We start from the raw sequence: 54,109 nt of genomic DNA, 5'->3' as shown, positions 1-54,109 counted from the left end.
CAGGCGTCCAATCATCCTTAAACAGGAACATATCAGGCGTGAAGTCTGTGATTCCAATCTCGTTGTTGTCCAGAATTTCACGAGCAAATTGTCTAAATATCCTGCCGCCATCGAAGCCAAATCCTGCGTCAGTATCTTTGATAAGCAGTACAGTCCAATCGTCAAACATCACGCCGGAAGCAATCTCCTCCCACGCATCGTGAAACCTCTCATATTTCTCTCCGGGCAGTTGGGAGTCATACACGACGACAAGCATCCCTTTTGAGGCATTCAACAGCTTCACTGGGGATAGCTTGGCCCAAATGATCGACTGCTCGATCAAATCGATCACTCTGGTGTCGGGACTACCCTCCCAAAGGACAGCGAATCTCTGGATGCAGACGACATCAAGGGGCATGAAGTTAACGTCGATTGATTGCTGTGTAGAAAAAATCGTGTACGCGCCCTCACCATCATCATTGTGAGGTTGCTCATGCTCGGTATAAAGCCAGCGGGAATAGATCATTTTCGGTACCGTTCAGGCTAATAGATCTGCTGGTGGACGTTGCGTATGCGCCCACTCACCGAAGCGTGGAGTGGGCTTTCGACTGGAGCATTAGGCATCTGGATTTTTATGGAGTGGGCCGACGTGATATTGCTTAAGCCGGTCGTCGGTGTGCCCGAACTGAAACGCAACCACCTCTCTTGTCGAGTAAAACTGGTCGAGCTCAACCGGATCGGCAAGGGGCAACTGGCAGACATCAACATGGTGCTGGTGAGATGCCGGGTCATCGCCCTGGGATATCTCGTATGCGCAGTCATGCAGAACAGGGATCTGGTATTGCTGAATCCCTAAAGTACAACCACCTTCACCCCGGACATTGCGCCTTTGATGTGTGCCTGTTCGAGAGTCTCAATGGCGAACCTGTCCTCTAACGGCTGGTTGTAGAGGACGGCGAAGCGCTGCTTGGCTGCCTTTATCATCACCTTAAGGTTGGCGTCTTTCCACTGGAGAGTGCTCAACACGACGTATTGGAACGTGTCATCGAGTGCTACTGGATCGCCTTCGGGGCAAAATACGGGTAAGAGGGTCATGTCGGCATCTCTCATTGGTGGTAACGAGAAATGAAGACCATGGGCCTGGAGTGGTCAAGGAGCTGAGAGAAAAATATATTTTAAATCAGTATCTTATGAGCATACCCATAAGCTGATGGGGCCTCTGACTACTGGTGATGTCAGCTGTCAAGCGCGATCCAGAGATCACCGTGCTCGCGGGAACCACTCACCTGATATGTTGGCGTGGATGTGAGGGAAGCGGAGCGCGCAGGCACGAAGATGGAAGCCCGGAGGGGCAAGACAGTCATTGAAAATGGCTGGCTTGATTCACGACAGCTGGCCCGAAGGGCGTGCCAAATGCCGGTCGGCATGAATAACCTACCTCACTGAAATGAGGGTGCTTAAAGGGTTATCCAAACACTCTTTGCCAGTCCCGTTTATTCAGCTCGCTACAGGCATCTGGTGCACCACCGAATACACGCCCAGATACCTTCGTCATGGTGGACTCAGTCGTGTACTGAATAGGTGACCCATCTTCGCCAATCAGCACCCCCTTGGCACCACTCAACAGCGCATGACCAGCCACTACATCATGAGCGCTAACAGGGTATAGCGAGATACCACAAACCCCGTCTCCTGCAGCAACTTTAGCGAGCCGATATGCAATGGATGGCATCGCGTAAAATTCTGCCGGCGCGCACAGTTGGTTATTGATATCGGACTTGTCAGTAGCTGCCGCGCTGACCATCACGGTGGCAGTCTCGGAAAGTTTTTGATCAGAGAGGTCGACGACAATGCGATTGTTATTTCTGACCAGATGATCCATACCCTTTGCCCAGCCAATGCAGTCAGAAATTCCGGATGGGGTAACAGGCGCGTGCACTACCCCAAGCACAGGTTTGCCGTCATGGAGCAACCCAACGGATATCGCAGAGCCCTTTAGGCCTCTTAAGAAATCGCTGGTGCCATCGTTCGGGTCTACGACCCAGCAGAAAGGATATCCAGTAAGAACATGGCCGGTTTCCTCGCCCCACCAATCGCAATCCAGGAGTGACAGCAGTTCTGCACGAAGCAATACCTCTATTTCGACATCAATCTCGGCTTTGTCTCCACAACCCCTCCGGCCACCGGGTCGGACGCACTCTTGCGCCAGCAAAACACCAGCTAGCTCCACGGCCTCTATTACCTGAGGAAGCAACTGCTGTATTTGGGAGGTATCCATAATGACCTTCCGGATTATGATCGAGTGGGAACAATGCCTGACAGTTTATCCGCAGCACTGAGCGATTGGTGTGTTCCTAACAGCATTTCTAGCTTGTTCTGCAAGCCACTGACTGAGACGGTCGCGCTGCCGACGCAGTATTAAGTCTCATGCCAGCGATCACCAAACAGTAGTCCTGTTAGACCGCGTATTTTTGCCAGTGTGGTTGTTTGGGAGGCGCTGGCCGCAGCTGTTCGACTTCCACTTCTCCGTGGCATCATCTGGAGGCGTTAGCTCTGCGCTCACGCTTGCCGGCTCAGCTTTTTAGGTAATGATGGGCCTACTAAGCCACGATGGATTCTCAGGAAGAAAGGACTCTCATGTATTTACGTACTTTAGATATTCACGGTTTCAAATGCTTCGGCGAGCCTTTCACGATTGAATTCCACGATGGTCTCAATGTTCTGGTGGGTGAGAACGGAGCCGGTAAGACAGGTGTCATTGCAGCCATTCGCCAGCTCTTCAACGACTCCGAATCTGGCAAACGCTTGATCAACGAGAGAGATTTTCATCGGGGGTTTCATGAGGCAGCAGTAGCGGCACAAAGGATTCATATCCAAGCGACCTTTTCTGGCCTGGATGAGAATGACGCTATAGCTTTCAGGGATTGGTGCGGCAACGAAGATGAGGCAAAACTCACATTTACCGCGCTCAATGTGGAATCTCGGGGGCGGTTCAAAAGCCAGCTTTACGGCGGTTACGCACGAGCTACAGCGCTGGAAACTGAAATCCTTGACCTTATTCACTGTATCTACTTACCGCCACTGCGTGACGCAGAAACAAAGCTCCGGGATGGGCGTCAGTCCCGTCTAGCCCGACTTCTGAAGGCGCTCTGCCGCAAGGAACTTGATACAGCTCGTAAGGAGGGTAAACCGCATCCGTTGGAGGAGCGAGTTGGCGCGTTCAACCAAGAGCTTTCCGCAAGCGACGACTACGCAATCAGGCAAGCGAATGAACGAATTGGGAATAGCTTGAGGGCAGCATTAGGGATGCAGCTGTCCCAGAACACGCTCATTCAGTTCTCGGAAGTGAGCTTTTCGCGCATCGTTGAAGGTCTTCGTTTGCTTTACTACCCGAACCTAGCAGCGGCCGACGCTACGCAGTTCCGGTCTCTGGAAGAAAACAGTCTTGGCTACAACAATCTGCTCTACATTGCTTCGATTCTGGCTGAGCTCACGCTAGAAGTTGAGGAAGAGCGGGGGGAAGAAACCTACTTGCGGCTTCTGTTAATTGAAGAGCCCGAAGCCCACCTTCATCCCCAGCTTCAGATACGTCTACTGAAGCACCTCAGCTCTGTGGCTAAAGAAAAAAGTATCCAGGTAATTGTAACCACCCATTCCACGGTCATTTCATCCGCAGTGTCAGTTGATGAAATCATTCATCTCTCGAACAAATGCACCCCGGTCGCGATACCTCTGCGGACGTGTGGACTCCCAGAGCCCAGCCGAAAATTCATCGACCGGTGGCTCGATGTCACGAAATCCAACCTGCTTTTTTCGAAAGGCTCTATTTTGGTTGAAGGCATAGCAGAAGCGATGGTCATCCCAGAGCTGGCACGTAGAGTGCTCGCTCAGTACGGCGACGGCGAAAACACACTGGAGGATTACGGTGTGTCCGTCACAAACCTAGGCGGGATCTACTTCAAGCATTTCATGCAGCTCTTCTGCGACGTGACTGATGAAAGCGCAGGGGAGAACTTGCCTGTACGCTGCGCGGGTTTAACCGACAAGGATCCACCCCAAACGATCAAAGTTGATGTTGACGGTGGGAAACAGGTGGCAGTTGAGTACACGCCGCACGACGACGATTTGAGGGATGGTGAGAACCATGCTCTCGCCTACATTGCCAAGATTGGACAGTCTCAGTTCGGCCGCCTTTACGCAGGTCAGTACAAAACCTTCGAGTACGATATCGCTATGGAGGGCGCGAACCTACGTATGATGCTCTCCCTAGCTGCCGATCTCTGGCCTGCCCAGGAAGGAACGGTAGCTCCAGAGCTGCGAGAAAGAGCGAAGCTTGCTTTTGACGACATGAAAAGTCCCGAGCGAGCAGGACATGCGGCTGAGCTGTTATATCGCATCGATTCCACCAGTATTGGAAAAGGAATCTATGCGCAGGCTTTTGCCGAAGAGCTTGAGAAGCAGGAAGGCGAATTCGTCGTACCAGCCTACATCCGTGATGCCATTCTTTGGGCTTGCGGACTCGAGGAGCCCCCGCTCAATGATCAAGCTGACTGACGAGCAGAAGGCTTATATCGGCGCACCTATCGATCAGCATGTGTATCTCAACGCTTGCCCAGGCAGTGGCAAAACTGAGGTCGTCGCGGCCATGGTGGCCAAGGTCGTTGAAGAGTGGACTCGCTTCCCTAGCGGGATAGCAGTTTTGACCTTCTCCAACAGCGCAACGGACGAGCTCAAAAACAGATTGGTTCGCTATCTAGGAGAGCCGCTGGGGTTTCCTCACCTAGTGTCCACCTTCGATAGCTTTGTCCACTCCCGGATGGTCGCAAGCATCGCAAGCGAGGTTACTGAATTTCCAGGGAAGGATGGGGACAGTCGGATCAGGATCTTGGAAAACAAGGCCGACATATTCCACACTCGAAAAAAAATCTGTGGCCGTTCGGTCTCCGCCTGTAAGTATAACTACGACCTAGAGACCAAAGGTTTCACGTTCTCGACCGGCGAGCGGACTAGAGATAAACAACTCAATGACGCTCCAATCACTAATGTTGCCCTGGAAGATCTGATCAACACGAAGAAGCGCTTCTGGGCAGCAGGTTTTGCGACATACAAAGATGTGGACATGATTGCCCTGGCGGCGCTCAAGAGGCCCTCTCTTAAAAGCTATTTCCAGTGCCTTGCGAAGCGATTTCCACTGGTCATTGTCGACGAGTGCCAAGACCTGTCAGCAGAGCACCTGGCGATGGTACGGAAGCTCCATGGCCTTGGCGTTAAATTCCATTTCATAGGCGATTTGAACCAATCGATCTACGGATTCAGAAAATCTAATCCAGATAATGTAAAGGCGCTCCTCGCCGAGCTCGGTTTCGCTGAGCTGCCACTCACAGCGAATTGGAGAAGCGGGCAATCTATAGTGGATCTCTGCAGTGATTTGGTGCGAATTAAACGGATCTCTGGCAATCCCGAAATCGCGCCAGTTAAGCCGCTTTTGCTGCAGTATGCGAAATGTCCTTCAGAGCTTATTCCTAAAATCATTGAGCTCACCAATGGTTATGAAGATGTTGTCGTTGTCGCTCGCGGGCACAGCACCTTGCAACGGTTTCGCAGAGGCGACAGCTTCAAGGGCGTTGAAATGCTGGCACTGGCATGCGTTGCTGCCAGTAATGGAAGCAACAAGGACTTGAACGTCGCGGTAGCACTATTCGCTGAATGGTTGGCGGATAGGCTCTCCCTGCAAGCCACAAGATCAGGCCCCCATTGTCCGGTAGCAATCGAGTCCAAGCTCGACTGGCGGAAATTTATTCATCAATGCTTGAAGCACTTGGTTGTTGCCGGCGCTGCAGATACGAATCTAACGTGGAAGGAGTGGGCGGCAGTAGCGAAAAAAAACCTGCGTAATTTGCCCGATCAGGCTTTCGTGTTGGATGAAATCAGCGGTGATCTTGAGCCGCTTAGGGGGCTGGAGCTTCGATCACCCGCAAAGCAGGGTGGCATCGCACTTTCCGTCCGCCTTAACCAAGCGGTGGCTCAGCAACCTGTCGCAGATGTTCTACGTTACGAGACCATCCATCAAGTCAAAGGCGAGACGCACGATGCAACGGTGGTCGTGTCATCGCTTCAAAAAGGCATTCACCTTTCCCATTGGAAAGAGTGGCTGGCCAGCCCTACATCCGAAGGCGCGAGGTTCGCTTACGTGGCGAGTTCACGCCCACGCCACATGCTTATCTGGGCAGTGAAGAATCTGAAGGCCGATGAGATTAAAACGCTTACTGGGTTAGGGTTTGAACTCGTCTGAACCGGTGCTAACTAGCGCAAGCCCCGACGCTTACTGATTAAGGATTTTCAAATGAGCATCACCAACACGGACTCTACGACCCAGCTCGCGTTCTCCATGTCTGAGAATCCCGGCGTTTATGCGGTGCTATTGGGTTCAGGAGTTTCACGGAGTGCGGGCATACCTACAGGTTGGGAGATAACACTGGAGTTGATACGGCGTGCAGGGATTGCCGCTGGCGCGGGAGAGCAAGATGACTGGCATCGCTGGTACGTCGAGCAGCGCGATCAGCAGCCTAACTACTCGACGTTGTTGGAAGAACTGGCGAGCACGCCTAAAGAACGGCAAGCGATCATTGAGAGCTTTCTCAAACCCTCCGAAGATGAGCGCGAGCAAGGTCTAAAGTTGCCAACACCGGCTCACCGCGCGATTGCTGACTTAGTGAAGACTGGCCATGTGCGTGTGATCATCACAACCAATTTCGATCGTCTGATGGAGAACGCGCTCCGCGATGTGGGGATAGAGCCAACCGTCGTGAGTTCAGCCGATGGTTTTGCCGGTGCTGAACCGCTGACCCACACAAATTGCTACATCCTCAAGCTTCACGGCGACTTCAAGGATGCTCGCATTCTCAACACAGATTCTGAGCTCAGCGAATATCCCTTGGTCTTCGATGGCTTGCTCGATAGAATTTTTGATGAGTTCGGCCTGATTGTTGCCGGCTGGTCGGGCGAATGGGATCGTGCTCTTCGTGCGGCAATACTGCGTGCGCCTAACAGACGCTACTCCTCTTTCTGGCTAACTCGTGGAAAACTCTCAGAACGCGCCCAAGAGTTGGTTTCCCATCGGAAGGCCAATATGGCGATTGCCCCGGACGCTGACACGTTCTTCCAGACACTCAACGCAAAAGTCTCAACCATCACGCAATTCCGTCAGCCCAACCTGTCTAGCGTTGAACTGACAGTGTCCCTGGCAAAGCGATACCTGTCCAAACCTGAGTATCGCATTCAGTTCGATGACCTGGTCGCCAACGAGGTCGAGCGCGCCACAACTCATTTGGCTGAGATGTATAACTCAGACGGCGACCAGCCTGGAGAGTTTAGAGACTGGGTGCTGCGCTACGAAGCTGCATCTGAGCCGCTGGCACGTCTCGCCGGTGTCGTCGGACGCTGGGGCTCCCAGCACGAACATCACCTAATGCTTGAGGTGATCCAGACTTTGCTATCTAAAGGATACGCGAGACGTGCAGGTGATCGAGACTGGATCGAGCTAAAGCGTTACCCGGCCGCTCTCGTTTTTTACGGCTACGGTCTGGGACTCACAAGGGCAGGACGATTATCTGACCTGTATGCGCTGATGGAGCACCCCATTGCCAATCAAACTAGCGTGAGAATCCCACTCATAGAGGAGCTCTCGCCTTACTATCTTGAGGATTTGACAGGTAGCCAAGCTTGGGAGTCCTTGGACAGTTGCACCTCCAGATCCATTTATGATCGGATGGCCGAAATACTTGCTCCAGCTTGGTCGACAAGCTTCGCCGGCGTGTCCGACCCAACCCAGCTTTATGAGCGCTTTGAGCTGTTCTGTTTACTTCAACTTTTCAAGTACCGTGAGGTAAATGAAGAATCGTTGACTGATGCCATCCAAAAAAATCAATTTCGGCACTGGATACACGGGCGTTTAGGTACAGTGCGTGCGGCAAGAAGGCGGCTATCTGAGGAAATGTCGCTCGAGGAGTTCAGAGCGCCTTTGGTCACTGCCGGATTCGGATTCGCCAGTGACGCTTACCTTAAGATGTTTTTCGAAGCGCTCCAGCGAGTGACGAGATTCTGATCTGCTTCAGTTTTGCTGCTAAAGATGCTCATCATCGCTTTGATTGCAGCGGTTATTGGGCTAGCGATGATGTCTGAGAGCGGAGCCGGCCTGCATGCAATTATCCCGGCGGGCATCCCATCGGACATCAGCTCCTAGCCACCAGGCTGCGAGGTGACCTCCTAGCGTTTTTTAGGCGGCGGCGGAGGTGGAGGCGGGGCGGCAGGCCTTTGGCTAGTCGTTTGCTTGCTGATACCGTCATTCACATGAACTCTGTCGCCAGATTGGTTTGTCATGGGATTACCTTTTGGTGGGTGGTGGAGGGGCCTTAGGTGGAGTTGCCGGGCGCTGAGCGAATGGCTTGGGTGGAGTTGAATGTCCGCCACTAGGTTTGCGTGGTTGGGGCGATATACCTCTTTCCTCGTACATGTCGACCTCTATTTTTTCGGCGCCTTAGGGGGAGCAGGCGGTGGTGCTGACGGACGGATGTTAGCTGGTGCAGGAGGATTAACATTCATCCCCTCACTGCCAGTTCGCTGTTCGAGCACGTGGTGCTTAGGTTTATTTTCGTTATTCACTTTTGATCTCCTACTCTAGAAATTCGACTAGGTACACATCGCTGTTTGCAATCAAATAACTCTCGATGCCAGGCGTGTCTACCCACTCATTCTTTTCGTTCATCCAGCTCGGTTGTGTAATGAGGAAGTGACCGTCTTTAGGCTCGGTTGGCCATACTGCCGGGTATCCGAATAATCGCCGTCCATCAAGCAGGGTAAGCACCACGCTTTTGCCTTCACGTTTGCGGAAGGCATAAATCCACTCGGGATACGACGAGCGAGACGTCAAGGTCAACCACCTGCCAAATCTGTACAGATAGTCGTGGTTCGAAGCGAAGGCTAGCAATAGGCCTAGAGACGTAGCCAAGCCTATTCCCCAGACGCCTTCTACTTGAACCGTCCACTGCCCCAGCTGAAAATGGTGCTCGCCGATGTAGAACAGAACGGGCTTGATGCCTGACACCAGCATCGTGATCAGCCCAGTGCTGATCAGTGCTTGAACTGTGCGTTCAAACTGCCCAGGCTTTTTAACATCGGCCAACCAATAGAAGATCATGGTGGTCAGAAAACCAGGAACAAGCGTCTGTACCAAGGGGATGATTTTCGTTGCAAGATCTTCCATTGCCGTCTCTCTCTTACTTGATTGGGCGGACGCCTGGATCATCCGTTGGCTTAAAGCCGGTGCTTACACCGCTATCGTTCTTCACCATGGCCGAGAGAGGAGGGATGTCATCTCTTATCAAGAAAAAAATTCATCCCCAGGTATCTTTGATAGAACGAGACCCAGCAAAGCATAAAATTTCGGACGCCTTCGACATTTGAGATATCGCATTTGCTTGGGGCTCTTCGGTGGAGGGGGTAGCAGCCACATCCTCATTGAGCCACCGCCTGATTCGGCTGTACGTAGCACGATGTGGCCGTGATTATCGCGAATGTAGCCATTCGCTATAAATCCTAGATGTAAACCTGGATAGGAGTAGACCGAACCTTCGTGAAAGTAGGCGAGTGGACGGCCACAGTATGCATATAAGTGCTCGTCGTCATCTGTATACGCGATCGGCTTGTGTTGCATATCATAGAAATCTAGGCTCATGAGGCTCTTCATTGCAGCGATGGGAGAACAGGGCACTTGTGTGCCCCGAGCTCTGTTAAGCAGTCAAATTACTTGGCTGCTTTAGGGCGAATGACGATACGAAACGGCTGACCGTTTGCCCGTCGAATCACCTTCCCGGTTTTGGTGGTGATGGTCATGCGATAGATGACCTCACCTTCCTCGTCGGGCTTTTCGAACATCTCAATCTGGGACATAAAATGTCTCCTGCTGAGGTAGGCTCAAACACAGAACTCGCTCCCTTGCGAAAGGAGCCCACAGGGGCTACCATCGCAAAGCTTTCTTCAACGAAGCGCGAGAGACATCTGGAGCCTGTTCAGACGTCTTTTCCCAAAGGCCGGTCAAGGTGCGAACTTGATCGGCTTTTTTGTTTTTGGCTTTCCACCATCTAGTCCAATGCAGGCTCAGAAGCCTTCTCATGGCGCTAGTGATGAATACGTATTGGAGTCATTTACAGAGCCTATCATCATCATTTTGATGACGTCAACTGCTCGTGTGTTATGCTGGGTGAAAGGTGACGGGCTTGACCGACTTTTAGATTCGATGGAGATGACATGATTGATTTGAGCGAGTACAGCCAAGCGCAACGGGAGCGCCTGGTGTACATCGATTTCCGCCTCTACTTCACAGGCGCCGTCTCACGTGCGGATCTCATGGATAGGTTTGGCGTAGGCGCCGCTGCTGCCACTCGTGATTTCGCTCAGTACAAGGACGTTGCTCCCCAGAACACAGAACTTGATACGGTCACCAAGCAGTACGTGATACGCGAAAACTTTTCGCCCCTGATCGCCCATGCGTCTGAGCGGGTTCTAACTGCGCTTTCGCAGGGATTCGGATATGGCCTGGACTCTTACGAAAAGCCACTGATCCCGCACGAGTCAGTTTCATTGCTCAGCAAGCCCAAGGTAGAGGTCTTAGCGCCGATCACCAGGGCAATACACCTCAAGCGGGTCGTTAAGATTAGCTACACCTCCGGTTCAGGTCAGTCAGAGCGAACCATCGTACCGTTCGCTATTGGTTGTGACGGTCTTCGCTGGCACGTCCGGGCGTTTGATCGGAAACGTAAAAAGTTTGCGGACTTCGTTCTTACCCGTGTCGGCCACGCCGAGATTCAGCCCGAGCAAAAGGTGCAGGACGAGGAAACACCGAAGCACGATGATCAATGGAATCGCATGCTCAAGCTACCTCTAGTTCCGCATCCAGACAAAGACTCCGCAGAGATCGTGAAGCGCGATTACGACATGAAGGATGGGGTACTAGAACTACGTGTGCGCGCTGCAATGGCGGGCTATGTACTGCAGCAGTACCACGTCGATTGCTCACCTGATCACAGCATTGCGGACAAGGCTTACCGACTTTGGCTCAAGGAGCCTTTGGCACTTTATGGAGCGGAGAGTTCCATGTTTGCGCCTGGCTATCAACGCCCTAATTGACCGATAACCAACGCACTGTTCTATAACTCGATGCCATCCTTAACCGGGCTAGTTGCAGGAGGGGCTGTGAGTGAACATGATTCGCCAGGTTCGTTAGGGCAATTTTCACCGCCGTGTTCAGCCCCTTTCCGTATACGGCTTAACGGAACGGCAGCTGAGATATTCGCCCAGCCTGTACAGATGGCCGTTTATCGCTAGATTTCTTCATAGACCTTTGCTCTTGCATCTGCACTATCACCAGCTTGGGCTCAGGGCTAATCATTAGGCGCGCGGAGCGCTCAGCGTCAGCGGCTAGCAGCCGTCCAAGCGCCGACCTGATCAAGGAAGTGCAGCTACATGAGTGGCAAGCCGAGCGCACAGGCCGAGGCGTGAAAATGGAATTCTATCGGGCCGAGACGTCACCTCGGCGTGCGGCTCGGCTTACGACAGCCGTCCCTAAGGGCACGCATATAAATAGCTGAACCAGAGCAGCGATCCGGCGCAGTCAGAAATCTTGAGTACCTGTGGGGCTGAATTTTGGCTTCGCCGAAGGCGCATATGATCTGACAAGTAATCGGATTATGAAAATATACTGGGCTAGGAAAATCCCTGCAGGAATTCGATCTTGAGCACAAACATTATTACGAAAGAAGGGCATGACGCCCTCAAGCAAGAGCTCGATTACCTTTGGCGAGAGAAAAGACCTGACACAACTCGCAAGGTGACCTGGGCAGCATCTCTCGGTGATCGATCAGAAAACGCTGACTATCAGTACAACAAGAAATTGCTTCGGGAGATCGACCGCCGAGTCAGATATCTGCGTAAGAGGCTTGAGGATGTTCGGGTTGTCGAGTATTCAGCCGAGCAGGAGGGGAGGGTGTTCTTCGGGGCTTGGGTGGTGATCGAAAACGAGGCTGAGGAAATCAAGAAGTTTAGGATTGTGGGGTATGACGAGATTTATGGTCGCAACGATTACATCTCCATAGATTCGCCAATGGCCCGCGCGCTTCTGAAGAAAGAGGTGGGGGATGAGGCTGTGGTGCAGACCCCGACTGGAGAAGTATTTTGGTGGATATGTGAGGTCTCGTACTCAAAATAGTATGAAATACTCAGTATGTGTACTATTCTTAAGTCCTTGTAGATAAAGAGTTTTAGCTTAAATAGTATGCGGTCTGAGGTTCTTGATTGTTTTCGGCGTTTTCAGAGCGATCACCTTGCGCCGCAGCCTCGCTGACCGACTGCGTCACCTGCGGGCGACGCACATGCCACAGCTCATGGAATTCGGCACGCATCCGCGCTTCACCTTCGGGGGTGATCAGCGCGGTGCCAGCGGGGCGGGGAGGGCGGTAACGACTCATGGCAACTTCTTGTGGTTAAGTCCGCTGGAGTCTATCAACCCTCGCGCAACACTGTCAGCGGACTTGCGTTGAGCGCCCGGCGCGTACCGAATACACCGGCGCCACCGATCAGCGCCGCGCCTATCAATGGCAGCACCAACAACCATGGATGCGGATGCCACGGCAGGTCGAAGGCGTAGCGATAGAGCACCAGACTCACCACTTCCGAACCGATGGCCGCGAGCAAACCGCTGACCGCGCCGAGCAAACCGAACTCGATGCGCCGCGCCTTGATCAGCAATTGCCGTTCCGCGCCCAGCGCACGCAACAACGCGCCTTGGCGAATACGTTCATCCAGCGTCGCTTGCAGGCCGGAAAACAACACCGCCATTCCCGCCGCCAAAACAAACAACAACACATATTCCACGGCCAGGGTGACTTGGGCGAGGATGCTGCGCAGCTGTTCGAGCAGGGCTTCGACCTGCAGGATGGTCACCGCCGGGAAGGCGCGCGACAGCTCGACAATCTGCTGATCATGACCCGGTGCCAGATAGAAGCTGGTCAGGTAGGTCGCTGGCAGATCCTTTAACGTGCCGGGCTGGAAGATCATGAAGAAGTTCGGCTGGAAGTTATCCCAGTTAATCTCGCGCAGGCTGGTGACCTTCGCTTCACGATTGACCCCGCCGACAGTGAACACCAGATGATCGCCAAGCTTCAGTTTCAGGCTCTCTGCGACTTTACCTTCGACCGACACACCGGGTACGTCGTCCGACGGTTGTCCGCTCCACCATGACCCTGCGGTGATTTTGTTACCGGTGGGCAAATCGGCAGCCCAGGTCAGGCTCAGATCGCGTTGTATCGCACGATCCCCCGCCGAATCCTTGCTGACGATCTGCTGCACCGGATCGCCGTTGATGCTGATCAGTCGGCCCGGCACTACCGGATAAAGCGGCGCCGCTTGGGCCGACACGTTGATCAGGTGATCGCTGAACGCCTGTTTATCGGCGGGCAGAATGTTCAGGGCAAAGTAGTTAGGGGCATTTTTCGGCAACTGGTTTTGCCAAGTGTCGAGCAGTTCGCCACGCAGTAGCGCGATCAACGCCATCGACAACAGGATCAAACCGAAGGCCAGCGATTGACCGGCGGCGGCCAAGGGATGACGCAGCAACTGGCCCAGACCCAGGCGCCACGGCAGCGAAGCGCGGGCGAGCATGCGGCGCAGACTTTTCAGCAGTAAGAGCAGCAAACCGCCAAGCACCAGCGCGGCAACCACACCGCCGCCGAGCAAGGCAAATGTCAGCAGCAGATCCAGACTCAAACGCCACATGATCAGACCGAGCGCGCCGAGTGCCACGCCATAAACCATCCAGGTGCTCGACGGAATCGGCAGCATGTCGCGACGCAACACGCGCAGTGGCGGTACGCGACCCAGTGCTGCGAGCGGCGGCAGGGCGAAACCGGCCAAGGCTACGAGCCCGGTGCCGATCCCGGCAATCGCCGGAAACAATCCGCCTGCAGGTACATCGCTCGGCAGCAAATCATGCAGCAGTGCGAACAAGCCCAACTGCGCCAACCAACCGAGCAGCGCACCGCTGAGGGCAGCGAGCAAGCCAAGTACGGTCAGTTGAATACTGAAGAGCAGCATGGTTTCCCGGCGCGACAGTCCGAGGCAGCGCAGTAATGCGCTGGCATCGAAACGGCGACTGGCAAAACGGTTCGCCGACAATGCCACTGCTACACCGGCCAACAGCACTGCGACCAGGCTGGCCATGTTCAGATAACGTTCGGCCTTGCCCAGCGCGCCGCCAATTTGCCGGTTACCGTCGCGGGCATCCTGAATGCGCTGATTGGCCGCAAGGCCCGGTTTGATCAGTTGCCGATAGGTTTCCAGCACCTGCGGTTCGCCGCGCCACAGTTCGCGATAACTCACCCGGCTGCCCGGTTGCACCACGCCGGTTGCGGAGAGGTCGTCGAGATTGATCAGCACCCGTGGGGTCAGGCTATAAAAGTTGCCGGCGCGATCCGGTTCGTAAGTCAGGATGCGGGTCAGCTTCAGAGTTTTCATGCCGACGTCGATGCTGTCGCCGATCTTCAGATCCAGCGCGGTCAGCAAGCGTGCTTCGACCCAGGCTTCGCCGGGCTGCGGTTCGCCGCCGATGTCTTCAGGCGCGAAGGGTGCCGGTGCACTTTTCAGTTCACCGCGTAATGGATAGGCGCGATCGACGGCTTTGATGCTCGACAACTGAATGCCGTTGTCGGTGGCGATGACGCTGGAGAACTCCACTACTTGCGCATGATTCAGGCGCAACTCGGTGCCGCTTTTGATTTGCTCCTCGCGGGCCGGTGAGCTGCCTTCAAGCACCAGATCGGCGCCGAGAAACTCGGTGGCGCGCAACATCATCGCGCCGTTCAACCGGGCGCCGAAGTAGCCGATGGCGGTACTGGCCGCCACGGCCACCACCAATGCAAAAAACAACACGCGCAATTCGCCAGCGCGGGCATCGCGCATTAATTGGCGAATGGCGAGACTGAACAGACGCAACAGCGGCAAACGTGCCATCAAGGCTCCAGAGGGGCGACCAACAGCCCGGCTTCAAGACGGATCAGGCGCCGGCAGCGATGGGCCAGGCGTTCGTCGTGGGTCACCAGCACCAGGGTGGTGCCGCGTTCCTTGTTCAACTCGAAGAGCAAGTCGCTGATGCGCTCGCCGGTATGGCTGTCGAGGTTGCCGGTGGGTTCATCGGCGAACAGCACATCAGGCTCGGCGGCAAACGCTCGGGCAATCGCTACACGCTGCTGCTCGCCACCGGAGAGCTGGCGCGGCGAGTGGGTCAGGCGCTGACCGAGGCCGACGCGCTGGAGCAATTCGGTCGCACGCTCACGCGCGTCTTTGCGACCGTCGAGTTCCAGCGGCAGCATGACGTTTTCCAGCGCATTGAGGCTGTCGAGCAATTGAAACGATTGGAAGACGAAGCCAACGTGCTCGGCGCGAACACGTGCGCGCTGGTCTTCATCGAGATTGCTCAGGCTTTGCCCGGCGAGGATGACTTCGCCGCTGCTCGGCAGGTCGAGGCCGGCGAGCAGGCCGAGGAGGGTGGATTTGCCGGAACCGGACGCACCAACGATGGCCAGGCTGTCGCCCTTGTTCAGTTCCAGGCTGAGTTCGTGCAGGATAGTCAGTTCACCTTCCGCGCTGGGAACCACTTTGCTGAGGTTCTTCGCGGTGAGAATGCTTGAGCCCATGGAGAATCCGATGCGTGTGTGGTTTTTGAGTGCTGGCCTGGCCGTTATGTGCATGGCCCAGAACGCAGCGGCGGGTACTGTCCTGATCGTTGGCGATAGTATCAGCGCCGGTTTCGGGCTGGATACCCGCTTGGGGTGGGTGTCGTTGCTCGAACAACGGCTCAAACAGGAGGGTTTCGACGATAAAGTCGTCAATGCCTCGATCAGCGGCGACACCAGTGCCGGAGGCCAGGCGCGCCTGCCGGCGCTGCTTGCAGAGCATAAGCCGGAACTGGTGATCCTCGAACTGGGCGGCAACGATGGCTTGCGCGGAATGCCGCCAACTCAATTGCAACAAAATCTTGCCTCGATGATCGACAGCTCGCGCCAGAGCGGCGCCAAGGTATTGTTGCTCGGCATGCAGCTGCCACCCAACTACGGCAAGCGGTACACCGATGCTTTTGCCGAGGTCTACGGCAAACTCGCCGACGATAAAAAGATCCCGCTGGTGCCGTTTTTCCTCGACGGCGTCGGCGGTCATCCGGACTTGATGCAGGCCGATGGATTACACCCGGCGGTCGGGGCTCAGGGCAAGTTGCTGGAAAATGTCTGGCCGACGCTAAAACCGCTGTTATGAGGCTTTTCTAAGGGCAGGCTTTCGGCTAATGTGGCGCCCCCTTATTCGGAGCCCCAGATGTCGCGTTCTGCCTGGTCCCTGTTTGCCTACCAACTGATCGAGCCTGACGAGCAGTTGGATCTGTTCGCCTGCCAGGAAGTGCGGGTGCATTTGGTGACGCGTCAGCTCGAACTTGGTGGCTCGGCTGATCGAACCCTGTGTGGCAGCCTGCTGCCGGCGCAACCGCGCTGGTCGAGTGTTGATCGCCGGGTGTTTCAGGATCAGCGTCTGTGCTCGCTGTGCCGGGCGATTCTGGAGTCGCAGAAGCGTGGCACGTCGCCGATCTGGCCGGAGCTGCGTTTCGAGCTTTAAGGTCAAAAGATCGCAGCCTGCGGCAGCTCCTACATGAAGAGTTTCGCCAGCCTATCGGGCTGTCTCCCCGAATACTCTAGGTGCGGTGTACAATCGCGCTCTTATACCCTTGTTGATCATGCGAAGGATTTTCCGGATGTTGCCGCGCTTGCCTGCCGTCACCCGCTGCCTGTCACTTGCCGCCCTGTGTGTGGCCGGTCCCGTTGCTGCATTGGAGTTTCCCCTGCCACCACCCGGTGAAGACATCATCGGTCAGGTGCAGGTGATCAAAGCCAAGTACGAAGACACCTTCGCCGATCTGGGCACGACCTACGATCTGGGCTATTCGGAAATGGTAGCGGCCAACCCGGGCGTCGATGCCTGGTTGCCGGGCGCCGGCACAGAAATCGTCCTGCCGACCCGTTTCATCCTGCCGCCGGGCCCGCGCGAAGGCATCGTGATCAACCTCGCCGAGTACCGCCTCTACTACTTCCCTAAGGGCAAGAACGTGGTTTACACGTTCCCGCTGGGGATTGGCCGTGAAGGTTGGGGTTCGCCGATCGCGCACACCACCATCACCGCGAAGACGCCGAACCCGACCTGGACGCCGCCAGCGTCGATCAAGGCTGAGCACGCCGCTGATGGCGATCCGCTGCCGAACGTCGTGCCGGCCGGCCCGGACAACCCGTTGGGGCCGTTCAAGTTCAACCTCGGCACGCCGGGTTACCTGATTCACGGTTCGAACAAGAAATTCGGTATCGGCATGCGTACCAGCCACGGTTGCTTCCGCATGTTCAACAACAACGTGCTGGAAATGGCTAGCATGGTGCCGGTCGGCACGTCGGTGCGCATCATCAACGATGCCTACAAGTTCGGCAGCAGTGGCGGCAAGGTGTACCTGGAAGCGCACACGCCGATCGACGACAAGGGCAACCCGTCGGTGGTCGACAAACACACGGCGGTCATCAATGCGATGCTCAAGCGTGAAGACGTCACCAGTAATCTGCGGGTGAACTGGGATGTAGTGCGCGATGTGGTCGCCGCTGAAGATGGTCTGCCGACAGAAATCGGCACGCCGAGTGCGTCGGCGCCGATTGTCTCGAGTGCGCCGATCGATCTGCAGCAGTAAGCTGGCGATCAAGAACCCGTCGATGCCAAAAGCGTCGGCGGGTTTTTTATTGCCCGGACAAAAGTACCAGGCACAAAAAAGCCGATCCAGACATCGGATCGGCTTGATAACAATCCCGAAGGACTATTACTTGCGGCTAGCTTTGTCCAGCATGCGCAGAGCACGCTCGTTAGCTTCGTCAGCAGTCTGTTGTGCTTTTTGAGCAGCAGCCAGAGCTTCATCAGCTTTACGGTAAGCTTCGTCTGCACGAGCCTGGGAGCGAGCAGCTGCGTCTTCAGTAGCGGTCAGACGTGCTTCGGTTTCTTTCGATGCGCTGCTGCAACCGGTAGCCAGAACTGCGGCCAGAGCCAGAGCAGAGAATTTCAGAACGTTGTTCATCGTGTTCCCCTTCAAGGACTTTCAATTAAGTGACTGTCTCCTCCGATTGAGGAAATAGCCGGCGTACATACTACCCATTACTTGTAGTAAGTAAACTGACGTAGCGCAAGATGCAAAAAAAATTGTAGGCGTTGATTCTTTTTCGAGCAACTTTTAACTGCGCTGTTTAAAAAATAAACAGCTACAAGCCCCGCGCTGAGCGAGTTAATGGGAAAAAGTTCCCGTTGTGATGGTTGTTTTTGCAGTCTTGGCTAAAGTCTGTCTATATCAATTCGTCCATACTTTCATTGCGATTTTGCGTGGTGCATCACCTATCTTTATGTTTCGTGAGGTGACTTTAAAAAAGGCTGCACGTCTTAAGTCTCAACATCCGGCAATGTTCAGGTGAGCGGCCCGGGAAGATCTTCTCCCACGCCACCCCTGCGTCCATCGGAGCAACCCCCGTCAACTGGCTTGATGACGAGCGCACCTTGAGCATTTTTGCCAATGGTGCCTACTATTTATCAGGTGCTCGGTTGCGCGAGATCGGTGTGGCTCTTCTCGGTGTCCAACAGGCACGGGGTGGCGTAGATGTTCCTTCGCCGGAAAAACATCGGTAAGGTAGGGGTCAGAATTCAAGACCCGCGAGGAGTAGTGATGAGCGAGGCGTTGTCCATCCACCATGACCAGGCTGGTCATCAGTTCGAGACCAATGTGGACGGTCATCGTGCCTATCTGACCTATATGGATCTGGGGAAACAGACCCTGGATATCTATCGCACGTTCGTGCCCAACGCCCTGCGTGGCCGAGGCATAGCGGCAGCGCTGACCGAAAGCGCGCTGCAGTACGCCGAAGAAATGGGCTACACGGTGATCCCGTCGTGCTCCTACGTCGAGCGCTATATGGAGCGCCACCAGCGCCGCGCCGCGAAGATCTGAATCGCACACACAAAAACGCCGGGCATTGCCCGGCGTTTTTTTATGCCTGCGAAACCTCGATCAGTTGCGCTGACGTTTCGGCAGCACGTCTTTGAGCTTGGCGTGCATGCTGCGCAGGGTGGTCTCGGTGGCCGACCAGTCGATGCAGGCATCGGTGATCGACACGCCGTATTGCAGATCGGCGAGGTCTTTCGGAATCGCCTGGCAGCCCCAGTTCAGATGACTTTCGACCATCAGGCCGATGATCGACTGGTTGCCTTCAAGGATCTGGTTGGCGACGTTTTCCATCACCAATGGTTGCAGGGCCGGATCCTTGTTGGAGTTGGCGTGGCTGCAATCGACCATCACGTTCGGCTTGATCTTGGCTTTGTTCAGCGCCTGTTCGCACAGGGCAACGCTGACCGAATCGTAGTTCGGCTTGCCGTTGCCACCGCGCAGCACCACGTGACCGTAGGCGTTGCCTTTGGTGGTGACGATCGACACGCCACCTTCCTGGTTGATACCGAGGAAACGGTGCGGGCTGGAGACCGACTGCAAGGCGTTGATCGCAACCGTCAGGCCGCCGTCAGTGCCGTTCTTGAAGCCGACCGCCGAGGACAGGCCGGAAGCCATTTCACGGTGAGTCTGCGATTCGGTGGTGCGCGCGCCGATGGCCGACCAGCTGATCAGATCCTGCAGATACTGCGGGGAGATCGGGTCGAGGGCTTCGGTGGCGGTTGGCAGGCCTTTTTCGGCCAGATCCAGCAGCAACTGGCGACCGATGTGCAGGCCGTCCTGAATCTTGAACGAGTCGTCCAGGTACGGATCGTTGATCAGACCTTTCCAGCCGACGGTGGTGCGCGGCTTCTCGAAATACACGCGCATGACCAGATACAGGGTGTCGGAGACTTCCTCCGCCAGCACCTTCAGGCGATCGGCGTATTCGTGGGCAGCCTTGATGTCGTGGATCGAGCACGGGCCGATCACTACGAACAGACGGTGGTCGGTGCCATCAAGAATGTTGCGAATGACTTCGCGGCCCTTGGTGACGGTGCGCAGCGCGGCGTCGCTCAGAGGGATATCACGCTTGAGCTGATCAGGAGTGATCAGGGTCTCGTTAGAGGCGACGTTTAGGTCGTTGATCGGTAAATCAGCCATCGTTTACTCGTCAGGTCACGGGTGCCGGCCGCCAGCGATCCCCGCGCGGCGGAGCACAGCAGATTTAAGCGCGTCGGGGAGCGGAACCTTAGCGCGTAAAGCGCCTGCTCGACAATGGGCAAAAGGTGCTTTAGTCCAGCGCTGGCTGCGCAAAAGCCTTGCGCACGCTGTCATGGGAGAACTCATCGGCGTGTTGCTCGACCCATTGCAGGGCCACAGCCTGAATTTCCTGCAGATCATCGTGGGTTTCGTTCATGCGGCAGTAGCGCTCGATCTGACACACCTGCTCACCCATTCGTGCGCTGAACAGCGTCTGCTCATCGGTAAAGGCGATGCCCACCAGATAACCTTTTTTACGCCGCAAACACCACGCCACGTAGCCCGGATAACAGATGTCGGTGTTGAGCGTCGGCATGCGCACTTGCAGCGCCGTGCCATGGCGCCAGGCACGGTGGTAATTGCAAGCGATGCCGCCGAGGCTGATAGTGTGCAGCTGTTGCCTGGAAATACATTCAGGCTTGAGCAAGGTTAATTCAACCGGCACCTCGTCCGGATGAGGAATGAAACGTCCCATGAGCACAGACTCCCTGTGTCGGCCATTTGACATTGTTTCCCCCAGTATAGTGGTCGAATCAGAACTGACCGATTTCGACGCCGACCAACGGCTGCTGGCGATGAGCGGCGTTTCCCTGGTGATTTTCACCAGTGTCGGCTGCGCGAGTTGCCGCTATGCCCGCGAAGTATTGCCGGGGATGGCGCTGGCGGCCGATCGCTTGTGCTGGATCGACGCCGGCGACAACGGTGGTTTGGTCGAGCGTTATCAGGTCTTTCATTTGCCGGCGCTGTTTGTAGTGCGCGACGGCGAGTTCTTTGGGGCGGTGCACGCACGCCTGACCGCCGATGCACTCAACGAAGCATTGGCGCAGGCGCTGGGTCGAATTGCAGAGGAGTTGCCATGATGGCGGCAGTGAATAAGCCGGTGATCGGGATTATTGGTACCGGCGCAATCGGGGGATTTTACGGTGTGATGCTGGCGCGGGCCGGTTTTGATGTGCACTTTCTGTTGCGCAGCGAATTCTCGGCAGTCGCCGAGCGTGGCTTGCAGGTGAACAGCGCGGTGCATGGCCAGATGACGCTGAACCCGGCGCAAGCCTATTCGTCAGCTGAAGACATGCCCAAGTGTGACTGGCTGCTGGTGGGCGCAAAAACCACCAGCAACGCTGATCTGGCGCCGGCAATCATTCAAGCCGCCAAGCCGGATGCGAAAGTGCTGTTGCTGCAAAACGGTCTGGATGTCGAAGACAGTTTACGTGCGCTGTTGCCTGATTCGTTGCATCTGCTCGGTGGTCTGTGCCTGATCTGCGTGCATCGCGAGGGGCCGGGTCTGGTGACGCATCAGGCGCTCGGCGCGGTCAACGTTGGTTATCACAGCGGCTCGGCGATTGATGATGTCGCGCGCATGGCGATCGTCGAGCAGGGCGCCGAGCTGTTCCGTACCGCCGGTCTTGATTCGCAAGCGATGCCCAATCTGCACCAGGCGCGCTGGCAGAAACTGGTCTGGAATATCCCTTACAACGGTCTCTCGGTGTTGCTCGGCGCGGGCACCACGCCGTTGATGGCAGATGCCGACAGCCGCGCGCACATCCAGGCATTGATGGCCGAAGTGGTTGAGGGCGCCAAAGCCTGCGGCCACGACATGCCGCCCGGTTACGCCGGTTTCCTGTTCACGATGACCGAGAAAATGCCCGACTACTGGCCGAGCATGTACCACGATTTTTTACACAAGCGTCCGCTGGAACTCGAAGCGATCTACGCTCGACCACTGGCGGCAGCGAAAGCGGCAGGCTGTGACTTGCCGCGTATCGAAGCGCTGTACCGCAATTTAAGCTTTATCGACCGACGCAACGTTTAGGTCGGTTTTTTGTAAGGGGCGGGGGAAGGCATGGCCAAGAACATCGATGACAAACTGGTGCTGGCGATTTCGTCGCGGGCCTTGTTCGACCTGAGCGAGAGCCACAAGGTGTATCTGTCGAGCGGCGTCGAAGCCTATCGGCAATATCAGATCGAACACGAAGACGAGATTCTCGCGCCCGGCGATGCCTTCCCGCTGGTGGAAAAACTCCTGGCACTCAACAGTCGCCTCGGCCGCGCGCGGGTCGAGGTGATTCTGGTGTCGCGCAACAGCGCCGACACTGGCCTGCGCGTGTTCAACTCGATTCACCATTACGGGCTGGCGATTTCCCGCGCGGCGTTTGTCGGCGGACGCAGTCCTTATCCGTATCTGAAAGCCTTTGGTTGTGATCTTTTTCTGTCGACCCACGCCGAGGATGTGCGTGCGGCGCTGGACGCTGGTTTTGCCGCCGCAACCATTCTGTCCGGTGGCGCCAGCCGTGCGGCCAGCGACGAATTGCGCATCGCCTTCGACGGTGACGCGGTGATTTTTTCCGACGAGTCGGAGCGTGTGTATCAGTCCGGCGGGCTGGAAGCGTTTCAGGCCAAGGAGCGCGAATCAGCCCGCGAACCGTTGCGTGGCGGCCCGTTCAAAGGATTTCTGGCCGCACTCAATTTGCTCCAGCGCGAATTCCCCGATGACGATTGCCCGATCCGCACGGCGCTGGTTACCGCGCGTTCGGCACCGGCGCACGAGCGGGTCATTCGCACGTTGCGCGAGTGGGATATTCGTCTCGACGAATCGCTGTTCCTCGGTGGTCTGACCAAATCGGCGTTCCTCGAAGCGTTCGCCGCTGACGTGTTTTTCGACGATCAGGCCGGGCATTGCGAGGCGGCCCGCGAAGTGGTTGCCACGGGCCATGTCCCCCACGGCATCAGCAACGAACCAGCGGTCTAAAGCCCAAACGGTTCAAGACGTTGCGCCGCACGTCGTAGTCGCCAAGGCACTGCTAAGCTGAATCAAATCTCCGCCATGTTGGCTTGCGAGGAGGTCATATGATTCGTTCGATGCTGTATGCCACTGACCTCGGTCTGTACGCACCGTTAGTGATGCAGCATGCCCTGGCGTTGGCGCGAACATTCAATGCTGACCTGTACGTGGTGCACGCGGTGGAGCCGATGGGGCTGTTCGCCGAATCGGTGTTGCAGAGCTATCTCGATGAGCAGGCATTGAACGAATTTCATAGCCAAGGTCTGAAAACAGTCATCGCCAATATCGAGCAGCGGGTGCTGGAAAGCTTTCGTGAAGAATTGCGCGATGAAGGCGAACAAGACTTGCAGCGGATTCGCGCGGTGCGCGTGCTGCAGGGTGATCCGTCACAGGTGATTCTCGACCAGGTGCAGAAACTCTCTGTCGACTTGCTGATCGTTGGCAGTCATAGCCACGGGGTTGGCGCGGAAACGCCGTTGGGGCGAACGGCGGCGCGGGTTCTGCAATTATCGAAGGTGCCGGTTTATCTGGTGCCGCTGGTTGAGCGTCGGCGCAGTGAGGATCGCTGAAGCAGAATAATGGCACTTTGACAAAAAAGTTCTAGATTTATTCTTCAAACCATTAATATAGTTATATACCGTCGCTGATGCCCGTGGCGTCTACCTGCTTTGAGGGATACATATGAAGCTTCAACAATTGCGCTACATCTGGGAAGTGGCGCACCACGACCTCAACGTTTCCGCTACAGCCCAAAGCCTTTACACCTCGCAACCGGGCATCAGTAAACAAATCCGTCTGCTGGAAGACGAACTCGGCGTCGAAGTGTTTGCCCGCAGCGGCAAGCACCTTACCCGCGTCACCCCGGCCGGCGAGCGCATCATCACCACCGCCGGTGAGATTCTGCGCAAGGTCGAAAGCATCAAGCAGATCGCTCAGGAATTCTCCAACGAGAAGAAGGGCACCCTGTCGATCGCCACCACGCACACCCAGGCGCGTTATGCCTTGCCGCCGGTGATCAGCAATTTCATCAAGCAATACCCTGACGTCGCATTGCACATGCACCAGGGTTCGCCGATGCAGATCGCTGAAATGGCCGCTGACGGCACCGTCGATTTCGCCATTGCCACCGAAGCGCTGGAACTGTTCGGCGATCTGGTGATGATGCCGTGCTACCGCTGGAACCGCTGCGTGGTCGTGCCGCAGGGTCACCCGCTGACCAAACTGCCGAAGCTGACTCTGGAAGCACTGGCCGAATACCCGATCGTGACTTACGTGTTCGGGTTCACCGGCCGTTCGAAACTCGACGAAGCCTTCAGCCATCGCGGCCTGACGCCGAAAGTGGTGTTCACCGCTGCCGACGCCGACGTGATCAAAACTTACGTACGTCTGGGTCTGGGCGTGGGCATCGTCGCGAAAATGGCAGTCGACACCAAACTCGACAACGACCTGGTAGTGCTGGACGCCAGCGAGCTGTTCGAGTCGAGCATCACCAAGATCGGTTTCCGTCGCGGCACCTTCCTGCGTGGTTTCATGTGCGACTTCATCGAGAAGTTTGCGCCGCACCTGACCCGCGAAGTGATGGCCAAAGCCATTCAGTGCCACAACAAGCAGGAACTGGAAGAACTGTTCGACGGCGTCGAACTGCCGGTTCACTGATCCGTTGAATCAGAGCACCTCGGTGACAGCAAACTGTTGCCGGGTGCCCGCCACCAGAATCTCCACCTCATCACCTTCGCACTTGCCCAGCAGACTTTTGCCCAGCGGCGAGCGCGGGGTGATGACGGTAATCGGCTGACCGACCACGTCGACTTTCAGGCCTGCCGCATCCGGCGCCAGAAACAGCCATTGCTCGCGACCCTTTTCATCCTCCAGACCGAGCAGGGCGCCGACTTCGATGCCGCGGTTTTCATCGTAGGCACGCAGCGTCAGGTTCTGGCACAGCGCCAGTGACTGGCGAATTTCCTCGACCCGTTTTGCCTGACCCGCCGCCAGATACGACGCCTCCAGTCCCAGCGTGTCGTACTTGTTTTCGGCGATGTTCTCTTCGTGGGTCGCGGTTTCGTAGGCGGTTTGCGCCGCACGTTCGGCGATGTCGAGGTCGATGCGCAGCTTGTCGAGAATCAGTTGGTGGACAGTGTGCTTGTTCATGGTCAATCGCAGAATTGCAAAACGTTGGTGCGGGATTTTTCGCTTGGAGCGGTCTGATCTTGCTGCAGCCAGAACTGGCAGTTGGGGTTCGACTGATTGCGGCTGCTGTTGCGCGCCTGATCTAGACGAGCCTGCTGTTCATTTTTGCGCAGGTTTTCTTCGTACTGCTGGAACAGTTGGCTTTGCGGCGGAATGTCCGGCTGAACCGGAATCGCCGCTGGAGGTTTGGCGACTTGCTGAACGGCTTGAGCGACCGGCGCCAATTGTTCAGCGAACAGAAAACGGGAAAGCACCCAGCAGGTCAGCGCGATGGCGAGAAAACCTAGCCACATGCCCAAAGCAATGCTGCCGGTCAGGTGCAGCGCACTAAGCTGAACAGGCAAGGGGCGACGCGGGTTTGGGCGGTAGGGCATGGCTGCCTCCTGGCGGATGATGACGGGCGAGCGGCGATTGTCGCACGAAGATTAATCGCCGTCGGCTCTTCTGCGCGAGGTGATTTATGCGGACAATTGCAGCTTTTGCCAACGGGAGTCTTGAATGTCGGAACTGAAACCCCGCTGGGATATTTTCTGCACCGTGGTCGACAACTATGGCGACATCGGCGTGACCTGGCGTCTGGCTCGGCAATTGGTCGCTGAGCATGCTTTGCCGGTGCGCTTGTGGGTCGATGATCTGCGTGCGTTTGAGCGTATCTGTCCCGAGATTGATATCAACGTCGCGCAGCAATTTCAGCAAGGCGTCGAGGTGCGGCACTGGCCGAGCGAGTGGCTGCACACCGAGGCGGCCGATGTGGTGATCGCTGCGTTTGCCTGTCAGCTGCCGAGTGATTACATGGACGCCATGGCCGAGCGCGAGAAGCCGCCGCTGTGGATGAACCTTGACTATCTGAGCGCCGAAGACTGGGTGATCGGTTGCCATGGACTGCCGTCGGTCAAATACAAAACCGTGCAGAAGTTCTTCTTTTTTCCGGGATTCCAGCCGGGGACAGGCGGTTTGCTACGTGAGCGCGGATTGCTTGAGCGTCGTAGGCAATTTCAGCTAGACGCCCAAGCGCAGCGAACATTCTTGCAAGGTCTGGGGATTGATCGCGCCGAGGGTGCGCAACTGATCTCGCTGTTTGCCTACGAGAACGCAGGGCTGGCCAGTTGGCTTGATGTGTTGGCGGCGGACAGTCAGCCGACGCATCTGTTGGTGCCGGAAGGGCGCGTGCTGGGTGATGTCGCCCAGTGGCTGGACGTGGAAACGCTGAGTGTCGGCGCGATTCATGTACGCCATTCGTTGACCGTGCAAGTGCTGCCGTTCGTCCGACAGGATCAATACGATCATCTGCTGTGGTGCTGCGATTTTAATGCGGTGCGTGGCGAAGATTCGTTCGTGCGTGCGCAATGGGCGGGGCGGCCGATGCTCTGGCACATCTATCAGCAGGACGAAGATATCCATCTGGACAAGCTCGACGCCTTCCTCGCGCTTTACACAAAAGGCTTGTCGCCGGCGGCTGCTGAGGCGATGAACGGTCTGTGGCGGGCGTGGAGTGCCGGTCAACCAATCGGTGAACACTGGCTGGCAAGCCGCAAACACTGGCCAGAACTGCAGGGAAATGCGGAAAAATGGTGTCTGGAACAAGGCTTGCAGGCCGATCTTGCCGCAGCGCTGGTACAGTTTTACCTAAATTGGATATGATACGCGGCCTAGATTTTTGTAAATCCCATCCAAATTCGGATATTCGCAATGAAAACTGGTAAAGAACTGAAACCCGGTACCGTGATCCGTCTCGAGAACGATCCTTGGCTGGTTCAGAAAGCTGAATTCACCAAGTCGGGCCGTAACAGCGCGATCATGAAGACCAAGCTGAAAAACCTGCTGACCGGTTACAAGACCGAGATCGTTTACAGCGCTGACGACAAACTGGACGACGTAATCCTCGACCGTAAAGAAGCGACCCTGTCCTTCATCAGCGGCGACACCTACACGTTCATGGACACCACTGACTACACCATGTACGAGCTGAACGCTGAAGACATCGAAGCCGTTCTGCCTTTCGTTGAAGAAGGCATGACCGATGTTTGCGAAGCGATCTTCTTCGAAGAGCGTCTGGTTTCCGTAGAGCTGCCGACCACCATCGTGCGCGTAGTTGACTACACCGAAGGTTCGGCTCGTGGCGACACTTCCGGCAAAGTCATGAAGCCAGCCAAACTGGCCAACGGTACTGAGCTGCAAGTTGCTGACTTCATCGAAATCGGTGACAAGATCGAAATCGACACCCGCGAGGGCGGTTCCTACAAAGGCCGTGCTAAATAAGCACCGGTTTTTGCGGAAAGAAAAAGCCCGACCATTGAGTCGGGCTTTTTTGTGTCTGAAAGAAAGATCAAAAGATCGCAGCCTGCGGCAGCTCCTACAGGGATCGGTGTAGGAGCTGCCGCAGGCTGCGATCTTTTGCTTTGTTTACACAGTAACGTGCAGGCGTACGTCGACATTGCCACGGGTGGCGTTGGAGTACGGGCAGACCTGGTGCGCGGCGTCGACCAGCGATTGCGCGTCGGCTTGTTCCAGGCCGGGCAGGCTGATGTGCAGATCGATGTCCAGACCAAAACCGCCGGGGATCTGACCAATGCCGACGTGGGCGGTGATCGACGCGTCATCCGGGATCTTGCGTTTGGTCTGGCTGCCGACAAATTTCAGTGCGCCGATGAAGCAGGCCGAGTAGCCAGCGGCAAACAGTTGCTCAGGGTTGGTCGCTGCGCCGCCAGCACCGCCGAGTTCTTTCGGGGTGGCGAGTTTGACGTCGAGGATGTTGTCGCTGGAGATCGCGCGACCATCACGGCCGCCAGTGGAGGTTGCGATTGCGGTGTAGAGAGTTTGCATGGTGAGAGCCTCGTAGGGTGTGATGTGTTGCGCTAATTGTTTGCGCGCTAAGTAAGTGCGAAGTGAATGTATCGCACGAATATTTAGCGCGCAATATAAATTTTAAAAAATGATTCGCGTTGATTGGCGATTGTTTGTTGAAACACTTGTAGGAGCTGCGGCACGCTGCGATCTTTTGATCTTAAAAAAACCAAAAGATCGCAGCGTGCCGCAGCTCCTACAGGGGGAGAGGGTGGAGTCAGGTGAGGCTGTTTTGCAGGTGACTGCGCAGAGCTTGTAGCTCTGCTTGCAGGTTTTGCAGGCGTTCGATGGAGAAACCGCTGGCGCCGAGAATGCATTGCGGAACGGTTTGGGCGCTCTCTTTGAGCTCACGCCCCTTGGCGGTCAACTCGACGATGACGACCCGCTCATCCTCTCGGCTGCGCGTGCGGCTCAACAACCCTTCAACCTCCAGCCGTTTAAGCAGTGGCGTCAGCGACCCCGGATCGGTGAGCAACTTTGTGCTGATTTCCCCGACCGTCAAACCATCCTTTTCCCACAACACCATCATCGCCAGGTACTGCGGATAGGTCAGCCCCAGCGCTTGCAACAAAGGTTTGTACACCTTGGTCATCATCAGCGAGGTGGAATGCAGGGCGAAGCAAGCTTGATTGTCGAGCAGCAGGTCGTCGCAGGTGTCGCGTTCGGAAGTCATGTCTACGCCTTGATCGTTGATGGTCATGAATCTAGCGCTCGAGTGTTTAATGCGCCAGATAATTTTCCAGCGCTAGTGCCGGCCGAGATCCCTTTGCAGCGCCAGATCCCACGGCGGTATAGGGCTGAAGCGCGTTTTCAGGTATTCCAGAAGCAAGCGGCTGCGCGAGTGGGTTTGTTGTTCCATGCGCAACGCGTAGATGCCGGTGGTTTCCGGTTTCGGCAGACCGTCGGCGCAAAACAGTGGCAATAATTCGCCGCGGAGCAAGTATTCACTGGCCAGCCACGAGGGCAGATGCGCAATGCCCAAACCGGCCAGTGCCCCGCACACCAAGGCTTCGGCATTGTTGGCGCTCATGCGAATGCGCGCCGGGCGATGCAATTGCAGCTGCCCGTCCTGCTCGAAGCGCCAGGCGAACGGCGGGGCAAGGCCTTCCCAGTCGAGGCCGTCATGTTCGCTCAATTGCGCTGGAGTGCTCGGCACGCCGCGGCGCTTGAGATAGTCAGGACTCGCACAAGCGATGCGCACCATGCTCGCCAGCGGCGTGGCGACCAATCGCGTATCCGCCAGTTGCCCGGCGCGCAGCACCAGATCGACCTTGCCGAGATTGGAACCGCCCATGTCGACAAAACTGTCGATCAGGTGCAACTGCACATCGAGTCCCGGATATAGCACCAGAAAGTCGGCAATCACTGGCGCCAGATGCCTGCGCCCGAACGCCGCCGGTGCATCAACCCGAATCAAACCTTCCGGCGCGCTGCTCAAAGACACGGCTTCGGCGCGAGCCAGTTGCAGCTCAGCTACGATTCGACGTGCGCGTTCGGCGAACGCCAGCCCGGCCGGCGTGGCGAGCACCGCGTGAGTGCTGCGGACAAACAACTGGCTGCCCACGGCGCTTTCCAGGCTGTCGATCCGTCGCGCAATGGCTGATGGCGTCAGCGGATGGCGGCGCGAGACGGCAGAAAAACTGCCGCTCTCCAGCACATCCAGAAACAATCCGAGCTGGTCGGTGAGTTGATTGGGATTCATGGCGAACTCGATGCTTGTGCGAAATCGGCATAGCCATTGTGCGTTGCTGTGCGTTTCCCCGCCAGCCGCGACTGCGTAGGATGATTCGCCTGACGTAAGAGGAATTCGGCTGTGATGGAGTTTTTGTTGTACCTGTTATTCGGCGCCGCACTCGGCACCCTCGGTGGCATCTTCGGCATCGGTGGTGGCCTGATCGCGATTCCGCTGCTCGGTGTTTGGTTTGGCCTTGATCAACAGATCGCCCAAGGCACGGCGCTGGTGATGGTGGTGCCGAACGTGATGCTGGCGCTGTGGCGTTATCACCAGCGCAATCGCATTGAATTGCGCCACGCGCTGCCGCTGGCGGTGATGGGGTTCTGCTTTGCCTGGATCGGTTCGATCTGGGCTGTCGGTATCGACGCGCAAACCATGCGCATCGGCTTCGTCGCTTTTCTGGTGGTGTTGTCGGTTTACAACCTGTTGAAGATGTTCGGTCGCCAACCCGCCGCGACGTCGGAGATGCGCTACTCATGGCCGTGGCTCGGCGTGCTCGGCGCGGCCTCGGGCACCATGGGCGGTTTGTTCGGGGTTGGCGGGGCAGTGGTGGCGACGCCGGTTTTGACCAGTCTGTTCGGCACCACCCAAGTGGTTGCTCAGGGCTTATCGCTGGCGCTGGCATTGCCGAGCACCGGCGTAACGCTGGTGACGTACGCGGTGCATCACGAAGTGGACTGGATGATCGGCCTGCCGCTGGCCATCGGTGGTCTGGCCAGCATCAGTTGGGGTGTAAAAGTCGCCCACGCGATGCCGGAAAAACTCCTGCGTGGGCTGTTCTGCGGTTTTCTGGTGCTGTGTGCGGTGATGCTCGCGTTTAAAGTTTGAAGCCTTCGACGATGTGCTCGGCCAGGCACTCGGTGATCGGCGACGGGTTGTTCAGGTTGCGCACCAGCATGATGCTCGCCTCGGGCAGCAACGGCAGGTCTTGGTCGGCACCAAGAATGCGCATGTCCGGGGTGATCAGGCTTTCCAGTTGCGCGGTGATCGCCAGACCCGCGCTCACCACCGCCATCAGCGCCGACAAACTGGTGCTGTTGTAGGCGATGCGGTAGTCGCGGCCCATCGCGTCCAGCGCATTGCATGCCCACAAGCGGCAGAAACAATCACTGTTGAACATCGCCAGCGGCAGCGGCGTTTGTTCGTGGGCGCTGAAGTTCTGCGCCTCGGCCCAGACGAAACGCTCCTTGCGCAGCAGTTGGCCGATCTCATTGCCCGGCTCGCGGGTGACGATCGACAAGTCCAGATCGGTGCGCTGCAACAGTTGCTTGGTCGACTCGCAATGCACTTCGATCTGAATCAGCGGATAGAACTGGGCGAATCGCGACAGAATCCCCGGCAGAAAACGCATCACGTAATCATCCGGCGTACCGATGCGCACGGTGCCGACCATGTGCGGCTCGCGCAGCGTGTTGAAGACTTCACTGTGAAGTTTAAGAATGCGCCGCGCATAACCGAGCAGCACCTGGCCCTCAGCCGTTAGGCGCACCTGACGTCCATCACGCTCGAACAATTGGCGCTGCAACACGTCCTCTTCCAGACGCTTCATCTGCATGCTCACCGCCGATTGCGTGCGGTTGACCATTTCGCCGGCGCGGGTGAAACCGCCCTGATCGGCAATCGCGACGAAGGTACGCAGGACATCGGTATCGATACTGGGGTAGGCGGACAATTGATGAATCTCCGTGATGCATGCCATCAGAAACATTCGTTGGATTGATCTTAGCGCCAGGCAGAGACTTGAGCCATCCACAACGGAGGGCAACACGATGAAAGGTCAAAGAGAGTTTGCAGGCGAAGAAAAATTCAGCGGTCACATCGTTTCCGATCTGCTGCACAAGTTTAGCCGCTGGTACGATTTGCACCGTGAACGTGAGTTGCTCGCCAGTCTGAGCGACGAAGCGTTGAAGGACATCGGGGTCAGTCGTGCCGACGTCGAGCACGAAACCGTGCGGCCATTCTGGGACGACCCGATGCATAAATGATGAGGGCGCCGCTACACAAACCACTTTCAGGTGAGGTAGGTTGCGAGCAGACAAGGAGATGCTCATGCCCGCGACACTGTCCTTTTCCCTCAAACAGGCGCGACGACTGGCGCTGGCTGCCCAAGGGTTCAACGGGCGCCAGCCGCCGACCGTCAAAGCCGCTCACGTCAACCGGCTGATCGAACGGCTGGGCCTGCTGCAAATCGACTCCGTCAACGCCGTGGTGCGCTCGCACTACCTGCCGCTGTTTTCCCGTCTCGGTTCCTATTCTTCTGACTTGCTCGACCAGGCTGCCTGGAGTTCGGGGCGACGTCGCACGTTGTTTGAATATTGGGGCCATGAAGCATCGTTACTGCCGCTGTCGATGTATCCGTTGATGGCTTGGCGCATGCAGCGAGCGCGGCGCGGCGAGGATATTTATCAGCAACTGGCGAAGTTTGGTCGCGAGCAGCAGGACGTGGTGCGTCGCGTATTGAGTTCGGTGCAAGAGCAGGGCGCGGTGGGCGCCGGCAGTCTGTCGACCCGCGAAGACAAGGCCGGGCCATGGTGGGACTGGAGCGCGGAAAAGCATGCGCTGGAGTGGTTGTTTGCGGCTGGTGAAGTGACGGTGGCGGGGCGACGTGGTTTTGAGCGTTTGTATGATTTGCCGGAGCGGGTAATTCCTTCTTCGATCCTGCAGCAGGCATTGCCGGATGAAGCCGAGGCGCAACGGGGATTGCTGTTGCATGCGGTGCAGGCGATGGGTGTCGGCACTGAGAAAGACCTGCGTGATTACTTCCGCTTGAATCCAGCGGATGCGCGACCACGACTGGCGGAACTGGTCGAGGCGGGGCAATTGCAGATGTGCGAAGTGGCCGGTTGGCGGCAGATCGCTTATTGCCTGCCGGAGCCGAAAATCCCACGTAAGGTGACGGCGAGTGCGCTGTTGTCGCCATTCGATTCGTTGATCTGGGAGCGCAGCCGCACCGAGCGGTTGTTTGATTTCCGCTATCGGCTGGAGATTTACACGCCGCAGGACAGGCGGGTTTACGGCTATTACGTGTTGCCGTTTTTGCACAATGAACGGATTGCCGCGCGGGTTGATTTACGCGCTGAGCGAGCGTCGGGGCGGTTGGCGGTGCATGCGGTGCACGAGGAAGAGCCGGGGTTGGATGAAGAGGGGATGTTGGCGCTGGCGATGAATTTGCAGCGGATGGCGGATTGGTTGGGGCTGGCGCGGGTGCAGCTCAATTGTCAGCGCGAGAGTGCGCTGCGGTTGCGGGTGGCATTGGCCAAAATCGACGGCCCCCTGTAGGAGCTGCCGAAGGCTGCGATCTTTTGATCTTGATCCTAAAAAACAACATCAAAAGATCGCAGCCTTCGGCAGCTCCTACAGGGGCGGTGGCCAGGCGGTTTAGCGGCGAACTTGTTTGAGGGTTTCAGCAATCAAAAATGCCAACTCCAGCGACTGATCGGCATTCATCCGTGGATCACAATGCGTGTGATAGCGATCCGACAAGCCGTCTTCCGTAATCGGCCGCGCTCCACCGATGCACTCGGTGACGTTCTGCCCGGTCATCTCGATATGAATCCCGCCGGCATAACTGCCTTCCGCTTCGTGCACCTGGAAGAATTGCTTCACCTCGCCAAGGATCTGCGCGAAGTCGCGGGTCTTGTAGCCGCTGCTGGCCTTGATGGTGTTGCCGTGCATCGGGTCGGAACTCCATAGCACTTGCTTGCCTTCACGCTGCACCGCGCGGATCAGCGCCGGCAGGTGATCGCCGACCTTGTTCGCGCCCATCCGCGCGATCAGGTTGAGGCGACCCGGATCGTTGTCCGGGTTGAGTACGTCGATCAGGCGGATCAGATCATCCGGGTTCATGCTCGGGCCGACTTTCACGCCGATCGGGTTGTTCACGCCACGCAAGAATTCGACGTGAGCGCCGTCGAGCTGACGGGTGCGGTCGCCGATCCACAGCATGTGCGCCGAGCAATCGTAGTAATCGTTGGTCAGGCTGTCGCGGCGCACGAAGGCTTCTTCGTAGTTCAGCAGCAGCGCTTCGTGGGCGGTGAAGAAACTGGTTTCGCGCAGTTGCGGCGAGCTGTCCATGCCGCATGCGCGCATGAACGCCAGGGTTTCATCGATGCGGTCGGCGAGGTGGCTGTACTTCTCCGCCAGCGCCGAGTTGGCGATGAAATCGAGGTTCCACTTGTGCACCTGATGCAGGTCGGCAAAACCGCCCTGAGCGAAGGCGCGCAGCAGGTTCAGCGTCGCGGTGGACTGGTGATAGGACTGCAGCAGACGCTCCGGATCCGGTACGCGGCTCTTCTCATCGAAACCGATGCCGTTGACGATGTCGCCTCGATAAGCCGGCAGCGTCACGCCGTCGATGGTCTCGTCGTTGGCCGAACGCGGCTTGGCGAACTGACCGGCCATGCGCCCGACTTTGACCACCGGGCAACCGGCGGCGAAGGTCATGACGATTGCCATTTGCAGCAACACTTTAAAGGTGTCGCGAATCTTCGCCGCGGAGAATTCGGCGAAGCTTTCTGCGCAATCGCCACCCTGAAGCAGGAACGCCCGGCCCTGAGTTACTTCGGCAAACTGTCGACGCAGCTCGCGTGCCTCGCCGGCAAACACCAGCGGTGGATAACTGGCCAGGGTTTGCTCGACCTGGCGCAGGTGCGCGGCGTCGGGGTATTGGGGTTGTTGCTGGATCGGCAGGGCGCGCCAGCTGTCAGGGCTCCACGGTTGGCTCATCACGGTCTCTAAGGTTCTACGCACGGGCGGCCATGTTAGCAGCAATTAGTGCGTGACCTGCTCCCGCCCCTTCGCCGACAATCGCCGCTTTGCCACGGCGCCACAGCGGTGCCATCGCGTCACCGCGCCCGGTGACCATCAGGAGACGAAATGACTGAGGAGCGCGTCGAGCATCTGCTCGCCGAAGTACAGGATGAGTTCGGCGTGATTCGCGTGCTGGAAGTGGCCGATTACCGCTTTCTCGAATTCGGCGATGCGATCGAGCAGAGCTGCGTGTTCACCGCTGACCCGAGCTGGCTGGAGTACGACTACACCCGCGCGATGCTGATCGGCGCGTTGTGCCATGAGCAACCGGACAGCGCGCTGTTTCTCGGGTTGGGTGCGGGGACATTGACCCAGGCCTGCCTCAAGTTTCTGCCACTGGAAGATGTTGAAGCCATCGAGTTGCGCCCGGACGTGCCGCGTCTGGCGATCGAATACCTGGGACTGGACGACGATCCGCGTCTGTACATTCGTGTCGGCGATGCGCTGGAGTTGTTGCCGACGGCGGAGCCAGCGGATTTGATTTTCGTCGACCTCTACACCGACGTCGGCCCGGGTGTCGGGCATCTGGCCTGGGGTTTTCTCGGTGACTGCCAGAAGCGTTTGAATCCGGGCGGCTGGCTGGTGATCAATCAGTGGGCCACCGATGATGGCCAGCCATTGGGCGCGGCGCTGTTGCGCGGGCTCTATCACCGGCATTACTGGGAGCTGCCGGTGAAGGAGGGCAATGTGATTCTGCTGGTGCCGGCGGATCTCGATCAGGAACTGGACATGCAGGCGTTGACTGCGCGGGCCGAAGCGCTGGCGCCGCGGTTGGGGTATTCGTTGCAGTCGTTGATCAACGCGATTCGCCCCGCGACCTGAGCCGTAACCCATGTAGGAGCTGCCGAAGGCTGCGATCTTTTGACCTTGTTTTTATAGGATCAAGATCAAAAGATCGCAGCCTTCGGCAGCTCCTACAGGGGTTAAATTCCTTTGAAGATCCCGGGTCGCCGCTCCACCAGCGACCGCACGCCCTCCTTGGCATCTTCACTCGCCAACAACTTCTTCACCAACGCCGGCAAGCCCTGCGTCGCCGCCGTCTCACCCTCATACCGCGCCTGTCGCGCCGACATCAACGTCGCCTGCACCCCCAACGGCGCCTGTCGCGCGATCCGCTCCGCCAATTCAATCGCCCGAGGCAACAAATCTTCACTGGCCATCACTTCCTGCACCAACCCCAAGCGCAACGCATCGTGCGCATCAAACTCATCGCCGGTCAGCAGCCAGCGCATCGCATTGCCCCAGCCGGCAATCTGTTGAAAACGCAAAGTCGCGCCACCAAAAGGAAAAATCCCACGCTGCACTTCCATTTGCGCGAAGCGGGTGTTGCTCGCGCAAAGATTGATATCCGCCGCCAACATGAGCTCGATCCCGATGGTCAGGCAATAACCCTGCGCCGCGACAATCACCGGTTTGCTCACCCGTGGCCCGACGAAAACACCCCACGGATCGCAACCGCCGGTCGGAACTTGCCAACCTTCGGCCAATGCTGAGCTGGCATTCACCAGATCCAGACCGGCGGTAAAGTGTTCGCCATGGCCGAACACCACCGCCACCCGCGCCTCGCTGTCGGCTTCGAATTCGCCATAGGCCAGGCTCAGGTCGTTGAGCAGGTCGAGGTCGAAAGCATTGCGCTTGGCCGCTCGATCCAGGCCGATCAGGTGGACGTGACCACGACGTTCTCGGCTGACGCGGCCGGCGCAGGGCTGATTCATCGGTAGATCCTCGGGCGGGAAGGGCGGGTGCAGCGACGGAATGCCGCATGTCGGTGAATCGTTTAAGCGTCATCGCCCGCAGGGCCGGGCCTTTGAAAAATAGACCTTGGAACGATTATCCGCAAAACCCCATTACACAGCGGTGACACACGCATTTTGCCGATAAAAAAAGCTCCCTTTTTGGGCAATTTCCGGTATAGTGCGCGCCGGCCTTTAACCGGGCCGCGTTTAGGTAGCGCAATTCCCCGAAGTCAGCTTCGGCTGCACGTCCGCACTGCGGGCTCTTCCCGGACGATTCTTTTTTTTCATTCATTCGTTTTCGCAAATCCCCGCCGACAAAGCAGCCAGGGCGACTCTTGAGTCTCAACACGGCATGCGCAGCTTTGGAGCATGGGTCTTTGCGGATGCACTTAGAGGCAGACCCATGACCCAGGAAACCGGCGGCTTCGCCGCTTTTAATCTTAATCCGAACATTCTTGCAGCCGTCATCGCGACTGGCTACGAAGAACCTTCGGCTATTCAGCAGCAATCGATCCCGATCATCATGGCCGGTCAAGACATGATTGGTCAGGCGCAAACCGGTACGGGTAAAACCGCCGCATTCGCCCTGCCGATCCTGCACCGCATCGATCCTGCCAAGCGCGAGCCGCAAGCCCTGATCCTGGCGCCAACCCGTGAGTTGGCGCTGCAAGTAGCAACCGCTTTCGAAACCTACGCCAAGCAAATGCCAGGCGTTACTGTTGTGGCCGTTTACGGCGGCGCGCCGATGGGCCCGCAACTGAAAGCAATCCGTAATGGCGCACAGATCGTTGTCGCTACCCCGGGCCGTCTGTGCGACCACCTGCGTCGTGACGAAAAAGTCCTGTCGACCGTGAACCACCTGGTTCTCGACGAAGCGGACGAAATGCTCAAACTGGGTTTCATGGACGACCTCGAAGTTATCTTCAAGGCTCTGCCACCGACCCGTCAGACCGTACTGTTCTCGGCCACCTTGCCGCAGTCGATCCGCGCCATTGCCGAACGCCATCTGCGCGATCCGCAACACGTGAAGATCCAGACCAAGACCCAGACCGTTACCGCGATCGAACAGGCTCACCTGTTGGTTCACGCTGACCAGAAGACTTCGGCTGTTCTCAGCTTGCTGGAAGTGGAAGACTTCGACGCCCTGATCATGTTCGTGCGCACCAAGCAAGCGACCCTGGATCTGGCCAGCGCCCTCGACGCCAAAGGCTACAAAGCCGCCGCGTTGAACGGTGACATCGCCCAGAACCAGCGTGAGCGCGTTATCGACTCGCTGAAAGATGGCCGACTGGACATCGTTGTGGCGACCGACGTTGCTGCTCGTGGTCTGGACGTTCCGCGCATCACTCACGTGTTCAACGTTGACATGCCGTACGATCCAGAGTCCTACGTTCACCGTATCGGCCGTACTGGCCGTGCCGGTCGCGAAGGTCGTGCACTGCTGCTGGTGACTCCACGTGAGCGCCGCATGCTGCAAGTGATCGAGCGTGTAACCGGTCAGAAGGTTGCTGAAGTTCGCCTGCCGGACGCTCAAGCCGTTCTCGATGCGCGCATCAAGAAACTGACCAACAGCCTGTCGCCGCTGGTGGCTGATGCTGAATCGACTCACGGTGAGTTGCTCGATCGTCTGACCGCAGACATCGGCTGCACTCCGCGTGCTCTGGCTGCTGCGCTGTTGCGCAAAGCCACCAACGGTCAAGCGCTGAACCTGGCTGCAATCGAGAAGGAACGTCCACTGGTGCCGAACAATGCACCGCGTGGCGACCGTCCTGAGCGCACTGGCGATCGTCCTGATCGTGGTGACCGCGAGCGTCGCGCGCCAATGCCTTTGGGCGAAGGCCGTGCTCGTTGCCGTACCGCGCTGGGTGCGCGTGACGGTATCGCTGCGAAAAACCTGCTGGGCGCCATCCTCAACGAAGGCGGTCTGGCCCGTGAAGCGATCGGTCGCATCCAGGTGCGTGACAGCTTCAGCCTCGTCGAGCTGCCGGAAGATGGTCTGGACAAACTCCTGACCAAACTGAAGGACACTCGCGTTGCCGGTAAGCAGTTGAAGCTGCGTCGCTACCGCGAAGATTAATTCGCCCTTGGGCTGATTGATCGCAGATAAAAAATCCCCGACTGGTTCGGGGATTTTTTTTGCCTGTTTTTCAGGATCAAAAGATCGCAGCCTTCGGCAGCTCCTACATTTGGAATGCGTTCCCCTTGTAGGAGCTGCCGAAGGCTGCGATCTTTTGCTTTAACCGAAGCGGTAAATATCCATCCCCAGCGCACCCATCGTGAACCCCTTGTGCGCCACGCTAAACTCACCCCCCGCACCCCGCGCAAAATACAGCGGCAACAAATGCTCATCACTCGGATGGTTGCGCACCGCATTCGGCGCCTGCTGACGATAATCGTGCAGCGCCGCCTCATCATCGGCCTGCAGCTTGTCGATCACCCAATCACGGAAATCCCGCGCCCATGGCTCAACGCTTTCCGGCCCGGCATGCCAGTCCAGTTCGCGCAGGTTGTGGGTGATGCTGCCAGAACCGATCAACAGAATCCCTTGCTCGCGTAAACCGGCCAATGCTCGACCCACACGGGTCTGAAGCGCCGGGCCTGCGCGACTTGGTAGCGAAACCTGCACCACCGGAATATTCGCCTGCGGATACATCAGCGACAACGGCACCCACACGCCATGATCGAAAGGACGCAGTGGGTCGAGACGCGCCGGCAGGTTGTTCGCCGTCAGCAACTGCGCCACTTCTCCAGCCAGTTGCGCATTGCCCGGCGCCGGGTATTGCACTTCAAACAGCGCACGGGGAAACCCGCCAAAGTCATGCCAGGTTTCCGGTTGCGGATTGCTGCTGACCAACAGTTCGTGGCTCTCCCAGTGTGCAGAGACGATCACGATGGCTTTCGGTGTCGGCAGTTCGGCGGCCAATCGCGCGAGGGCCGGGCCGCTGGCGCCTGGCTCCAATGCAAGCATCGGTGAGCCGTGTGAGATATACAGACTGGGAAACATGTGCGGGCTCCTGAACGGTAAGATGGCCCATCTTCAGTCAGTTCATTGATCTAAATCTAATATAAGTTTTAACGCTTTTTGATCGAATTTTTAGGGGGGATGCATGCAGCCTGAGTTTTGGCACAAGAAGTGGGCTTCTAACCAGATCGGCTTTCATTTACCGCAAGTGAATCCTTATCTACAACGTTTCTGGCCGGATCTGAATCTCGCGGCACAAGCGCGGGTGCTAGTGCCGTTGTGTGGGAAAAGTCTGGATTTGCTGTGGCTGGCTGGGCGCGGGCATCGGGTTCTCGGTATTGAACTGTCGGAGAAAGCCGTTGAAGACTTTTTCCGCGAGCAACAACTGCAGCCACAGATCAGCGAGCACGGCGTCTTCAAGGTTTACCGCGCTGGCACAATCGAGCTGTGGTGCGGTGATGTTTTCGCGCTGAGCGCCGAGGACGTTGCCGATTGTTCCGCGCTGTACGACCGTGCAGCAGTGATCGCCTTGCCGGCGCCAATGCGCGAGCGCTATGCCGAGCATTTGCAGAATATTCTGCCGGCGGGTTTGAAGGGCCTGTTGATTACGCTGGATTACGATCAATCGCAAATTTCCGGGCCGCCGTTCTCCGTAGACGATGCTCAAGTGCGACACTTGTTCGGCGGCGCATGGCAGATGCAGGTGCTGGAATCGCAGGATGTGCTGAGTGACAGCGGCAAGTTTGTGCAGGCAGGTGCGACGCGGCTTGAGGAGCGGGTCTATCGGATAACCGCTCGGTAACTTTCTTGCGCGCATAAAAAATGCCCCGACGTATCGGGGCATTTTTTAGCCGGGCAAACCGGCTGGGTCAGACGTCGCTTCGAAGAACCTTACAGTTCTTTAACGGTGCGAACCTGATCCTTGTTGATGCGAGTTTCTTTGCCGTCCAGTTGCTGGAACTCGTAGAAACCCGAATCATCATCGTATTTCGGCGTGTCGACGGCCTGGATTTCGCGACCGTCATTCAGCGTGATCACTGTAGGCGACGAGCAACCGGCGAGGGTGGCCAGGCCCAGTGCGAGCATGAGAGAGGCGATGGTCCGTTGAGTCATGGGTGTGTCTCCGAATGGGAATTCTTTTGGTTACTGAGCTTGAGACGTATACAAGGCGTGAGAGTTCCTTGAATAGTGTCAGTCTGACACAGTGTTATGCGCCTTTAACAGTTCGGGGGTGTTGAGGTTGGCCAGTCGCGGGTCATTGTCCGGGCATTCCAATGCATTGGCACCGAGGCTGCGCATCACCCGGCCGGGGCTGCGTTCACCGCTGTTCCAGGCGGTTTCGAAGGCTGGCAGCAGGCTCACGGGAATCACGCACAACAACGGTTCCCAGTGCTCGTCGTGCCACAACATTAAAGGTTTGTCAGGATTGTGATTGGCGGTTTCGCGCATGCTTTGCAGCAGTGCTTCGTCGATTCGCGGAACATCGCACGGCAACACCAGCAAGTGTGAATGGCGCGCCGCTTTCAAGCCTGCACGAATACCGGCGAGTGGCCCGGGAAAGTCACCTTCGTCATCCACCACCAATTGATCGGCATAGGTTTCATAGCGTTCGCGATTGCGGTTGCAGGAGATGATCAAGTCGTCCGTCAGCGCTCGTACTTTGCGCTGCAGATGCGCAATCAGCGGTTCGCCGTGCCACTCGATCAAACCTTTGTCCTGACCGCCCATGCGCTGGCCGCGTCCGCCTGCCAGCAGCAGCACGGAACAAGGGGGCAATGGCGTATTTGCGGTCATTTTGGCTCTCCGTAGGGGCGGCGTAAAAAGGGGGCGCTGTGATATAACACCGGGCTGTTTCTCCTACAACTGGACGAGCCTATGAAAGCCAAGGCTGATGTACCTTTCGCACCGCTCAATATTGCCGTGCTGACTGTCAGCGATACCCGAACACTGGAAACCGACACCTCAGGTCAGGTCTTTGTCGATCGCCTGTTGGCGGCTGGCCACAACCTGGCCGAGCGGGTTCTGCTCAAAGATGATCTGTATAAAATTCGTGCGCAAGTCGCCAACTGGATCGCCGACGATGTTGTGCAGGTCGTGTTGATCACTGGCGGCACCGGCTTCACCGGCCGTGACAGTACGCCGGAAGCGGTGGCCTGTCTGCTCGACAAACAGGTCGATGGCTTTGGCGAACTGTTCCGCCAGATCTCGGTGGCCGATATCGGCACCTCAACCGTGCAATCCCGCGCACTGGCCGGTCTGGCCAATGGCACGCTGGTGTGCTGCCTGCCGGGTTCGACCAATGCGGTACGCACCGGTTGGGACGGGATTCTCGCCGAGCAACTGGATTCCCGTCACCGCCCATGCAATTTCGTCCCGCATCTGAAACAGGCGGCGCCTTGTGAATCCCGTGGGTAAGCCGGGCAAGACCGCTGCGCTGATGCCTGTCGAAGTGGCATTGGCGCGGCTGCTGGAAATGGCCGAGGCCTCGCCAATCGTCGAGCGTGAGTATTTGCCGCTCGCTGAAGTTCAGGGGCGCGTGCTGGCCGAGGATCTGGTTTCGACGCTGGATCTGCCGCCGTGGCCGAACAGTGCGATGGACGGTTACGCGCTGAATCTGGCTGACTGGACGGGCGAGCCGTTGCCGGTCAGCCAGAAAATATTCGCCGGGCAAGCGCCTGAACCTTTGCAGCGTGGAACCTGTGCTCGAATCTTCACCGGCGCACCTGTGCCGGCCGGAGCCGATTGTGTCGAGATGCAGGAAAACGCCGAAGTCATGGCGGACGGCCGCGTAGGTTTTTCCGAAGCCATGAAAGTCGGGCAGAACATTCGTCCGCAGGGCCAGGAAACCACGGTGGGTGAACTCGTCCTGTCGGCCGGCACTCGCCTGGGGCCGATCGAGCAGGGCTTGTCCGCTTCATTGGGCCGCGCCGGCCTGAATGTCGTGCGCAAGGTGCGCGTAGCCGTGCTGTCGACCGGCGATGAACTGATTGAGCCCGGTCAGGCATTGGGGCCGGGGCAGATTTACAACAGTAACCGTGTGGTGCTGTGCAGCTGGTTGCAGCGGCTGGGCTGCGAAGTGATCGATGCCGGGATTCTTCCGGACAATCTGGCGACGACCCGAGAGCGTTTGGGTGAATTGCAGGATGTCGATCTGATTCTCTCCACTGGTGGTGTTTCGGTCGGTGAGGCGGATTTTCTCGGCATCGCATTGAGGGAAGAGGGCGAGCTCGCCTTGTGGAAGCTGGCGATCAAACCCGGGAAACCGCTGACCTTCGGCCATTTTCGCAACGTACCGGTAATCGGGCTGCCGGGTAACCCTGCTTCAACGCTGGTGACCTTCGCCCTGTTAACCCGGCCGTATCTGTTGCGGCGCCAAGGCGTGCAAGACGTTGAACCACTCAAGTTCCGCGTGCCGGCAGGGTTCAACTGGCCAGTGGCTGGCAACCGTCGTGAGTACTTGCGCGGACGGCTGGAACAGGGCCGGGCGATCATCTATCGCAATCAAAGCTCCGGCGTTTTGCGCAGTGCGGCTTGGGCTGACGGTCTGGTCGAGGTGCTTGAGGGCCGGACGCTGGTTGAGGGCGACGAAGCTGTCTTCATTCCCCTGAGTGAGCTTCTGGGTTAACTGCCTCGGTATCCGCAGGTGCTGGCGCGTGTCGCCGGCACCTGCGGGCCCGCTCAGGCGTCAGTGAGCCATGAGCGAAATGATCTGGTCAAAACGACTGTTGGCTATCCATCCCAGCAAACCCATCACGACGGCTGTTGCACCTGCCGCGTAGGCGAGGCGATGCTTGATGGTTCTGACATCGCCCCTGACTTCATCCATGTCCCTGCGGATGTATTTGAGGTGGGTTTCCAGCTCGGTGACGCGAGGTTCCATGTTCGTTTCTCCAGTGGGTTTGGCGCCGCTGTGGAAGTCAGTGGTGTGGCTGGTGCGACTTTGCGCGAGTGGAGCAACCGGGCTCACTGGCAGTCTGGCTTCATGACTATGCATTGATGTTGACGCCTGCTGGAAATGGACGCGGGTCGCTAACGGTGTCAATGAAAGTATCGAAAGCCCTAGAGGTGTATCCACTCATTACATGCACATCCTTGTGTGTTTTCAGATTGAAGATTGATACCGCCGACGCACGATCTACCAATGGCTGGAGTTGGTCAATGCAGCCAATTCATCACATCTTGTAAGAAAAATCCCAGCCCTGTAGGACGCGTGCGCCGAGACGCCTGAATTAATTACGGTTCTTGCGGCTTTTTTCCGTGCGCCAGTGGTCAAGATGTCTCATACCGAATCCATTCACGGAGTGATTGCAATGAGTGAACGCAGGGCGCTGTTGATTCTGCATGGCAAGCAGGCACTCAACGAGGCGGTTCGTGCCGCCGTCGAAAGTAAACGCGAACAAGGCTGGGAGCTGGCCGTGCGCCTGACCTGGGAGGGCGGCGATGCCGAGCGTCTGGTCGAAGAGGCGCTGGCGGCTGGCTATAAACAGATTATCGCTGGTGGTGGCGATGGCACCTTGCGTGATATCGCCCAGGCGCTGGTGGCGCATCCGGGCGAAGCCAGCCTGGTGCTGTTGCCGCTGGGTACGGCGAACGATTTTTCCCGTGCGGCGGGCGTTCCGCTGGAGCCGGCAGAGGCTCTTGAGTTGCTCGATGTGCCTGCGCGCGACATCGATCTGGGCCAGGTTGGCGGGCAGATTTTCCTCAATATGGCCACGGGCGGTTTTGGTAGCCAGGTCACGGCCAATACTTCTGAAGACTTGAAGAAAGTACTCGGTGGCGCGGCTTACCTGTTCACCGGTCTGTCGCGCTTCAGTGAGCTGCATGCTGCCTATGGCGAGTTGCAGGGGCCGGATTTCCACTGGCGTGGCGAGCTGCTGGCGCTGGGCATCGGCAATGGTCGTCAGGCGGGCGGTGGGCACGTGCTGTGTCCGCAGGCACTGGCCGATGATGGGCTGTTGGATATCAGCATTCTGCCGGCTCCACAGGAGTTGGTGGGTACCTTGAAGAATCTGCTCACTGATGGCTTCGGCCTCGACAACATGTTCGTGCGGACACGTTTGCCGTGGGTCGAAATCAAGGTGTCTGAAGGGCTTTACATCAATCTGGATGGTGAGCCACTGGAAGGCGATAGCCTGCGCTTCGAAGCGCGCCCTGCGGCATTGCAGGTGCATTTGCCTGAGGACTCGCCGCTGTTGAGCGCTACAACGCCGATCAGTCGTCCAGACTGATGATCTGTTCGCGCACGGCGAACAGCACCAAGCCCGCCACATCGTAGATCTGCAGACGTTTCATGATCTGCGCGCGGTGGGTCTCGACGGTTTTGATGCTCAGGCCCAGGCCGTTGGCGATTTCCCGGGTCGACTTGCCGCGTACGATCAGTCGGAGGATTTCCAGTTGGCGTGCCGTCAGGTTGTGCGAATCGGTGGTGTCCGGCTGGCCTTTTTGATTGCGAACCAGAGCCTGGTTGATCACCGTATGGGCGATCGCCGGACTTAGATAACGCTCGTTATTGCGCAGCGCGTCCAGCGCGTGTTCAAGCTCGGTGCCGGTGGTGTCCTTGAGCAGATAACCGTAAGCGCCGGATTCCAGCGCCTGCATGATCAATGCGGGGTCGGTGTGCATCGACAGGATCAGCACTTTGCTTTGCGGGCGCACGCGTTTGAGTCGCTGCAACGCTTCGAGGCCGCCGGTTTCCTTCATGGAAATATCCAGCAAGACAATATCGGGGTTCAGCAGCTCGACCATTTCAAGCAACTGCGAGCCGTCATTGGCCTCGCCGATTACCGCGTAACCGGGAATATCCATAACCAGAGCGCGCACGCCGGCCCTGATCAGCGAGTGGTCATCCACCAGAAGTAAGTTACAAGTCAACGCATAACCTTATTCGTACTGGCCCGCTCGAGTGCGCGCGGCGCCCAGGGGAAAAGTGCTTCGATTTGAGTGCCTTTGCCCGGTTCGCTGATCACGCTCAGGGTGCCACCCAGTTGTTCGATCCGTTCGGCCATGCCGGCCATGCCACGTTGTCCTTCACGACCCGGATTGACGGCCGGCGCGAAGCCCTGGCCATCATCGCTGATCAGCAGGGTCAAACCCTTGGGCAAGCGCTGCACGCGAATCAGCAGGTTTTTCGCCTGGGCGTGACGCAGGATGTTGGTCACTGCCTCCTGCGCAATACGAAACGCGGCGACGGCCATTTCTTCCGGAATTCCGTTCAAGCGCTGTTGGCAATCGAGGCTCCAGTGCACGTCGGTGTTGGTCAATGTCTTGAGCAGGTGCGCGCGCAGGCTCGCTTCAAGGCCAAGGCTGGTCAGTTGCCGTGGGTTGAGGATGGCCGATACGTCGCGGACTTTGTTGAGGGTTTCTTCGAGGGTGTCGCAGAGAACGGTGCATTGCTCCTGCAATTCCTCCGGCATACGGCGTTTCAGCCAGTCGCTTTGCAATTTGGCGGCGGTCAGCAATTGGCCGATGTCATCGTGCAGCTCGCGGCTGAGGCGGTGGCGTTCGTTTTCCTGCACTTCCAGCAGGCGGTCAGCCAGTTCCTGTGGCTGGAACTTGATCGATTTGCGTGACAGGCGATATTGCACCCAGACGCACGCCGTAGCTGCGATATCGAGCAACAACAGACCCAGGCCTAACGGCTTGGAAAAACCGTAGGTCAGAAGGCTGCCCAGCGCAGCGGCGACACACAGGATGAGTGTGAACCGGCGGGCATTTTCCCGGGAGGGTGGCCATGTTGTGAGGGTCTTTATGCTGGCGTACATAACGGATGGAGCCAATGGATGTTCGCTGCGGGTAGACCGGTCGGTGGCTGACGGGTCTCTGTCTGGAAATGCTGTCAATTATGTGAATGATTTCAACGGGCTACAGTGAGCGGTAGTTAGCCGCCAACTTCTCTGGACGCCGATCAATGAAATCACTTTGCCATTAATTTGAAAGCAACTTATGGGCGGCATAGTACCACTTAAGATACCGTTGGTCGCGCCTGCTCTATATGTCCAATGAGTCAGGAAAGACGCCATTATGGACGTATGTTCCATAATGGAAAAAAGTCGAAGTATGTTATTCGACAGATAAACAAATTGACTAAATCACGATTCTTAACACACAGGAAAACCCTGAGGCGGGCTGAAAATTATCCGTCGTGTCAGGTGGGTTTATTTAGTTCGATATGTCGCTGGCAGGTATGAACTATTCAATAACGACATTAAATGAGTAGTGCTCAAGCCTGACGCAAGATCAGGCCTGTCGCTCAGAGAACGACAGAGGTGGCAAACGTTTGCCCGGCAAAGGCATCTGGAACTGGCTTTGCCCGACATGAAAGGCGAACGCTTCGATTAATGAGGCCTGTTCGCTGCCATCAAGGCTCAGTTGCCCGGTCTTCACATCGACCAGCTCCAGTTGCCAAGCCATCAGCGTGAAGCAATCTTTCAAGGCGCCCAGCGCTTGTTCGTGCAGGTCGACGTGATCCTGGGTCAGATTGAGCAGGCTGTAGATGTGCAAGGAAAACTCGGAAATCGCTTCCAGCGCCAGTGCCTCTGCTCTGCCGGCGAGCTTGAGCAGTGTGCCCTGCATGCACGCGATGGCATCCTTGTCATTGCTGATCAGTTGCAGATGGCTCAGGCATTCTTCCGACTTGGCCAGCAGCGTCTCAGCCTCAAGCAGAAATTCGGGGAAGCGTTGCGCCCAGTCTTTACGGTCGATTGGCATGCTTACCTCCACAGCGTCATGTCTGATGGGGGAGTGCCGTGTGTGGCGACGATCGTGAATCGTCGGCAGATCGCGCCCAGACGTGCCGCAGGTGCACAGGCTGAGGATTTCCAGGGGATGGGTTGCCACTGAGTTGCGATCGCACACAATAGCCTGACTCCGTTCATGCAATGAGAATGGCGTCACATTAATGGCTATTGGATATCGCGAATATCAGGTTGGGCCTGATTGATACTAGGGGAATCCCTTAGGCGCGGGAACCTACCGTGCAAACCGAGGTCGCGCCGCAAAGACTGTAGCAGATGAAAACAACCGAGCCAGTAAAGCATGATGTTAATGTGACATCAATGCCCGGTTGTGGCATTTTGATGGCTAATTTCGCAGCAATCAAGATTCGTCATTAACTGCCGATAAAGCCTGTTAGTGAATTCATCTGAACAAGCCCAGGAGTCATTGATGGCCGGCATTCTCGACACGGTAGACCAACGCACGCAACTGGTGGGTGAGAATCGCCTGGAAATTCTCATGTTTCGTCTGGCTGGACGCCAATTGTTTGCGATCAACGTGTTCAAGGTTCAGGAAGTCCTGCAACTGCCGAAGCTGACCCTGATGCCGCAGCGTCACCCGTTCGTGTGCGGTGTGGTCAACCTGCGCGGGCAGACCTTGCCGGTGATCGATCTGTCCCAGGCGATCGGCATGCGGCCGTTGGTGCCGGGCCCGAACAGCACCATCATCGTCACTGAATACAACCGCTCGGTGCAGGCATTCCTTGTGGGCGGTGTGGATCGCATCGTCAACATGAACTGGGAAGCCATTCTGCCGCCGCCGACCAGCGCTGGCCGTCAGCATTACCTGACGGCGATCAGCAAGGTCGATGATCAGTTGGTGGAAATCATCGACGTCGAAAAAGTCCTCGCCGAAATCGTCCCGTACAACGCCAAGGTCTCGCGGGAAAAGCTCGAAGACCCGGTGCTCGAACGTGCCCGTGGTCGCGAAGTGCTGCTGGTCGACGATTCCAACGTGGCGCTATCGCAACTGCGTGACACCCTTGGCCAATTGGGCGTGAAGATGCACATCGCCAGCGACGGTTTGAAGGCGCTGAACATGCTCAAGGCCTGGGCTGACACCGGCGTGAACATGACTGACAAGTTGCTGATGATCTTCACCGACGCGGAAATGCCGGAAATGGACGGTTACCGTCTGACCACCGAAATCCGAAACGACCCGCGTTTGCGTGGGCTGTACGTGGTGCTGCACACGTCGCTGTCGGGCAGCTTCAACGATTCGATGGTGAAGAAGGTTGGCTGCGACAACTTCCTCTCGAAATTCCAGCCGGACAAACTGGTTGATGTAGTGCGCCAGCGCCTGATGCTCGACGAAGTCCCTGCCTGATCACACACCCTTTGTGGGAGTGAGCCCTGTGGTGAGGGGATTTATCCCCGATGGGCTGCGCAGCAGCCCCGGTTTTTCAGGGAAATCGAGGGGGGCCGCTTCGCGCCCCATCGGGGATAAATCCCCTCGCCACAAGGTTGAGTTGCAGCTGGAATCCAGTGTGCGAATTCATGTTTTGATTCGTGCATGAAGCTCGTATAGGGTGGCGTTTTTATCCTCCAGGGAGCTGGCCATGCTGCGTCTGAGCGCGCTTTATCGTTACCCGTTGAAATCCGGCAAAGTCGATGTGCTGCAAAGCGTCGACCTCGACAAGCTGGGGCTCGATGGCGACCGACGCTGGATGCTCGTGGACGAAGCCAGCGGCCGCTTCCTGACCCAGCGTGCTGAAGCAAAAATGAGTCAGTTGTCGGCGCTGTGGAATGCCCGGGGCGGTCTGACCCTGAGCGCGCCGCAACAGTCTTCCATCGAAATCGCTTTGCCGGGCAGCGACGCCGAACTGCGCGGCGTGACTATCTGGCGTGACACCCTGCGCGTGCCGGATGCCGGTGATGAGGCGGCGCGTTGGGTCAGCGAGTTCATCGGCAAACCGACACGTCTGGTGCAAGTGCCGCTGGATCGTGCGCGCACCACGCCGTCAGGTGTCGGCAAGGATGATGATCAGGTCGCGTTCGCCGACGGTTTTCCGCTGCTGCTGATTGGCGAGGCGTCGCTGCAAGATCTGTCGCAACGGGTCGGGCGGCCGCTGGAGATGCTGCGTTTTCGCCCGAATCTGGTGATCGAAGGCAGCGAAGCGTACGCCGAGGATGGCTGGAAACGCATCCGTATCGGCGACGTCGAGTTCCGCGTGGTCAAGCCGTGCGCGCGCTGCATCCTTACCACCATCGACCCGCAGACTGGCGAGCGCAGTGCCGATCGTGAACCGCTGGCGACCTTGCAGAAATACCGCGCCGAAGCCGATGGCGCGATGTTCGGTCAGAACCTGGTGAATGACAGCAACGGTCGACTCGAGGTCGGAATGCCGGTGGAAATCCTCGAATAAGCCGCCCCTGAAACGAAAAATGCCCGAGTCCTTGGACCCGGGCATTTTATTGGTGCTGTGAAAACCGACGACTTAGCCGCGGTACTCGCACAGGTAAGCGGTATCAACCGCGACTTTCAGCTGGAATTTGCTGTTCGCCGGAACGTTGAACTGGCTGCCGGCGGCGAAGGTTTCCCAGTCGCTGCTGTCGGGCAGTTTGACGGTCAGTGCGCCGGAGACCACGTGCATGATTTCACGCTGGCTGGTGCCGAATTCGTATTCGCCCGGGGCCATGACGCCGATGGTCGCCGGACCTTCAGCGGTGCCAAAGGCGATCGACTTGACGGTGCCGTCGAAGTACTCGTTGACTTTAAACATGGGCGATTCCTCGAAAAGGGCTAAAAAATGGAGGCGGCCAGTATGCACAAGGCTTTGGGCGCCGTCACCTGCCCGGCGCCTGCCCAGCCAGTTCTCGAATTGACCCTAGAGTGGCAAAACCAGCGGCAACAATCGTGCGGTGTTGCGCGCATCTTCAAGCGCCCGGTGTTGCTGACCGCTGAACTGCATGCCGGCCAGTTGCAGCGCGCCGTTGAGCCCCAGCGGCCGCTCCAGGCGTCGGGCCTTGGCGAAGCGTTGCTTGAGGTTCATGTGCGGCACTCGACTCAGGCCGCTGTCGATCTGCAGGCGCTGCCATTCCTGGAGCAGTTGCTTGCGGTCGTAATCGCCCCAACTGGCCCAGCCTTCAAGACGTGATTGATGCTGCGCGAGCCAGCGTTCGAACGCCGGCCAGACCTCAGTCAGCGGTTGCGCCGTATCGATATTGGCCTGGGTGATGTGCGTCAGCTCGCGGCAGAACGGCGTCAGCAATGGCCGTCGAGTCGGTTTGACGAAGCGCTGGAAGTGATCCTGTTCGCGCCCGGCACGATCGACCAGCGTCGCGCCGATCTCGATAATTTCCATCTCGGTGACCGGCCAGCCACCCTCATCGGTGGTGGCTTCCAGATCTATGACCAGCCAGTGGGGCATCGCAGGGTTCCTGATTTGTACGTTCTGATTATTCAGAGCGTAGCCAAACCCTGCGTTTGCGCTCGGCTGACTACTCCACCTGCAACAGAACCTGACGATTTTTTACCTGATCGCCGACTTTGACCTGCACCCGCTTCAGCACGCCGTCGATGCCGGCCTTGAGCGGGTGCTCCATTTTCATTGCCTCCAGTACCACCAGCAGCTGACCTTTGCTGACCGGGCTGCCTTCGCTGACCAACACGTCGACGATGGCGCCGTCCATGGGCGCTTTCAAGGTGCCGGAACTGACGCTGGTCTGACTGCCGATCACCGCGTGAGTTCGATCCTCCAGGCGCAGGCTGCCGGGGTGAGTGAACAGCCAGAGTTGTTCGCCATCGACACGACAGGCGTGGCGTTGGCGCAAGCCGTCGACTTCCAGCGTTATCGAGTGGGCGTCTTGATCGATGAGTTTCAATGCCAGTGTGCGTTCGGCGACTTGCACTTTGAACGCACCTTGCGGCTCAGCGAGCAGTTGCAGCGTCCAGTTTTGCTCATCAAGACCGAGGCGAAAATGCAGCGGCACACTGGCGTTATTACGCCAACCGGACAGCGGCGCGCGGTGACTGAGGGCGCTGCTTTGATAGAACAACACTGCCGCGATGGCCAGGTCTTCGGCACTCGGCGCGTAGCTGTTCAGGCACGCGTGATCGCTGAAATGCTGCGCGATAAATGCTGTGCTGAACTCACCGCTGATGAACTGCGGATGTTGCAGCAGGCTGACCAGCAACCGCTGATTGCTTTGCACACCCAGCAACACTGTGTCCTGCACCGCGCGCAGGAGTTTGCGTCGAGCCTCCTCGCGAGTAGCGCCGTGGGCGATCAGTTTGCCGAGCATCGGGTCGTAGAACGGGCTGACCGATTGCCCTTCGCGCAGACCATGATCGATGCGCGCGCCGTGTTGCAGCGCGGGCTCCCACGCCTCTACACAACCGGTTTGCGGCAAGAAATCCTGCGCAGGGTCTTCGGCGTAGAGGCGCACTTCCATCGCATGACCATGGAGTTGCACCTGATCCTGAGTCAGCGGTAACGGCTGACCTTCGGCGACCCATAATTGCCAGGCGACCAGATCCAGCCCGGTGATCAGCTCTGTCACCGGATGCTCGACTTGCAAGCGAGTGTTCATCTCCAGAAAATAGAACTGCCCACGTGCATCAAGCAAGAATTCCACGGTGCCAGCGCCGACATAATTCACCGCGCGCCCAGCCTTGAGAGCCGCTTCACCCATGGCCTGACGCAACTCGGCGGTCATCACCGGGCAGGGCGCTTCTTCGATGACTTTCTGATGGCGGCGCTGCACCGAGCAATCGCGCTCGCCGAGGTAGATCAGGTTGCCGTGATGATCGCCGAACAGCTGCACTTCGACATGGCGCGGCTCGATCAGCGCCTGTTCAAGAATCAATTCGTCGCTGCCAAAACCGTTCAACGCTTCCGAACGCGCGGTACGCAGTTGCGCCGGTAAATCAGAGCCATCGTGCAGCAGACGCATGCCGCGACCGCCGCCACCGGCGCTGGCCTTGATCATCAATGGATAGCCGATGCGCTCGGCTTCGCGCAGCAGGGTCACGTCGTCCTGCTCGGCGCCCTGGTAACCGGCGATGCACGGTACACCGGCGTCGAGCATGGCGATTTTCGAGCGACGTTTGCTGCCCATCAATTCGATGGCTGCGACGCTCGGGCCGATGAACGTCAGGCCGGCCTGTTCGCAGGCGCGGGCGAACTCGGCGTTTTCCGAGAGAAAGCCGTAACCGGGATGAATGGCATCGGCGCCGCTGCGGCGGGCGGCGTCGATGATCGCCGGGATGTTCAGGTAGGACTGCTGCACGGCGGCGGGACCGATGTGCACGGCTTGATCGGCGATTTGCACGTGTAGGGCGTCGGCGTCGCTGTAGACGGCGACGGTTCGGTAGCCAAGGGCTTGGGCGGTGCGCTGGATGCGGCAGGCGATTTCACCGCGGTTGGCGATCAGGATTTTTTGGATGGCGGGCATGGTGGGTTTCCTGAGGTTTTGGCGGTGGATGTGGAGGCCTCATCGCGAGCAGGCTCACTCCTACAGGGGAACGCATTCCAACTGTAGGAGTGAGCCTGCTCGCGATGCTTTAGGTAGCCCACCGTGGTTTACGCTTCTGCACAAAAGCCATGGTGCCCTCGATCCCTTCTTCTCCCGTCACCGCTTCGCTAAACCACTGCGCCGCTTCATCAAGCAACTCAGCCGATGGCTGCCCGGCACTCGCCAACAACAATTTCTTGGTCACGGCATTCGCCTCCGGCGCACAACACAGCACGTGTTGCAGCACCTCATCCAGACGCTCAGCCAGCGCCTGCGCATCCTGCTCGACAAAATGCACCAGCCCCAAACGGCGTGCCTGATGCCCGTCAAAACGTGCGGCGGTCAGCGCCAGTCGCCGCGCCTCGGTCAGGCCAAAGCGCTGCACCACAAACGGCGCGATCTGCGCCGGCAGCAAGCCGAGGCTGGTTTCCGGCAAACCGAATTGCGCCTGATGATCAGCAATCGCAATGTCGCTGACACACGCCAGCCCAAAACCGCCGCCGAGCACTGCGCCTTGCAGCACCGTGATCAGCACTTGCGGCGCGTGCTGCGCTTCTTCCAGCAAAGCCCCGAACGCACGATTCAAATCTCGGTAGGCATCCGCACCCTGAGCACGGGCACTGGCCATGTCCTTGATATCGCCCCCGGCACAGAAATGCCCGCCGGCGCCGCTGAGCACCAGAGCGCGAACACTGCGGTCATCGCGTACCGACGCCAGCACCGCGCGCAATTCGCTGACCATTTGCAGGCTCATCGCATTGCGGCTGTCCGGGCGATTGAGGGTGATGTGCAGCACGCCGCCATGCAGTTCCAGCAACAGCGTCTGGCATTCCGGCAAGCTGCTCATTTCTTTTTCCCCGGCAGGATGCCCATCAGTTTGCAGATGATCCCCAGCATGATTTCGTCGGCGCCGCCGCCAATCGACACCAGCCGCACATCGCGATAGGCGCGGGCCACCGGGTTGTCCCACATGAAACCCATGCCGCCCCAATATTGCAGGCAGCTGTCACTGACTTCGCGGCCCAGACGCCCGGCCTTAAGCTTGGCCATCGACGCCAGGCGCGTGACGTCCTGGCCTTTCACGTACTGCTCGGTGGCCTGATAGACCAGCGCGCGCAGGCATTCGATTTCGGTTTGCAGTTCGGCGAGACGGAAGTGGATCACCTGGTTGTCGATCAGCGCATTGCCGAAAGTTTTGCGCTCCTTGCAGTACTCGATGGTGCTGTCGACGCAGTACTCAAGGCCCTTGATCATGTTCGCCGCGCCGAACAGGCGTTCTTCCTGAAACTGCAGCATCTGCATCATGAACCCGGCGCCTTCGTGGCCGATGCGATTGCGCTGCGGCACGCGCACATCGTCGAAAAACACCTGCGCAGTTTCCGAGCTGCGCATGCCGAGCTTGTCGAGGTGCGAACTGAGGCTGATGCCCGGCGTGGTCATCGGCACCATGATCAGCGACTTGTTGATGTGCGGTTTATCGTCGGAAGTGTTCGCCA

59 protein-coding genes and 1 pseudogene (2 of these 60 only partly in view) are annotated in these 54,109 nt (G+C 57.7%); 28 read left to right on the top strand and 32 right to left on the bottom strand.

The window, feature by feature from the left end:
* A protein-coding gene (locus tag KFS80_RS00530) for a hypothetical protein (RefSeq protein WP_042560292.1) crosses the window boundary here: on the bottom strand, positions 1 to 505 show its 5' portion. The gene continues 122 nt to the left of window position 1, outside the view; the window shows 505 of its 627 coding nt (coding positions 1-505); the start codon lies at positions 503 to 505; the stop codon falls past the left edge of the window.
* A gap of 45 nt (positions 506 to 550) precedes the next feature.
* On the opposite strand from KFS80_RS00530, the gene KFS80_RS00525 reads away from it, so the two are divergent.
* Entirely contained in the window at positions 551 to 835 is a 285-nt protein-coding gene (locus KFS80_RS00525; RefSeq protein WP_042560291.1) for a hypothetical protein, read from the top strand.
* On the opposite strand, the gene KFS80_RS00520 is transcribed toward KFS80_RS00525, so the two are convergent.
* Both KFS80_RS00520 and KFS80_RS00515 read right to left on the bottom strand, forming a co-directional pair.
* Positions 832 to 1,074, bottom strand: coding sequence for a hypothetical protein (locus KFS80_RS00520; protein WP_052491556.1), 243 nt, complete (start codon positions 1,072 to 1,074; stop codon positions 832 to 834). The two genes, KFS80_RS00525 and KFS80_RS00520, sit on opposite strands and share 4 nt — an antisense overlap.
* Before the next feature lie 370 nt (positions 1,075 to 1,444).
* The gene (locus KFS80_RS00515; RefSeq protein ID WP_042560290.1) at positions 1,445 to 2,257 is read right to left on the bottom strand and encodes an inositol monophosphatase family protein; all 813 of its coding nucleotides are present in this window, start codon (positions 2,255 to 2,257) and stop codon (positions 1,445 to 1,447) included.
* A gap of 359 nt (positions 2,258 to 2,616) precedes the next feature.
* Here KFS80_RS00515 and KFS80_RS00510 point away from each other — a divergent pair, with 359 nt between their 5' ends.
* From KFS80_RS00510 to KFS80_RS00500, 3 genes are read left to right on the top strand one after another with little or no spacing between them, the layout of a single operon-like run.
* Entirely contained in the window at positions 2,617 to 4,533 is a 1,917-nt protein-coding gene (locus KFS80_RS00510) for an ATP-dependent nuclease (protein ID WP_042560289.1), read from the top strand.
* Positions 4,520 to 6,271, top strand: coding sequence for a UvrD-helicase domain-containing protein (locus tag KFS80_RS00505; protein WP_420851011.1), 1,752 nt, complete (start codon positions 4,520 to 4,522; stop codon positions 6,269 to 6,271). The genes KFS80_RS00510 and KFS80_RS00505 overlap by 14 nt, the downstream gene beginning before the upstream one ends.
* Positions 6,272 to 6,322: 51 nt before the next feature.
* Positions 6,323 to 8,083 carry an SIR2 family protein gene (locus KFS80_RS00500; protein WP_042560287.1) on the top strand — a complete coding sequence of 587 codons (1,761 nt, stop codon included), beginning with the start codon at positions 6,323 to 6,325 and terminating at the stop codon, positions 8,081 to 8,083.
* Between the two features lie 567 nt (positions 8,084 to 8,650).
* Here the strand turns inward: KFS80_RS00500 and KFS80_RS00495 are convergent.
* The 3 genes from KFS80_RS00495 to KFS80_RS00490 all read right to left on the bottom strand — a co-directional run bounded on the left by KFS80_RS00495 (position 8,651) and on the right by KFS80_RS00490 (position 9,927).
* Positions 8,651 to 9,241, bottom strand: a complete 591-nt coding sequence (locus tag KFS80_RS00495; protein ID WP_042562153.1) for a DUF6338 family protein — start codon at positions 9,239 to 9,241, stop codon at positions 8,651 to 8,653.
* A gap of 117 nt (positions 9,242 to 9,358) precedes the next feature.
* Positions 9,359 to 9,691 (bottom strand): 4-fold beta flower protein, encoded by a 333-nt coding sequence (locus tag KFS80_RS27185; RefSeq protein WP_419177683.1) that lies wholly within the window; start codon positions 9,689 to 9,691, stop codon positions 9,359 to 9,361.
* Positions 9,692 to 9,780: 89 nt separating this feature from the next.
* Positions 9,781 to 9,927, bottom strand: a complete 147-nt coding sequence (locus tag KFS80_RS00490; protein ID WP_010220512.1) for a hypothetical protein — start codon at positions 9,925 to 9,927, stop codon at positions 9,781 to 9,783.
* 357 nt (positions 9,928 to 10,284) lie between these two features.
* Between KFS80_RS00490 and KFS80_RS00485 the strand changes: the two genes are divergently transcribed.
* Both KFS80_RS00485 and greB read left to right on the top strand, forming a co-directional pair.
* Positions 10,285 to 11,163: a helix-turn-helix transcriptional regulator gene (locus tag KFS80_RS00485; RefSeq protein ID WP_042560286.1), complete on the top strand. Its 879-nt coding sequence runs from the start codon at positions 10,285 to 10,287 to the stop codon at positions 11,161 to 11,163.
* Between the two features lie 604 nt (positions 11,164 to 11,767).
* Positions 11,768 to 12,241 carry a transcription elongation factor GreB gene (gene greB / locus KFS80_RS00480; RefSeq protein WP_042560285.1) on the top strand — a complete coding sequence of 158 codons (474 nt, stop codon included), beginning with the start codon at positions 11,768 to 11,770 and terminating at the stop codon, positions 12,239 to 12,241.
* A 91-nt stretch (positions 12,242 to 12,332) separates the two neighbouring features.
* Here the strand turns inward: greB and KFS80_RS00475 are convergent.
* From KFS80_RS00475 to KFS80_RS00465, 3 genes and pseudogenes are all read right to left on the bottom strand, one after another.
* Positions 12,333 to 12,500, bottom strand: a pseudogene (locus KFS80_RS00475) (transcription elongation factor GreB); the annotation flags it as partial.
* Positions 12,501 to 12,534: 34 nt separating this feature from the next.
* On the bottom strand, positions 12,535 to 15,039 hold the full coding sequence (locus tag KFS80_RS00470) for an ABC transporter permease (protein WP_212543707.1): 2,505 nt from the start codon (positions 15,037 to 15,039) through the stop codon (positions 12,535 to 12,537).
* Positions 15,039 to 15,722 carry an ABC transporter ATP-binding protein gene (locus tag KFS80_RS00465; protein ID WP_212543706.1) on the bottom strand — a complete coding sequence of 228 codons (684 nt, stop codon included), beginning with the start codon at positions 15,720 to 15,722 and terminating at the stop codon, positions 15,039 to 15,041. The genes KFS80_RS00470 and KFS80_RS00465 overlap by 1 nt, the downstream gene beginning before the upstream one ends.
* 10 nt (positions 15,723 to 15,732) lie before the next feature.
* Here KFS80_RS00465 and KFS80_RS00460 point away from each other — a divergent pair, with 10 nt between their 5' ends.
* The 3 genes from KFS80_RS00460 (at position 15,733) to KFS80_RS00450 (ending at position 17,797) form a co-directional block, all read left to right on the top strand.
* Positions 15,733 to 16,338: an arylesterase gene (locus tag KFS80_RS00460; RefSeq protein ID WP_053122303.1), complete on the top strand. Its 606-nt coding sequence runs from the start codon at positions 15,733 to 15,735 to the stop codon at positions 16,336 to 16,338.
* Positions 16,339 to 16,395: 57 nt separating this feature from the next.
* The gene (locus tag KFS80_RS00455) at positions 16,396 to 16,689 is read left to right on the top strand and encodes a hypothetical protein (protein ID WP_007908575.1); all 294 of its coding nucleotides are present in this window, start codon (positions 16,396 to 16,398) and stop codon (positions 16,687 to 16,689) included.
* Between the two features lie 136 nt (positions 16,690 to 16,825).
* Positions 16,826 to 17,797, top strand: coding sequence for a L,D-transpeptidase family protein (locus tag KFS80_RS00450; protein ID WP_159811584.1), 972 nt, complete (start codon positions 16,826 to 16,828; stop codon positions 17,795 to 17,797).
* A 126-nt stretch (positions 17,798 to 17,923) separates the two neighbouring features.
* Here the strand turns inward: KFS80_RS00450 and oprI are convergent, their stop codons facing one another.
* A complete protein-coding gene (gene oprI / locus KFS80_RS00445) occupies positions 17,924 to 18,175 on the bottom strand; it encodes an outer membrane lipoprotei OprI (protein WP_003199355.1) in 252 nt (83 codons plus the stop codon).
* A gap of 636 nt (positions 18,176 to 18,811) precedes the next feature.
* Here oprI and KFS80_RS00440 point away from each other — a divergent pair.
* A complete protein-coding gene (locus KFS80_RS00440; protein WP_003226804.1) occupies positions 18,812 to 19,093 on the top strand; it encodes a GNAT family N-acetyltransferase in 282 nt (93 codons plus the stop codon).
* 60 nt (positions 19,094 to 19,153) lie between these two features.
* On the opposite strand, the gene KFS80_RS00435 is transcribed toward KFS80_RS00440, so the two are convergent.
* Both KFS80_RS00435 and KFS80_RS00430 read right to left on the bottom strand, forming a co-directional pair.
* Positions 19,154 to 20,230 carry a 3-deoxy-7-phosphoheptulonate synthase gene (locus KFS80_RS00435; protein ID WP_053122298.1) on the bottom strand — a complete coding sequence of 359 codons (1,077 nt, stop codon included), beginning with the start codon at positions 20,228 to 20,230 and terminating at the stop codon, positions 19,154 to 19,156.
* Positions 20,231 to 20,360: 130 nt separating this feature from the next.
* The gene (locus KFS80_RS00430; RefSeq protein ID WP_053122296.1) at positions 20,361 to 20,804 is read right to left on the bottom strand and encodes a PilZ domain-containing protein; all 444 of its coding nucleotides are present in this window, start codon (positions 20,802 to 20,804) and stop codon (positions 20,361 to 20,363) included.
* Between KFS80_RS00430 and KFS80_RS00425 the strand changes: the two genes are divergently transcribed.
* From KFS80_RS00425 to cysB, 5 genes are all read left to right on the top strand, one after another.
* The gene (locus tag KFS80_RS00425; RefSeq protein WP_053122294.1) at positions 20,803 to 21,189 is read left to right on the top strand and encodes a thioredoxin family protein; all 387 of its coding nucleotides are present in this window, start codon (positions 20,803 to 20,805) and stop codon (positions 21,187 to 21,189) included. The two genes, KFS80_RS00430 and KFS80_RS00425, sit on opposite strands and share 2 nt — an antisense overlap.
* Positions 21,186 to 22,142, top strand: a complete 957-nt coding sequence (locus KFS80_RS00420; protein ID WP_212543705.1) for a putative 2-dehydropantoate 2-reductase — start codon at positions 21,186 to 21,188, stop codon at positions 22,140 to 22,142. The genes KFS80_RS00425 and KFS80_RS00420 overlap by 4 nt, the downstream gene beginning before the upstream one ends.
* 30 nt (positions 22,143 to 22,172) lie before the next feature.
* The gene (locus tag KFS80_RS00415; RefSeq protein ID WP_053122291.1) at positions 22,173 to 23,078 is read left to right on the top strand and encodes a 5'-nucleotidase; all 906 of its coding nucleotides are present in this window, start codon (positions 22,173 to 22,175) and stop codon (positions 23,076 to 23,078) included.
* Between the two features lie 98 nt (positions 23,079 to 23,176).
* Positions 23,177 to 23,680 carry a universal stress protein gene (locus KFS80_RS00410; RefSeq protein WP_212543704.1) on the top strand — a complete coding sequence of 168 codons (504 nt, stop codon included), beginning with the start codon at positions 23,177 to 23,179 and terminating at the stop codon, positions 23,678 to 23,680.
* A gap of 112 nt (positions 23,681 to 23,792) precedes the next feature.
* Entirely contained in the window at positions 23,793 to 24,767 is a 975-nt protein-coding gene (cysB, locus tag KFS80_RS00405; protein WP_007908591.1) for an HTH-type transcriptional regulator CysB, read from the top strand.
* Between the two features lie 9 nt (positions 24,768 to 24,776).
* Here the strand turns inward: cysB and KFS80_RS00400 are convergent, their stop codons facing one another.
* Together KFS80_RS00400 and KFS80_RS00395 are read right to left on the bottom strand one after the other, a co-directional pair.
* On the bottom strand, positions 24,777 to 25,259 hold the full coding sequence (locus KFS80_RS00400) for a GreA/GreB family elongation factor (protein WP_053122286.1): 483 nt from the start codon (positions 25,257 to 25,259) through the stop codon (positions 24,777 to 24,779).
* 2 nt (positions 25,260 to 25,261) lie between these two features.
* Positions 25,262 to 25,672: a hypothetical protein gene (locus KFS80_RS00395; protein ID WP_212543703.1), complete on the bottom strand. Its 411-nt coding sequence runs from the start codon at positions 25,670 to 25,672 to the stop codon at positions 25,262 to 25,264.
* A 124-nt stretch (positions 25,673 to 25,796) separates the two neighbouring features.
* Here KFS80_RS00395 and earP point away from each other — a divergent pair, with 124 nt between their 5' ends.
* Positions 25,797 to 26,939, top strand: coding sequence for an elongation factor P maturation arginine rhamnosyltransferase EarP (gene earP / locus KFS80_RS00390; RefSeq protein ID WP_212543702.1), 1,143 nt, complete (start codon positions 25,797 to 25,799; stop codon positions 26,937 to 26,939).
* A gap of 48 nt (positions 26,940 to 26,987) precedes the next feature.
* Positions 26,988 to 27,557: an elongation factor P gene (locus tag KFS80_RS00385; protein WP_007908599.1), complete on the top strand. Its 570-nt coding sequence runs from the start codon at positions 26,988 to 26,990 to the stop codon at positions 27,555 to 27,557.
* Between the two features lie 144 nt (positions 27,558 to 27,701).
* On the opposite strand, the gene KFS80_RS00380 is transcribed toward KFS80_RS00385, so the two are convergent.
* The 3 genes from KFS80_RS00380 to KFS80_RS00370 form a co-directional block, all read right to left on the bottom strand.
* The gene (locus tag KFS80_RS00380) at positions 27,702 to 28,121 is read right to left on the bottom strand and encodes an organic hydroperoxide resistance protein (RefSeq protein ID WP_212543701.1); all 420 of its coding nucleotides are present in this window, start codon (positions 28,119 to 28,121) and stop codon (positions 27,702 to 27,704) included.
* A 238-nt stretch (positions 28,122 to 28,359) separates the two neighbouring features.
* Positions 28,360 to 28,815 carry a MarR family winged helix-turn-helix transcriptional regulator gene (locus KFS80_RS00375; RefSeq protein WP_172680138.1) on the bottom strand — a complete coding sequence of 152 codons (456 nt, stop codon included), beginning with the start codon at positions 28,813 to 28,815 and terminating at the stop codon, positions 28,360 to 28,362.
* A 72-nt stretch (positions 28,816 to 28,887) separates the two neighbouring features.
* Positions 28,888 to 29,844, bottom strand: a complete 957-nt coding sequence (locus KFS80_RS00370; RefSeq protein WP_212543700.1) for a LysR family transcriptional regulator — start codon at positions 29,842 to 29,844, stop codon at positions 28,888 to 28,890.
* A 111-nt stretch (positions 29,845 to 29,955) separates the two neighbouring features.
* On the opposite strand from KFS80_RS00370, the gene KFS80_RS00365 reads away from it, so the two are divergent.
* Positions 29,956 to 30,705 (top strand): sulfite exporter TauE/SafE family protein, encoded by a 750-nt coding sequence (locus KFS80_RS00365; protein ID WP_172680136.1) that lies wholly within the window; start codon positions 29,956 to 29,958, stop codon positions 30,703 to 30,705.
* Here KFS80_RS00365 and KFS80_RS00360 read toward each other — a convergent pair.
* The gene (locus KFS80_RS00360) at positions 30,695 to 31,549 is read right to left on the bottom strand and encodes a LysR substrate-binding domain-containing protein (protein WP_172680137.1); all 855 of its coding nucleotides are present in this window, start codon (positions 31,547 to 31,549) and stop codon (positions 30,695 to 30,697) included. The genes KFS80_RS00365 and KFS80_RS00360 overlap by 11 nt on opposite strands.
* 97 nt (positions 31,550 to 31,646) lie before the next feature.
* Here KFS80_RS00360 and KFS80_RS00355 point away from each other — a divergent pair, with 97 nt between their 5' ends.
* Both KFS80_RS00355 and KFS80_RS00350 read left to right on the top strand, forming a co-directional pair.
* Entirely contained in the window at positions 31,647 to 31,862 is a 216-nt protein-coding gene (locus tag KFS80_RS00355) for a DUF1127 domain-containing protein (protein WP_053122393.1), read from the top strand.
* Between the two features lie 64 nt (positions 31,863 to 31,926).
* Positions 31,927 to 33,156, top strand: a complete 1,230-nt coding sequence (locus KFS80_RS00350; protein WP_212543699.1) for a winged helix-turn-helix domain-containing protein — start codon at positions 31,927 to 31,929, stop codon at positions 33,154 to 33,156.
* 99 nt (positions 33,157 to 33,255) lie between these two features.
* Here the strand turns inward: KFS80_RS00350 and KFS80_RS00345 are convergent, their stop codons facing one another.
* Positions 33,256 to 34,602 (bottom strand): class II 3-deoxy-7-phosphoheptulonate synthase, encoded by a 1,347-nt coding sequence (locus tag KFS80_RS00345; protein ID WP_003226774.1) that lies wholly within the window; start codon positions 34,600 to 34,602, stop codon positions 33,256 to 33,258.
* A gap of 150 nt (positions 34,603 to 34,752) precedes the next feature.
* On the opposite strand from KFS80_RS00345, the gene KFS80_RS00340 reads away from it, so the two are divergent.
* Positions 34,753 to 35,508, top strand: a complete 756-nt coding sequence (locus tag KFS80_RS00340; protein WP_053122388.1) for a spermidine synthase — start codon at positions 34,753 to 34,755, stop codon at positions 35,506 to 35,508.
* A 101-nt stretch (positions 35,509 to 35,609) separates the two neighbouring features.
* Here the strand turns inward: KFS80_RS00340 and KFS80_RS00335 are convergent, their stop codons facing one another.
* Complete coding sequence (locus KFS80_RS00335; RefSeq protein ID WP_212543698.1) at positions 35,610 to 36,401, bottom strand: crotonase/enoyl-CoA hydratase family protein; 792 nt, start codon at positions 36,399 to 36,401, stop codon at positions 35,610 to 35,612.
* A 424-nt stretch (positions 36,402 to 36,825) separates the two neighbouring features.
* Between KFS80_RS00335 and KFS80_RS00330 the strand changes: the two genes are divergently transcribed.
* Complete coding sequence (locus KFS80_RS00330) at positions 36,826 to 38,499, top strand: DEAD/DEAH box helicase (RefSeq protein ID WP_053122275.1); 1,674 nt, start codon at positions 36,826 to 36,828, stop codon at positions 38,497 to 38,499.
* 159 nt (positions 38,500 to 38,658) lie between these two features.
* Here the strand turns inward: KFS80_RS00330 and KFS80_RS00325 are convergent, their stop codons facing one another.
* Positions 38,659 to 39,426 (bottom strand): DODA-type extradiol aromatic ring-opening family dioxygenase, encoded by a 768-nt coding sequence (locus tag KFS80_RS00325; protein WP_212543697.1) that lies wholly within the window; start codon positions 39,424 to 39,426, stop codon positions 38,659 to 38,661.
* Between the two features lie 103 nt (positions 39,427 to 39,529).
* Between KFS80_RS00325 and KFS80_RS00320 the strand changes: the two genes are divergently transcribed.
* Positions 39,530 to 40,186: a thiopurine S-methyltransferase gene (locus KFS80_RS00320; RefSeq protein ID WP_212543696.1), complete on the top strand. Its 657-nt coding sequence runs from the start codon at positions 39,530 to 39,532 to the stop codon at positions 40,184 to 40,186.
* Between the two features lie 89 nt (positions 40,187 to 40,275).
* Here KFS80_RS00320 and KFS80_RS00315 read toward each other — a convergent pair whose 3' ends face one another.
* A complete protein-coding gene (locus KFS80_RS00315; RefSeq protein WP_053122269.1) occupies positions 40,276 to 40,497 on the bottom strand; it encodes a YgdI/YgdR family lipoprotein in 222 nt (73 codons plus the stop codon).
* 78 nt (positions 40,498 to 40,575) lie between these two features.
* Positions 40,576 to 41,178 (bottom strand): molybdenum cofactor guanylyltransferase MobA, encoded by a 603-nt coding sequence (gene mobA / locus KFS80_RS00310; RefSeq protein WP_212543695.1) that lies wholly within the window; start codon positions 41,176 to 41,178, stop codon positions 40,576 to 40,578.
* 81 nt (positions 41,179 to 41,259) lie between these two features.
* Here mobA and moaB point away from each other — a divergent pair, with 81 nt between their 5' ends.
* Together moaB and KFS80_RS00300 are read left to right on the top strand one after the other, a co-directional pair.
* Entirely contained in the window at positions 41,260 to 41,799 is a 540-nt protein-coding gene (gene moaB, locus KFS80_RS00305) for a molybdenum cofactor biosynthesis protein B (RefSeq protein ID WP_053122265.1), read from the top strand.
* Entirely contained in the window at positions 41,783 to 43,009 is a 1,227-nt protein-coding gene (locus KFS80_RS00300; RefSeq protein WP_212543694.1) for a molybdopterin molybdotransferase MoeA, read from the top strand. The genes moaB and KFS80_RS00300 overlap by 17 nt, the downstream gene beginning before the upstream one ends.
* Positions 43,010 to 43,069: 60 nt before the next feature.
* Here KFS80_RS00300 and KFS80_RS00295 read toward each other — a convergent pair whose 3' ends face one another.
* Complete coding sequence (locus KFS80_RS00295; protein ID WP_212543693.1) at positions 43,070 to 43,378, bottom strand: hypothetical protein; 309 nt, start codon at positions 43,376 to 43,378, stop codon at positions 43,070 to 43,072.
* 316 nt (positions 43,379 to 43,694) lie between these two features.
* Between KFS80_RS00295 and yegS the strand changes: the two genes are divergently transcribed.
* Positions 43,695 to 44,612 (top strand): lipid kinase YegS, encoded by a 918-nt coding sequence (gene yegS / locus KFS80_RS00290; protein WP_212543692.1) that lies wholly within the window; start codon positions 43,695 to 43,697, stop codon positions 44,610 to 44,612.
* Here the strand turns inward: yegS and KFS80_RS00285 are convergent.
* The 3 genes from KFS80_RS00285 to KFS80_RS00275 form a co-directional block, all read right to left on the bottom strand.
* A complete protein-coding gene (locus KFS80_RS00285; protein ID WP_053122257.1) occupies positions 44,596 to 45,255 on the bottom strand; it encodes a response regulator in 660 nt (219 codons plus the stop codon). The two genes, yegS and KFS80_RS00285, sit on opposite strands and share 17 nt — an antisense overlap.
* On the bottom strand, positions 45,252 to 46,145 hold the full coding sequence (locus KFS80_RS00280) for a sensor histidine kinase (protein ID WP_053122255.1): 894 nt from the start codon (positions 46,143 to 46,145) through the stop codon (positions 45,252 to 45,254). The genes KFS80_RS00285 and KFS80_RS00280 overlap by 4 nt, the downstream gene beginning before the upstream one ends.
* A 475-nt stretch (positions 46,146 to 46,620) precedes the next feature.
* Positions 46,621 to 47,091 carry a hypothetical protein gene (locus tag KFS80_RS00275; RefSeq protein ID WP_212543691.1) on the bottom strand — a complete coding sequence of 157 codons (471 nt, stop codon included), beginning with the start codon at positions 47,089 to 47,091 and terminating at the stop codon, positions 46,621 to 46,623.
* A gap of 456 nt (positions 47,092 to 47,547) precedes the next feature.
* Between KFS80_RS00275 and KFS80_RS00270 the strand changes: the two genes are divergently transcribed.
* Both KFS80_RS00270 and KFS80_RS00265 read left to right on the top strand, forming a co-directional pair.
* Positions 47,548 to 48,483 (top strand): chemotaxis protein CheV, encoded by a 936-nt coding sequence (locus KFS80_RS00270; protein WP_007908676.1) that lies wholly within the window; start codon positions 47,548 to 47,550, stop codon positions 48,481 to 48,483.
* A 232-nt stretch (positions 48,484 to 48,715) separates the two neighbouring features.
* The gene (locus KFS80_RS00265; protein ID WP_212543690.1) at positions 48,716 to 49,522 is read left to right on the top strand and encodes an MOSC domain-containing protein; all 807 of its coding nucleotides are present in this window, start codon (positions 48,716 to 48,718) and stop codon (positions 49,520 to 49,522) included.
* A 72-nt stretch (positions 49,523 to 49,594) separates the two neighbouring features.
* Here the strand turns inward: KFS80_RS00265 and ppnP are convergent, their stop codons facing one another.
* The 5 genes from ppnP to atuD all read right to left on the bottom strand — a co-directional run.
* Complete coding sequence (gene ppnP / locus KFS80_RS00260; protein ID WP_007940055.1) at positions 49,595 to 49,879, bottom strand: pyrimidine/purine nucleoside phosphorylase; 285 nt, start codon at positions 49,877 to 49,879, stop codon at positions 49,595 to 49,597.
* A gap of 105 nt (positions 49,880 to 49,984) precedes the next feature.
* Positions 49,985 to 50,527 (bottom strand): 3'-5' exonuclease, encoded by a 543-nt coding sequence (locus tag KFS80_RS00255; RefSeq protein WP_159815673.1) that lies wholly within the window; start codon positions 50,525 to 50,527, stop codon positions 49,985 to 49,987.
* Positions 50,528 to 50,597: 70 nt separating this feature from the next.
* Positions 50,598 to 52,553, bottom strand: coding sequence for an acetyl/propionyl/methylcrotonyl-CoA carboxylase subunit alpha (locus tag KFS80_RS00250; RefSeq protein ID WP_212543689.1), 1,956 nt, complete (start codon positions 52,551 to 52,553; stop codon positions 50,598 to 50,600).
* Positions 52,554 to 52,662: 109 nt separating this feature from the next.
* Positions 52,663 to 53,460: an enoyl-CoA hydratase/isomerase family protein gene (locus KFS80_RS00245; protein WP_212543688.1), complete on the bottom strand. Its 798-nt coding sequence runs from the start codon at positions 53,458 to 53,460 to the stop codon at positions 52,663 to 52,665.
* Positions 53,457 to 54,109: the 3' portion of an acyl-CoA dehydrogenase family protein gene (gene atuD, locus KFS80_RS00240; RefSeq protein ID WP_212543687.1), read on the bottom strand. Its footprint extends 505 nt past the window's final position; only the last 653 of its 1,158 coding nucleotides appear in the window; its start codon lies beyond the right edge, outside the window; it ends in the stop codon at positions 53,457 to 53,459. The genes KFS80_RS00245 and atuD overlap by 4 nt, the downstream gene beginning before the upstream one ends.

The sequence above is a fragment of the Pseudomonas rustica genome (genome assembly GCF_018336155.1).
GTDB classification, from domain to species: Bacteria; Pseudomonadota; Gammaproteobacteria; order Pseudomonadales; family Pseudomonadaceae; genus Aquipseudomonas; species Aquipseudomonas rustica.
Note: the sequence above shows the minus strand (reverse complement) of the source record. Positions and strands in the feature narration are given on the sequence as shown.

Excerpts from the sequence above, each read along its gene's own strand:
- KFS80_RS00510 (WP_042560289.1), top strand. The coding sequence starts at position 2,617 with ATGTATTTACGTACTTTAGATATTCACGGTTTCAAATGCTTCGGCGAG.
- KFS80_RS00440 (WP_003226804.1), top strand. The coding sequence starts at position 18,812 with ATGAGCGAGGCGTTGTCCATCCACCATGACCAGGCTGGTCATCAGTTC.
- KFS80_RS00455 (WP_007908575.1), top strand. The coding sequence starts at position 16,396 with ATGTCGCGTTCTGCCTGGTCCCTGTTTGCCTACCAACTGATCGAGCCT.
- KFS80_RS00320 (WP_212543696.1), top strand. The coding sequence starts at position 39,530 with ATGCAGCCTGAGTTTTGGCACAAGAAGTGGGCTTCTAACCAGATCGGC.
- KFS80_RS00425 (WP_053122294.1), top strand. The coding sequence starts at position 20,803 with ATGAGCACAGACTCCCTGTGTCGGCCATTTGACATTGTTTCCCCCAGT.
- KFS80_RS00465 (WP_212543706.1), bottom strand. The coding sequence starts at position 15,722 with ATGGGCTCAAGCATTCTCACCGCGAAGAACCTCAGCAAAGTGGTTCCC.
- KFS80_RS00420 (WP_212543705.1), top strand. The coding sequence starts at position 21,186 with ATGATGGCGGCAGTGAATAAGCCGGTGATCGGGATTATTGGTACCGGC.
- KFS80_RS00435 (WP_053122298.1), bottom strand. The coding sequence starts at position 20,230 with ATGGCTGATTTACCGATCAACGACCTAAACGTCGCCTCTAACGAGACC.
- KFS80_RS00270 (WP_007908676.1), top strand. The coding sequence starts at position 47,548 with ATGGCCGGCATTCTCGACACGGTAGACCAACGCACGCAACTGGTGGGT.
- KFS80_RS00450 (WP_159811584.1), top strand. The coding sequence starts at position 16,826 with ATGTTGCCGCGCTTGCCTGCCGTCACCCGCTGCCTGTCACTTGCCGCC.
- KFS80_RS00415 (WP_053122291.1), top strand. The coding sequence starts at position 22,173 with ATGGCCAAGAACATCGATGACAAACTGGTGCTGGCGATTTCGTCGCGG.
- KFS80_RS00520 (WP_052491556.1), bottom strand. The coding sequence starts at position 1,074 with ATGACCCTCTTACCCGTATTTTGCCCCGAAGGCGATCCAGTAGCACTC.
- KFS80_RS00375 (WP_172680138.1), bottom strand. The coding sequence starts at position 28,815 with ATGACTTCCGAACGCGACACCTGCGACGACCTGCTGCTCGACAATCAA.
- KFS80_RS00345 (WP_003226774.1), bottom strand. The coding sequence starts at position 34,602 with ATGAGCCAACCGTGGAGCCCTGACAGCTGGCGCGCCCTGCCGATCCAG.
- KFS80_RS27185 (WP_419177683.1), bottom strand. The coding sequence starts at position 9,691 with ATGCAACACAAGCCGATCGCGTATACAGATGACGACGAGCACTTATAT.
- KFS80_RS00340 (WP_053122388.1), top strand. The coding sequence starts at position 34,753 with ATGACTGAGGAGCGCGTCGAGCATCTGCTCGCCGAAGTACAGGATGAG.
- KFS80_RS00355 (WP_053122393.1), top strand. The coding sequence starts at position 31,647 with ATGAAAGGTCAAAGAGAGTTTGCAGGCGAAGAAAAATTCAGCGGTCAC.
- KFS80_RS00280 (WP_053122255.1), bottom strand. The coding sequence starts at position 46,145 with ATGTACGCCAGCATAAAGACCCTCACAACATGGCCACCCTCCCGGGAA.
- yegS (WP_212543692.1), top strand. The coding sequence starts at position 43,695 with ATGAGTGAACGCAGGGCGCTGTTGATTCTGCATGGCAAGCAGGCACTC.
- earP (WP_212543702.1), top strand. The coding sequence starts at position 25,797 with ATGTCGGAACTGAAACCCCGCTGGGATATTTTCTGCACCGTGGTCGAC.
- ppnP (WP_007940055.1), bottom strand. The coding sequence starts at position 49,879 with ATGTTTAAAGTCAACGAGTACTTCGACGGCACCGTCAAGTCGATCGCC.
- KFS80_RS00315 (WP_053122269.1), bottom strand. The coding sequence starts at position 40,497 with ATGACTCAACGGACCATCGCCTCTCTCATGCTCGCACTGGGCCTGGCC.
- KFS80_RS00470 (WP_212543707.1), bottom strand. The coding sequence starts at position 15,039 with ATGGCACGTTTGCCGCTGTTGCGTCTGTTCAGTCTCGCCATTCGCCAA.
- KFS80_RS00495 (WP_042562153.1), bottom strand. The coding sequence starts at position 9,241 with ATGGAAGATCTTGCAACGAAAATCATCCCCTTGGTACAGACGCTTGTT.
- KFS80_RS00490 (WP_010220512.1), bottom strand. The coding sequence starts at position 9,927 with ATGTCCCAGATTGAGATGTTCGAAAAGCCCGACGAGGAAGGTGAGGTC.
- KFS80_RS00380 (WP_212543701.1), bottom strand. The coding sequence starts at position 28,121 with ATGCAAACTCTCTACACCGCAATCGCAACCTCCACTGGCGGCCGTGAT.
- KFS80_RS00460 (WP_053122303.1), top strand. The coding sequence starts at position 15,733 with ATGCGTGTGTGGTTTTTGAGTGCTGGCCTGGCCGTTATGTGCATGGCC.
- KFS80_RS00330 (WP_053122275.1), top strand. The coding sequence starts at position 36,826 with ATGACCCAGGAAACCGGCGGCTTCGCCGCTTTTAATCTTAATCCGAAC.
- KFS80_RS00385 (WP_007908599.1), top strand. The coding sequence starts at position 26,988 with ATGAAAACTGGTAAAGAACTGAAACCCGGTACCGTGATCCGTCTCGAG.
- KFS80_RS00335 (WP_212543698.1), bottom strand. The coding sequence starts at position 36,401 with ATGAATCAGCCCTGCGCCGGCCGCGTCAGCCGAGAACGTCGTGGTCAC.
- KFS80_RS00525 (WP_042560291.1), top strand. The coding sequence starts at position 551 with ATGCGCCCACTCACCGAAGCGTGGAGTGGGCTTTCGACTGGAGCATTA.
- KFS80_RS00515 (WP_042560290.1), bottom strand. The coding sequence starts at position 2,257 with ATGGATACCTCCCAAATACAGCAGTTGCTTCCTCAGGTAATAGAGGCC.
- moaB (WP_053122265.1), top strand. The coding sequence starts at position 41,260 with ATGAAAGCCAAGGCTGATGTACCTTTCGCACCGCTCAATATTGCCGTG.
- cysB (WP_007908591.1), top strand. The coding sequence starts at position 23,793 with ATGAAGCTTCAACAATTGCGCTACATCTGGGAAGTGGCGCACCACGAC.
- KFS80_RS00350 (WP_212543699.1), top strand. The coding sequence starts at position 31,927 with ATGCCCGCGACACTGTCCTTTTCCCTCAAACAGGCGCGACGACTGGCG.
- KFS80_RS00325 (WP_212543697.1), bottom strand. The coding sequence starts at position 39,426 with ATGTTTCCCAGTCTGTATATCTCACACGGCTCACCGATGCTTGCATTG.
- KFS80_RS00410 (WP_212543704.1), top strand. The coding sequence starts at position 23,177 with ATGATTCGTTCGATGCTGTATGCCACTGACCTCGGTCTGTACGCACCG.
- KFS80_RS00485 (WP_042560286.1), top strand. The coding sequence starts at position 10,285 with ATGATTGATTTGAGCGAGTACAGCCAAGCGCAACGGGAGCGCCTGGTG.
- KFS80_RS00370 (WP_212543700.1), bottom strand. The coding sequence starts at position 29,844 with ATGAATCCCAATCAACTCACCGACCAGCTCGGATTGTTTCTGGATGTG.
- KFS80_RS00400 (WP_053122286.1), bottom strand. The coding sequence starts at position 25,259 with ATGAACAAGCACACTGTCCACCAACTGATTCTCGACAAGCTGCGCATC.
- KFS80_RS00275 (WP_212543691.1), bottom strand. The coding sequence starts at position 47,091 with ATGCCAATCGACCGTAAAGACTGGGCGCAACGCTTCCCCGAATTTCTG.
- KFS80_RS00295 (WP_212543693.1), bottom strand. The coding sequence starts at position 43,378 with ATGCATAGTCATGAAGCCAGACTGCCAGTGAGCCCGGTTGCTCCACTC.
- KFS80_RS00255 (WP_159815673.1), bottom strand. The coding sequence starts at position 50,527 with ATGCCCCACTGGCTGGTCATAGATCTGGAAGCCACCACCGATGAGGGT.
- KFS80_RS00245 (WP_212543688.1), bottom strand. The coding sequence starts at position 53,460 with ATGAGCAGCTTGCCGGAATGCCAGACGCTGTTGCTGGAACTGCATGGC.
- KFS80_RS00265 (WP_212543690.1), top strand. The coding sequence starts at position 48,716 with ATGCTGCGTCTGAGCGCGCTTTATCGTTACCCGTTGAAATCCGGCAAA.
- mobA (WP_212543695.1), bottom strand. The coding sequence starts at position 41,178 with ATGACCGCAAATACGCCATTGCCCCCTTGTTCCGTGCTGCTGCTGGCA.
- KFS80_RS00395 (WP_212543703.1), bottom strand. The coding sequence starts at position 25,672 with ATGCCCTACCGCCCAAACCCGCGTCGCCCCTTGCCTGTTCAGCTTAGT.
- oprI (WP_003199355.1), bottom strand. The coding sequence starts at position 18,175 with ATGAACAACGTTCTGAAATTCTCTGCTCTGGCTCTGGCCGCAGTTCTG.
- KFS80_RS00430 (WP_053122296.1), bottom strand. The coding sequence starts at position 20,804 with ATGGGACGTTTCATTCCTCATCCGGACGAGGTGCCGGTTGAATTAACC.
- KFS80_RS00500 (WP_042560287.1), top strand. The coding sequence starts at position 6,323 with ATGAGCATCACCAACACGGACTCTACGACCCAGCTCGCGTTCTCCATG.
- KFS80_RS00250 (WP_212543689.1), bottom strand. The coding sequence starts at position 52,553 with ATGCCCGCCATCCAAAAAATCCTGATCGCCAACCGCGGTGAAATCGCC.